This window comes from Salipaludibacillus aurantiacus, from assembly GCF_900111295.1.
In the GTDB taxonomy this organism is placed as follows: Bacteria; Bacillota; Bacilli; order Bacillales; family Salisediminibacteriaceae; genus Salipaludibacillus; species Salipaludibacillus aurantiacus.
Genome location: NZ_FOGT01000018.1, coordinates 1 through 57,671, shown reverse-complemented (window position 1 = coordinate 57,671; position 57,671 = coordinate 1). Strand labels below are relative to the sequence as shown.

Here is a 57,671-nt window from a genome sequence, read left to right as displayed (position 1 = left end):
TTCAACCATGCAACAAGAGCTGAACGGTCTACAGGTTCAACGATGAAGCCGCTTCTCACCTATGCCATCGGGTTTGAAACCGGAGAGCTCCAGCCCGGCTTTATTACACCTGATACCACATTTTATTATAATGAAGATGATGAAGACAGTGAGTTATCAAATTTTGATAATAAGCACAGAGGTTTAATAACCGCCCGGGAAGCTAATGCTTCTTCAAGAAACGTGCCTGCCGTAAGGGAATTTAAAAAAATTGACCATGAGGTCGCGCGGGAAGCTTTAATTAATTACGGTTTCGGAAGCTATATGGATGAAAGCGAGCCTTATTTAAGTACTCCGCTAGGGACGATTGATCTCACAGTCGAAGCTAACACATCTGCTTATTCCACTTTTGGAAATGAAGGCAAGAGAAAAGATCCTTTTATGATTGCTAAAATAGAAACGCAAGACGGAGAGGTGCTTTTTGAACACGAGGAGAAAGAGACTGAAATCATCTCCCCGCAGACAAATTACCTTATGATTGATATTATGAGAGACGTGCTCGTATCGGGAGGTACGGCTTTCCGGATGCATGATTTGCTTAATTTCGAAGCTGACTGGGCCGGGAAAACAGGAACTTCCAATGAAATTATAGATGCCTGGTTTGTCGGCTTTAACCCGAATGTCACTCAGGGACTGTGGATTGGTTATGACGACCGGGATCCTATTTCAGAGGAGGTTCATAATATGAGCTACAGCCACCGGACTCAGCTTCTATGGGCGGAACTTGCCAATGCGGCTTATGAGGTCGATTCCGATCTGGTAGGTCCTTCAGAAGACTTTGAATCTCCGGGCGGTATTGTTGAACAAACCATTTGCGGCATTTCCGGTAAACTGCCTTCTGATTTATGCCGTGAAGCAGGTCTCGTCACGACTGATCTGTTCAATTCAGAATTTGTACCTGATGAAGAAGATGACAGTTTGACAAGAGTGCAGTATGTGAGGGTAAAAGATGGCGCGTATAAAGCGCTGGATTCTACTCCTAGTGAATTTACCAGATCTGGTGTGGCTATTAAAGAAGAATACTTCGACTTTGCAGAAGACGAAGATTTATCACAATATATTCCAGATGGCTGGGATGATCTGGTCCCTGACCGTGAAGCACCTGATAACGGCAAGACACCGGACACCTTAAGATCGGTCTCTTCTTCAGGTGGAAGTGTCACATGGGACAGCCATCATGAAGACGATATTATCGGCTACCGCGTATACAATTCGTCTGGTAATGAAGTCGCCTCAATAAGATGGGATGAAGATTACAGTTATTCAGGGTCTGGTACGTATTATGTAACAGCTGTTGATACAGCAGGCAGAGAATCATCGTCAAGCAATGAAGTGACTACCGGCGGGTCTTCCTCCGATGATGATGACGAAAGTTCTTCTGATGATAATAATGACGGTGAGAACGGTTCTGCTTCTGACGAACTTTTTGATGATTCCTCTGAAAATGACAGTGATAATAATAATGACAATAATAATTCAGCCAATAACGATGAGAATGCCAATGATAACTCAGAAGAAAATAATAATGATTCCGGCAGCGGCGATATTGGCAATAACAACGATAATAATAACGGCAGCAACAATGGAAGTGACAATGGCAACAGTAACAATAATGGCGATAACAACAGTGAAAATAATAATAGCAATAACACCGGTAATAATAACAGCAACAATGGAAGTAATAATGGCAACTCCAACAATAATGACGATAACAACAGTGAAAATAATAATAGCAATAACACCGGTAATAATAACAGCAACAATGGAAGTAATAATGGCAATAACAATAGCAGCAGCAACAACTCGGATAACACTAATAATGATAGCGGAGGTAACGAGACCAACTCCGGTGCGACTAATGAAAATAATAGTGGGAATAACTCGGATAATAACAATAATGCTGATAACAGTGACGGAAACAACTATAATAGTGCGTCAGATAATAATGACCCTGATGGTAATAATGACAATGAGGAGAACGCCAGTAATAACGGAGCAAACAGCAATAACAATGAATAATTAACTCTTGAGAGAGGGAAACCGCTGCTGGCGGATTTCTCTCTTTTTTATATAATTTCCTTTGTTTTCCTCTCGGATAATTAGCGATTATGGTATAGTAAAAGAAAGGTCTTGTCAGATTATTAAGACTACATTTTCTTCAAGGTGGGATGCCTGTGAAGCACCGTAAAACATATCATTCGATGGAAATTAAAGCAAAAGATAACAAAGTATTTCTTATTGAAGGCCCTGTTGAGAAACAAGTAATTGAAGAGTGTATTTTTGATGAAGGGCTTCTCGCTTTCCGTCCTCCTCCCCAGCAGAAAAAAGCACTTCTTAAAGTAGCTGATCTGGACGAAAGCCGGATTATTGTCGCAAGGGAAGATAACAAGATAGTTGGCTATGCTATTTATCTTTATCCCGATCCTCTGGAAAGATGGTCGGAAGTAGAGCTGGATAACCTCCTCGAATTGGGCGCTATTGAAGTCTCTGCTAATTACCGGGGGTATCAAATAGCCAAACACCTTCTGAAAGTCTCGATGATGGACGAGGCAATGGAGGATTATATTATTATTACTACGGAATATTATTGGCATTGGGACTTGCGGGGGACAGGCCTGTCAATTTGGGAGTACAGAGATGTAATGGAAAAAGTTATGAAAACAGGCGGTCTGGAATGGTATGCGACAGATGATCCTGAAATCTGTTCACACCCGGCAAACTGCCTGATGGCGCGAATTGGTAAACGTGTTTCTCCCGATGCGGTACACGAATTTAACCGTGTCAGATTTAAACATAAATATATGTTCTGAGAACAGGAAGGGGTATGTCAGTGAACGTAAGGGATATTATGAAAAAAGATATTATAGTTGCACAACGGAATATGCCTGTGTCGGAAGCGCTCGATTTAATGAAAACACATAAAATAAGGCATTTGCCAATCGTTAATAAACAAAATGAAATATTAGGTATTGTGTCAGACAGGGATTTAAGGGACGCTGCTCCCTCAATTTTTGATGAGAAGCATAAAGAGTTTATTAACCTTCCTGTTTCCAAGGTTATGATAGAAAATGTCATAACTGCTCTTCCGCTTGATTTTGTCGAAGAGTCAGCCAATACGATGACTGAAAATCAGATCAGCTGCCTCCCTGTTGAAGAGGACGGCGTCCTTGCAGGAATAATTACAGAAACCGATTTGCTCCATACCCTTGTAAGGTTGACCGGAGCCGCTATGCCAACTTCACGTCTTGAAATTGAGGTGCCGAATGAAAGCGGACAGTTATCTGAGGTCTCTAACATTATAAAGGATCACCAAATTAATATTCAAAGTGTTCTGGTATACCAGTCTTTTAGTGATAACACTAAAAAAATTCTTGTTTTTCGTGTCCAGTGTATGGATATGCGCCCCTTATTAAAATCATTGAAAGAAGCAAATTATAAGATTATCTGGCCTACAGAGTTGGAGATGAAACCATGAGTCAGGAAGCAGCATATATCTTTTCACCCGAGCAACTTCAATATAAATTTCATAATGAGCACCCTTTCAACCAGCATCGTTTATCAATAACAAACGACTTACTGATGAAACTTGGCGCGCTATCCCCTGAAACTATATTGCCTGCCAGAAAAGCGACCATTGACGAGCTATTGCTGATTCATGATGAAGACTATGTGCAAGCAGTTATAGGTGCAGCGGAGGGACAAAGCCGTTCGTCTTACCGGACCACCTTCGGTATAGGAACAGAAGATACCCCGGTCTTTCCTCATATGCATGATGCGGCCGCATGGCTTGTAGGAGGAACGCTTGCAGCAGTGGATTATGTTTTTGATAACGGTTACAAGCATGCTTTAAACCTGGGCGGCGGACTCCACCACGGTTTCAGAGGAAAAGCCTCAGGTTTCTGTATATATAATGACAGTTCAATTGCTATTGAATATATACGTAAAAAATATGATGCCCGCGTACTGTATGTAGATACAGACGCTCATCACGGGGATGGGGTCCAGTGGGCTTTCTACAACGACCCGGATGTTTGTACGCTCTCTTTTCATGAAAGCGGACGTTTTCTCTTTCCAGGCACAGGCCATGTTAACGAAAGAGGACACGGAGACGGCTATGGTTATTCTTTTAATATTCCGTTTGAAGCATTTACTGAAGACGAGTCATGGCTGGTGGCTTACAAAGCAGCTATGAGGGAAGTGACTGAATACTTTAAGCCGGATATCATCTTAACCCAGAATGGGGCTGATGCCCATTACTACGATCCACTTACCCACCTTTGCGGAACGATTAATATTTTTCATGAAATTCCTAAATTAGCTCATGAACTGGCTCACGAATTCTGCGACGGGAAATGGATAGCAGTCGGTGGAGGCGGCTACGACATCTGGAGAGTTGTCCCAAGAGCATGGTCTTTAATTTGGCTTGAAATGTCAGAACAGAAGGAAGCTCTTAAACAATCTATTCCTAAAGTATGGCTGGATAACTGGCAGGAAGAAGCTCCTGTTCAGCTTCCGCCTGAATGGTATGATCCAAAAGGACTGTATCCGATGATTCCACGCAAAAAAGAAATTGAAAAAAAGAATGAACGAACGTTATTAAAAGCATTAAAGCCAATTTACGACCATCAGAAAAAAGTTAAATCTTAGTCTTGCATTACCTTCTGCCAGCTTTGTTTATAAAAAGCTTCAAATTGCCGTTTTATTTTTCAGAGCGAGCGATCACTTTTCTCGTAAAAGATCTGGAAATTAAAAAGGCCTCCACAGGTTTTTTGTACTGAAGAGGCTCCGAACCGCCCACGGCATGAAGCTAGAAATCAACAAAAAAGTTAACAAATCAACAGCAGCAAAAAACGAGGATTAATTTTCCTCGTTTTTTATGCTTTTCATCATATCAGCAACAATTTTTGCCGAATTATCCGCGGCTGTTTTCATGAAATCCTGAAAACTTCTGTTGGCTTCCCCATTGGCTTTATCTGAAATCGAGCGGATAACGACATACGGAATGTTGTTAAAACAGGCTGCCTGGGCAACTGCGGCGCCTTCCATTTCCACACAGTCAGCATTGAACAGCTCGCGAAGTTCTCTAATCTTTTCCTTATCGGCTATGAACTGGTCACCGCTTACTACTTTCCCTTTTAATACTTTCTGTTGGCCGGCTGTTTTCTGGGCTGAGTTGTAAGCTGTATCTACAAGAACAGGATCTGCCTTAAAATCAGACGGTCCGTTAAACATAGGTATAGTTCCTTTCTTAAAACCAAGAGGAGAAGCGTCAATATCGTGCTGCTGGCAAGAAACAGAAATCAGTATATCCCCTACGTTAAGGCTGGGATTCGCAGCTCCGGCCACCCCGGTAAAAATAATTTTTGTAACGTCAAATAGATCGATCATTTTTTGAGCCGCCATAGCCGCATTTACTTTACCTACACCGCTTTTTACAAGGACAGTTTCTTCCCCGTTCCAGTTTCCTTTATAGAACGTCTGATGACCCTTTTCAACTTTAACGGATTTTTCAATGTACTCCTGAAAGTAATCTATTTCTTCGTCCATGGCTCCTATAATTCCTATCGCCATTAATAACCACTCCTTTTTTAAATGGCTTTATTAAAATTCATTGCGGGTTTTCATAAATTTGCGAAATACCATGCTTAAAAATACAGCTTGCATCAAGCTGATGAAAACATACACTTCCGGTGAAAGAAGGCGAGGAGACCGGGAGGATCGGCACTGTTTGAAATCCACTTTCCCGAAGCAGTCCATCGGGAAAGTTAGTTGAAGACAAGCCCTCAGATAAAGGAAACACAGCGAACTTCCACACGGATGTGGTGACTTCGGCGTTTTCACAGGACGTGAAGGGCTTAGCTGAAGCTCCTAATGACCTATGGTGCACTTATGCCTGTGGTGTAAGCCTTCGCCGGGAGTGAACCCACTGATTAAGTAAGCTCTTTTTGCATTGACTGCCCGCACTTGTTCCAGAGTAAGAGAATTAAAAAGTCAGCACTCACCTTTAACTAAGCTAAAATATAAAAAATCCGGTGTTAAACCCGGATTAATTAATATAACTCACTATTTTCGTATGCCGGATCTGAAATAACTATAACAACCCGCCGGTTTTTCTGAAGATTATCGGCGCTCGTGTTAGGAGCTACCGGCCGTGTATCCCCATACCCTACTGCAAGAAACCTGCGAGGCTCCAACTCTTTATCCGATATTAGAAATCTTATCACACTACTCGCTCTTGCTCCTGATAATTCCCAATTTGAAGGGTATTGGACAGTATTAATGGGACGGCTGTCAGTATGGCCTTCAACTTTTACCATATTGGGAATTCCATTGAGCAAAGTTCCTACTTTCTCCAGAAAAGGCTCGGCATCCTTAATAATATCAGCTCTCGCCGTCTTAAACAGTGCTTGCTCCTGTAACACGAGCACGACTCCCCTGTCATCCCGGGAAACCGTTATTTCATGTTGCAAATCATTTGTCTCCAGGTAGTCTTCAACCTCTTCAAGCAAAAGATCCAGCTGTTCATTCATTTCCTCTCCGTCTAATTCAGTTGAAGAATCAGAGGATTCACCTTCTTCTTCATAAGGATCAATTTTTACGTCCCGGTCCTCAGCGGGATTTTCAAAAGGTATGAGAGAGGGGTAAAAATCGAAAACAGCTCTGTCCTGAAAAGAATCAGCAATGGCACGGAATTTATTTGCGTCGACTACCGACATGGAAAATAAAAGGATAAAGAAAACGAGAATAAGTGTCATCATATCGGAGAATGTGACCATCCATTTAGGAGCCCCTTTGTCCTGTTGAGTGTTCCTCCGTCTATCCATTCACAACCTTCTCCTCCAGCACTTCCTCCTCCTCTGTTTTTACATGATTAGGAAGGAAGGCACTTAACTTTTCCTCTAATATTTTTGGGTTCTGACCGGATTGTACTCCTATGACACCTTCTACTACAATTTGTTTAACAAAAACTTCTTCCTCCGTGCTTAAAGCCAATTTATTTGCCATAGGATTAAATACAAGGTTGGCTAACAGCGTTCCGTATAAGGTCGTTAATAAAGCTATAGCCATATTAGGACCCAAGGTGGCAGGGTCATTTAAATTTTGCAGCATCAGCACGAGTCCCACCAGCGTTCCGATCATCCCCCAGGCCGGAGCATACTCTCCTGCTTTCTCTAGAATATACCGGCCTTTCCGGTGCCTTTCCTCCATAGCTACCACTTCTGCCATCATAATATCTTTTATAATATCCGGTTCTATGCCGTCTACTGCCAGCAGAACTCCTTTTTTAATAAAAGGATCCTCTACATCTTCCAACCCGGCTTCCAGCGCAAGGAGACCTTCTCTTCTCGCTCTGGAAGAAAGACTTACAAACGTATCAATTAATTCTTGTAAATTAAGATCTTTCGTTTGAAACGTTTCCTTGATGACTTTAGGGAGAACCCGTAAATTTGATATAGAAAAGTTAATGAGCATCGCCGCAGTCAGGCCTCCTAAAACAATGAACATGGAAGCAACCTGAATAAAATCCGTCAGTTCACCTGACCCTGCTGCATTTGTATAAATAGCTGCCAAAAGAGCCGTTAACCCTATAAATATTCCTATTGGTGTTAATAAGTCGATTTTTTTCATAACCCTCTCCCTAACGCTGCACATTTCTCATACACTTTATTTCTATATAGAGAACGCTCCAATTAAGGAAAGGCCCCGCCATTAAAAAAGGACGGAAAGCCCTGAAAAGGATATAACAGCTCAGTCTGCTTCACCAAAAGACGTGGATTGACGATATTCCACTCTGTGCGGCAGCAGGACTACTTTATCTGTCACCTCTTCTTCGTTCATATATTTTGTTAATAAACGCATAGAGACAGCCCCGATATCATACATAGGCTGCACAACTGTCGTTAAAGTCGGCCGTACCATTGTTGCAAGTCTGGTGTTGTCAAATCCGATAATTTCAAAATCGTCCGGGACCTTGAACCCTGCATCCTGGGCTCCGTGAATGACTCCAAGGGCCATTTCGTCGGTAGATGCAAAAATAGCTGTCGGTCTTTCGTCCAGTTTAAGAAGTGATTCCATAGCTTCCAGACCTGAGTCATAAGTATAATCTCCAATGATTACAAGATCTTCATTCAAATCGAGACCAGCATCCTGGAGTGCTTTTTTGTATCCGGCGAATTTCATATACCCGTTAATAGGATCTTCCAGTGTTCCTGAGAGCATCGCTATTTTTTTATGCCCCTGCCCTGTTAATGCGGCTACCGCATCATAAGCTGCCTGTTTATAGTCAATATTAACTGAAGGGAACTCTTTCTGATCATCAATAGTTGCCGACAGAACAATAGGTACCGGGGAATTCTTGAACGTTTCTTCGTGTTCCTTAGTAATCTCTCCGCCCATAAAGACAATACCATCTACCTGTTTTTCTAAAAGCGTGTTAATTAAATGAATTTCTTTCTCTTTATTCTGGTCAGAGTTACATAAGATAATATTGTATTTATACATTGTCGCAATATCTTCAATTCCTCTGGCGAGCTCCGAAAAGAACGTGCTCGAAATATCAGGAATAATGACACCTACTGTAGTTGTACGTTTACTTGCCAAACCTCTTGCCACAGCGTTTGGTCTGTATCCGAGCCGTTCAATTGCCTCAAGTACTTTCTTTCTTGTGGTCGGTTTGACGTTAGGATTGCCGTTCACCACACGGGAAACTGTTGCCATAGACACTCCTGCTTCTCTTGCTACATCATAAATAGTTATATTCATCTGTTGCTCCTCCTTATATATCATACATGATATGGTTTTCATACTTTCATAATGTACTGCTATAATACGACACTTTCAGGAGGCGCGCAAATTCTTATATAATATCGTCACGTCCCCGCCAAAAGTTAAGAATTCTTTATAAATTTCTTACTGCTTTGCATTTAAACATCCTGCTTTTTTTCCATTAAAAGTTAATATTCAACATATGTTTTCTGAACTATTTTTTTATGTTCCCCAAAACGGTTTTTCATAATAGTGTATTGCAGCCTGTATGGTATTTTTCCTTCCATAATTTCCATTTCCACTACAGAATGGACAGTAGTGTGCTGGATAAGAGCGATTGTATTTTCTGTTGCATCCTCAATTGTTGGATACTTTGCGTCAATGACGGCAGCTAAATATTCTCCATCTTTACTTAAGCTTAAATCTGACAATTTCCGGGCCATCGTATCAGCGAGTTCAATTGACAGAACAGCCTGGAAGTATTCAAACAAATCGTTTTTTGTCTTAAATTCAGCCGGAAACACTGGAACACCGTCTCCATTCAGCACGGCATCTTTGACCGGCTTTTGTATATGTGCCTCTGCTTCATAAATAAATGCTACAAGATCTTCCTTTTCTTCTGAGGTATAATGAGGCTTTGAAAACTTTGTATATTCAATTGGCGTATTAATATTATAATTGCTTAACGTGCATCCATTTAACAAATATAGCAAACATACAAATAAAAAAGCTGAACTTTTTCTTAAACGCATTCTGTATCCCACCCTTATCTATAGAGTGTCACAAAAGCGTTTTATCTATTCTTGCTTAATCTCAAAACAGGAAAAAGCTCCTTGATATGAAAGGAGCTTTTTCGTTGCATCTTTATTTTACTTCAGCTGTCTTTTTCTTATAAAGACCTGATTCTTCAAGGCGTGCCATAAATTCATGGAATTGAGGAATGTCCATTTGCTGGGCTGAATCAGACAATGCTACTGCCGGATCAGGGTGGACCTCTGTCATTACCCCGTCAGCCCCAACTGCCAACGCCGCTTTGGCGGTTGGGAGAAGAAGATCCCGCCGTCCTGTCGAGTGAGTAACGTCTACAAAGACAGGCAAGTGAGTTTCCTGTTTCAGGATCGGAACAGCAGAAATATCAAGCGTATTTCTGGTTGCTTTTTCATAAGTTCGGATTCCTCTTTCACACAGCATAATATTTCCGTTTCCTTTTGAATGGATATACTCAGCAGCATTAATAAACTCAGAAATTGTGGCAGAAAGCCCGCGCTTTAATAAGATTGGTTTATCTACACTTCCCGCAGCTTTCAGCAGTTCAAAGTTTTGCATGTTTCTCGCACCAATCTGAATGACATCCAGGTAATCCACCGCTTTTTCAATATCGTGCGGAGTGACAATTTCACTAATAACAGCCAGGTCATGTTTATCTGCTACTTCTTTAAGAATTTTCAATCCTTCTTCACCAAGGCCCTGGAAGTCATAAGGAGACGTTCTTGGTTTGAATGCTCCGCCTCTTAAAAACTTAATCCCTTCTTTTTTCAAAGCTTTCGCAACTTCGTCTACCTGCTCAAAGCTTTCAACAGAACAAGGGCCTGCTATTAATTTTTGCTCTCCATTCCCGACTTTTTCGCCGCGGATGGTTACGATTGTATCTTCAGGATGCTTTTTACGGGAAACCAGCAATGCTTTCCTGTGATCGTCTTCCTGAAGCTCCAGGCTCGCCTTAAAGATTTCTTTAAAAATATGCTGAAGGGTGGATGTTTCAAAAGGTCCCTCATTATTTGCCTCAATTGAATCAAGCATCTTTCGTTCTCGTACCGGGTCAAACCTGTTAAGACCCTGCGCACTCTTCACTCGACCGATTTCCTGAGCAATCTTTGCCCGTTCATTAATTAACTCTACCAGCTGATCATTTACTTTATCCAACTGGCCTCTCAGCTCTTCTAATTGTTCATTACCCATTAAGAAAACTCCTCTCTTTGCAGCAAAGTCTTATATGACTTTTTTTGATTTAGCCACTATTATATACGATACGTTTAAGAATGTCACCACCTTTTCTTTAATTCTTAAACGCTTTTAAGCGGTAAAGTGGAAGTGAGCATCTCAATATGCCTTCATATCAGTATGCACGACTCTTTAAAAAAAATATATAATTTTTTTAATCCAACATATTCTGGCTAAATTTAGTAAACCTATTATGTAATTTATTTGACCTGACGATAAGGTGTGAATAAGCCGAATGAGATTACAATCAGTATTGTAACCAAAAGCAGGAGTATGGCGCTGATCGGGGAAAATATTCAAGGTATTAAAAAACTGTGCCGGTGATTAGTACCGGCACAGTCTGTTTTTTAAAGAGCTTCTGCAGCCCTTTCAGCGTTTTTCTTTGTTACTTTCCAATGGGAAGCATCCCATACAACATCATTTTTTTGTATTAAAAATACTTGGGGAGATTCGTGCTTTATACCATACTCATCTGCTATTCCGTTTGACACTTCCCTTAATTCCTGAACATTTAAATAATAAACAGGAAGAGCTGAGTCGGAATCAGAATACTTTTCCATTTCTTCCAACGCTTCCCTGCTAACAGGGCAAGTAATACTGTTTTTTAAAAGAAAAAATCGTTCTGTTTCTCCTTGTACTTGCTGCAGTTCTTCTTTGCTTTCAATCTTCTTGATGCTCACTGAATATCCTCCTTCTCCTCCTCTGGAACGCCCTCGTTTTTTTGTTTTAATCTTTCTTTTTCTTCCACTTCTTTAACGAGCTGCTCCACTGAACGCTGTAAGTCTTCTACTTCCTGTTTTACTGAAGCTGCTATATCTTCACTGATTCCTTCAAGATCATCTGCTAAATAATCTGCAGACTCAGTTAATTGTTCGACATCTTTTCTGACTGATAAAGAAAGCCGCCTCATTTTGTCTATAAGGTGCGTTGACTGATCCGATACACTTCTGGCAGCAGTTGACGCCATAGAACTGCCTTTCTCTACAGCCTGATTTGTCCAGTCAGACGTTTTATCTTTAGCTGCTCTGGCCTGATGATTAATGTCCTGCCTTAACTCTTTTCCCGATTTTGGAGCCAGTAAAATTGCCGTGGAAGCACCAACTATTACTCCGATAACTCCACCAATAAAAAAATCTTTTGTATCAATCCCTTTTCCGCTCATTTCAATACCTCCCTCGCAAAATCCCTTCCTTAATTATTACTATTTGCAGCTGCTTTTGATGTTTCCGCTTTTTTAGTCTTCCACTTTGACCAGAAGTCTAATACGACATTCCCCCATTTTACAGCCTTTGCAACTTGTTCAGACTCCTCATCAGCTTTTCTGGATACAGCATCCGAGACTCTTCTTACTGAATGGTTCATGTTCTGGAAGGACTCTCCAAGATCTTTAGCTGCAGCAAAAACAGAGTTTAGAGAATCTGATTTCTGCTGAAGATCGTCAGCCAAACTGTTTGTTTTATGTAATAATTCTGTTGACTCTTTAGTAATGCCATCCACCTGACTCTGCAGCTCTTCTACCGTGGTAGAGACGTTATCCATTGTTTTTTTCAGTGACTGCAACGTCTGGATAATATAAAACACGAGAAAAGCAAAAGAAATTGCAATTATTGCAACGCTTACATAGATTAACCATTCCATGACAAATACCTCCTGAATTTTTCTTGTAGTTTCATTTTAATCTTATAAGAACAAGATTCAACATCTTTTGTCAAATTCCTGCCGGCAAGTAATGATTTTTTGTCCTTACCCGCTGTTTTCATGACGTCTTCTGGCTTCCAAATTAAGATGTGTGTAAAATAGTAGATGGTATTCCATTATTCCAAAAGGAGGCAATTTTTTTATGAGAGATCCGCGTATTTCCATACTTGCTCAAAATTTAATCCGTTATTCAACAAACCTGCAAAAGGGAGAAAAGATTTTGATAGAGAACTTCGGCGTTCAGACGGAATTAGTTAAAGCTCTGGTTGAAGAAGCTTATAAAGCTGAAGCTATTCCTTTCGTTTCCCTTAAAGAACACGAAGTAAACCGATATCTGCTTAAAGACGCAACTGAAGAACAGCAAGAGATGACTGCTGATTTTGAGGCCTATGTAATGAAACAAATGGACGCTTACATCGGCTTAAGGGCAGGGGACAATATTAACGAATTATCCGACGTCCCGTCAGATAAAATGAGTTTGCACCAGCAGACAGTAGGGACTAAAGTACACCGCAAAATCAGAGTTCCTAAAACTAAGTGGGTAGTCCTCCGATACCCAAGCCATTCAATGGCCCAGCTCGCTCAAATGAGCACCGAAGGGTTTGAGGATTTTTATTTTAACGTGTGTAACCTGGATTACGCAAAAATGGACAAGGCTATGGATGCCTTAGTCAGTAAAATGAATAATACTGATAAAGTACGCCTTACAGGTGAAGGCACCGATTTGCAGTTCTCCATTAAAGATATACCGGCAATTAAGTGTGCCGGAAAGCTGAACATACCTGACGGTGAGGTTTATACAGCTCCTGTAAAAAATTCTGTAAACGGAACAATTACTTATAATACTGCTTCACCCTACCAGGGCACTACTTTTGAGAACATTTCCTTAACTTTTAAAGATGGGAAAATTATTCACGCCGAAGCCAACCACACGGAGAAAATTAACGAAATCTTTAATACTGATGAAGGCGCAAGATACATCGGTGAATTTGCCATCGGCGTCAACCCTTACATTTTACATCCTATGCAGGATATCTTATTTGACGAGAAAATAGACGGAAGTTTCCACTTCACGCCCGGGCAGGCTTACGAGAATGCTTATAACGGCAACGATTCAGCAATCCACTGGGATATCGTAAATATTCAGCGTCCTGAATATGGTGGTGGAAACATTTATTTCGATGGAGAACTGATCAGGGAAAATGGACGCTTTGTAACTGACGACCTTCAAGGCTTAAACCCTGAAAATCTTAAATAACGCCTGGCACCAGCCAGTTCATTATTTCTTCCAGCCTCCAGTCTCTTCTGCCGGCTGGATTTTTAATAACCAGTCTCCAGTCCTGGTAAAGCCTCAATGTTCAAACGCATAACAAAAAGAAGCTGGGACAAAACTAAATTAAACCCAGGATAACCGAAGAATGAATTCACAAAAGACCATAAGATGAGATGAGGTTCATAAATGCACTAGCTTGCCGCAGGCATCTTTTCAGCTCCTCGGCAAAAATCGCCTGCGGGACCTTCAGAAGATGCTTTTCCTGCAGGCGTCTCGTGATTTTTGCACATCATCTATTTTTAGCTTTTTTGATTAAAGGACAGAAGGCATATCTGAAGATCCAATTCAACGAAGCTCTAGGCTGAGTAAATTTTAGCCAATCATGCAGAAATAACTCACCCCTTAAATATATTAGTAATCCGATAAACGAAGGCGAGGACACCCAGAGGATGAGCGAAGTCTGAAAATCCACTTTCCCGAAGGAGTCCTTCGGGAAAGTTAGTTGAAGACAAGCCCCTGGGCAAGCGTCCGCTTGGCGGACTGAAGTCACTCCTTTCCTCAAAAAGAACAGCCGAACAAAATTCGAAAATTTTGTTCGGCTTTCTTTATGATTACTATTCTTTTGTCCCAGCCTCGCACCATACTCTTAACCTGTTAAAATGTTTTTTCATAAGCAGCCTGAAACTTCTGCACATCTCCTGCTCCCATAAAAATAAGTACAGCTTCTTCATGTTTATGCAGAATATCCATCTTTTCTTCCTGGATGAGAGAGGCTCCAGGAATTCTTTCAAGTAAATCTTCAATAGAAAGCTCTCCGTCTTTTTCTCTGGCTGAAGAAAAAATATCACATAAATAAACATGGTCAGCAGCTCTTAAGCTCTCTGCAAATTCATCCAGAAAAGCTTTTGTGCGGGTAAAGGTATGAGGCTGGAATACGGCCACAACTTCTTTTTCCGGATATTTTTTTTGAGCCGCCTCAATAGTGGCAGATATCTCTGTTGGATGATGGGCATAATCGTCGATCAAAATTTGGCTTCCCTGCGTTTTTTCTGTAAAACGTCGTTTCACCCCTCCAAACGTCTTTAACTGGGCCTGCACTTTATTCAGATCAATTTCTTCATAATCGCATAAAGTGATAACAGCTAAAGCATTTAGGACGTTATGAGATCCATATCCATTGATTGTAAAAGAGCCGTAAAATGAGCTTCTGATATAAACATCAAAATGTGTCCCTTCTTTATCAGCTCTGATATCTTTAGCGTAAAAGTCATTTTCTTCACTCAGGCCGTAATAAAGTACAGGCACCTGTACATTCAGCTGCTGCAGATATTCATCGTCTCCACAGGCAATAATCGCTTTTTTCACCTGTCTGCCCATTTCCTGAAAAGCGCTGAAAACATCCTCTACATCCTTGAAATAGTCTGGATGATCAAAATCCACGTTCGTCATAATCGCATAATCCGGGTGGTAATTTAGGAAATGTCTGCGGTATTCACATGCCTCAAACACAAAATACTCACTGTTCTCCTCACCTTTACCTGTCCCATCCCCAATTAAATAGGACGTCGGTTTAGCCTCTCCTATAACATGAGAAAGCAATCCGGTGGTCGAAGTTTTGCCGTGAGAGCCTGTAACGGCCACACTCGTAAAATTTTGAATGAAATCACCTAAAAAATGAGGATAGGAATGAACTTTGACGTTCAACTCTGACGCAGCCTGTATTTCTGCATTGTCACTATTATAAGCAGGTGATGCAATGACTGTCTGACCTTCCTGAATATTTTCTTTCTCGAAAGGAAAAATTGGAATACCCTTTTTCTCCAAAGGTTTTTGTGTAAAGAATACTTTTTCTACATCGGATCCCTGAACTTTGTATTTCATATCGCTCAGAATTTGCGCGAGGGCGCTCATCCCGGAGCCTTTAATACCAATAAAATGATAAACTGTCATCATTAAACCTCCACGATTATATTGAGATCTTACAACCAGCGAATATAACTTGCTTTTTAAAGTTATGATACATTATTTTTTGTATTTTATTCCAAATTGACCACTTTAAAGCTTGACGTTAGACCATTATATCAAAAATGAATAGGCAGAACCATTAAACTCCGTGTCTTCTTTGTCTCTTTTATATTTTACTTCGTTTGACACCGGACGTTCATCTTACTTTTTGATACTTGAGCATATCAATCCCATACTCTTTTAAATATCTGCGGTACTCTTCATGCCCTTCCTTATACTTTTTTTCAAGCCGGGCAGCTGCCTCTTTTTCAAAACGCTGGTCTATAACTATACACGGGCCTATAATTCTCTTCTCAAACCCTATCGTGGCAGTTCTTGCTAAAATCAGGTCTCCCTCTTTTATATCCGGCCTGAACAAATAAGGTTCAGCTTTTATCTGGCTGTTTTTCTCTTTGAAAAATGGGGATAGTAAAATGTGGTTTTCTTCTATCTTATTCACCCGAACGGGTTCGAGGTGCATCACCATTAATATCCCACAAATTCCCAGCATTGTTTTAGACATTTTATCCTGTTTTGTTCGCACAAACAAGTCAAGCAGTCTTGAACCTACAACTGTTACGTAATCGAACAGGAGCCAATGTTCAAAATGAAGATGAAGCCCGGCATCCAACTCGTCTGTGTCCTTCAGACCCAGTTTATGGCGGAAGAGATGTTTCGCACGGACTTTCTCCCTTAGATTTGCTTCCTTTTGAACATAAGTAAACATCCAGTCATATAAATCTGCAAAGTTCTCATCCATCCGCTTTTGTTTTTGTTTTTTTAATTTCTCAAGATCTATCAGAAACTCTGCTCGTTTTCCTTTCATTATCACTTACTCCTTTAATTAAGACCGTTCAAAAGACATAGGAATCCTATTTTGCGGATTCCCTTCTAACCTCTTTTTATGCTAACATGCCACCCAGCTTTTTAAGTTATAAAAAACGGTGTCATCAAATTGACGAGAGCCTGGAAGCCTTTTGTCTTTAATCTTTTAAAAATTAACTTTCCAAAATTACAAGAGAAAAAAGCTGTTCATTGGTAAACAATTGAACAGCTTTTTGATCATTGCCCGAATGTTATTTTTTGTAAACGCGGGTTTTCCCGGAGTTTTCGTCCTGCTTTCGCTTCGTGATTCCCGTTCAGCTTAACATTATCACCTGTAAAACCAATATGCACCTTAAGAAGGCTGCTGCCGACCCCATACATATCCACCGGTGCGCCGATCCGTTCGTATCTTTCTATACGTTTAGCATCAAATCCTCCGGAGGCCACTATTTTAACATGATTAAACCCTTCCTGATCAAGTGCTTCCCTAAGAGCAAAAAGGAGTTGTGGATTGACTCCTCTTGGATCAAAGGTACCAAGTACTTCCGGATGCCGGGTGAAATATTTATCAATTAAATGATTCGACGTATCGACCCGGACGCCTTCAAGGTTGTCTCCAAAGGCACGGGCGACTTTTAAAGAGTCGGTGATAACATCATTATTGTAATCGACCAGAGCTAATAAATCATCATCCGGATAAGTTTCTTTATAGGCTTTTGTGGCCTCAACCACATCTCCTTCAAACAGCTGAATCAAAGCATGGGGCATTGTTCCAATTCCTCTTTTTCCCCACCACTCATTCATTGCATGTGTTGCCTGGGCTTTTGATCCTCCAATGTATGCAGCGTAGCCATCACCGGCCTGCATCATAAAATGATCGTCCCGGTCACCCATAAATATAACCGGTTTTTCATCGCCGGATGATTTAGCAGCTTTTACCACTTCATATACGTTAGTCGCAACAGAGGTACGCCTTGCAAAAATACCGTCAATTACTCCTTCAAGAAAACCGTAATTCTGATAAGGCCCCTTAATGGTCAAAACGGTTTCAAACGGCTCCACTTTATCGCCGTCCTCAAGCGAATGAACTTCAAGCTCATCAGGGTTTAAGGCAAAGGTTTCCAAAAGGGCGATCACTTCATCGGTGCCGCATAATACAGCTTGTTTTTTCTGAAAAAATTGCATAGTTACGATATTATCCGACTTGTACTTTTCTGCAATTTCTTTTGTTTTTAAAAAGTAAACAGCGGAGAACCAGCCGTCTCCCACTCTTTCATCAAATTTAAATGTTTTATTCGTCAGACGTTTAATTTTCCCTTGAAGTTTCAGATGAATTTCTTTCATTTCTAATCTCCTTGAAAATCCCTGCTTCGAATTAATGATAGAGGGTTTCTTTAGCGTATTCCTTAATCACAGCTTCCATAATTTCTGCGACATCTTCTTCATTTAATTTCTGTATCCCGTTACGCAATACAATAGACCGGGATCTTTCTTCCATTTTCAAAAGGTGAAGCCACTGCGGAGATACGTATTGAACCAAATTTTCCAAAGATACCTGTTGCATGAGAACATCCCTCCCTGGTTTAGTTCGATCTCGCGTGAATCGTGCTAGCCGACGAAATCGAGGAATTGAATCGTGCTGTAGTGCATTCTTCGCGGTTCTTCGTTCCCTTAAAAGCTCTCACGGATCTCTTACCTTATGAAATTGTGTGGAATATTATAAACAATACATACACATTGTATAAAAAAAGAAGCTGCATGTGTAGTATTAATTATCTTTTTATATATTCTCCTCTTTATAGTCATGGTTTGTCAAATAAACTTCACGGGGTTTACTGCCTCTTTGAGGAGAGACCAGTCCTCTCGCCTCCATATCGTCAATTAACCTCGCTGCTCGGTTGTACCCCATCCTGAAGCGGCGTTGTATAAGTGAAGCTGAAGCAGCCTGCTGTTCTGCGACAAACTCACATACTTCATCAAATAGCGGATCTTCTGTTTCCATAGGGGTCTGTTCCTTTAACTCGTCTATTTGAAACAGCTTACCAGGAGCCGGAGACTTGCTGACATAATCAACCACCCGCTCTATTTCATCATCAGAAACAAAGGTGCCCTGAACTCTTAACGGCTTTGAAGAGCCATTCTCCAGCATCAGCATATCTCCTCTGCCCAGAAGCTTTTCAGCACCACTTCCATCAAGGATCGTACGGGAATCTACCTGGGAAGAAACAGAGAACGCTACCCTTGTTGGTATATTTGCTTTTATCAAACCTGTTATAACGTCAACGGAAGGCCGCTGTGTAGCAACCAGCAAATGAATGCCGCAAGCCCTGGCCTTCTGTGCAATCCTGCAAATTGAGTCTTCTACTTCCTGTGGTGACACCATCATTAAATCTGCAAGCTCATCCACAACAATCAGGAGGTAAGGTAAAACAAATTTCTCATTACCGGATTTTTTCATTTTTTCATTATACCGGGAGATATCACGGGCTCCTGCTTTCGCAAATTTTTCATATCTGTTTTCCATTTCACTTACAGCCCACTTGAGGCTTTTAGTTGCCTCTTTAGGGTCTGTAATTACCGGAGCCGCCAAGTGCGGCACCTCATTATAAGGAGCCAGTTCAACCATTTTCGGGTCAATTAACAATAAGCGCACCTCATCAGGGGCTGCTTTATATAATATACTTGTAAGAATGGAATTGACACACACACTTTTACCGGAACCTGTGGCCCCTGCAATCAGCCCATGCGGCATCTTTTGTAAATCAGTCACGATGGCTTCTCCTGATATTCCCATTCCCATGGCTGCACTCAATGGAGAAGTTTGCTTCTGAAAAGCGGCATCACGGAGAATTTCACTTAGATGCACAGGTTCAGCTACTTCGTTCGGCACCTCAATTCCAATAGCATTTTTTCCAGGAATAGGCGCTTCAATCCTGATTTCCCTCGCAGCAAGGCTCAGCTTTATATCATCTGAAAGATTTACTATTTTACTTACTTTAACACCTGGGTCCGGTTGAACTTCAAACCTTGTCACACTTGGTCCTTTAGTGACTTCCACCACTTTTGCGCGAATACGGAAATATTCAAACGTCTCATTCAGCTGCTGCGTTTTTTCCTCAAGCCACCGGTCATCCTCCAAAGACTTTTCTGCCGGGAGGTCAAGTAAGCTGAGAGGCGGGAATGCATAGCTGTTCCCTTGATTAAAATGATGTGAACCTTCGCTGATTGCAGCATTTTCTGCTGTGGCGGATGTTTCAGATAAATCGGGCTTATGACTGTTCTCAATCAGCCCGTCTCCACGGGAACTTCTCTTTTTGTGCAGCAGCCCGGCCAGCTCTTTTTCAGGGGCAGAAGAATCGGCTGATGTTTCTTCCTCTTCGTGAGCCCCGCCTTCTGATCTTTCGCTTCCTTGATGTCCCTGAATCTTTGATATTCCTTTCTCATTAGGTGTGTAGTCTTCTTCAGAAACAAAAGTGATATCACTTAACCCGTAAGAGAAGTCTTCACTATCTGCGGGTTCTGTTTCTCTCTGAACCGCCACCTCTTTTTCCTGGACTGAAGGTTTAGCCGGCTCTCTTGTCATTTCAGTCTCCTGTATAAGTGTTTCCTCAGTATCAGCAGAGCCTGCAGCTTCTTCATTTTTGTCTTCTTCCCGTTTTTCTTTTTTAGAATTACGCTTCTCTTCGCGGGGGTGAAACCCGTAAACTGGCGAAGGAATCATTTGGGGTTTAAAATGTTCTCCCTGAAACTTCTTTTTAGGTTGTCTTTCATCCTGTGCCCCTTTTTGTTCTTTCTGTTCTTTCTGTTCTTTTTTCCTTGTAAATTCAGAAACATCAGGTTCCGGACCAGAGTCTTTATTTTGTTTCAATGCAGGGGGTTCGGGAGATTCATCCTCTATGAGAGGGAAACGAAACGTTCCCTTTTTAGGATACTGGTGTATCATTTTTACATCATATTCTTCTTTATTAATAACTTGTTTATGAGGAATGTGAATCATCCTCTTTTTATTTTCAGTTGCCGGTTCATACTTTTCTTCATCCGGAAACATCCATTGTTTTAATTTAGAAAAATACTCGTTCCAGTTTTTTTTCATATTGATCACCTATTTTCCAATTAGAAATGCAAAATTATTATTTCAGGATAAAGAAAAAGAACCACCAGAAGGGCGATTCTTTATTATCTTACTTAATAATAACTTTTGTGAACAGATAATTCATCAATCTTTTTTCGTCTCTTTCGGCTTTTTCTGTGCAAGTATAAAGATAGGCTCTAGTTCTCCGTCCTCATACATAAACGGTAGTGCCGTAATAGGTACTCTTCCTTCCGAGAAAAACTGAAAAACCATCTGGGCAAGGACATCGTACCCGGTTTCATTTTGAATATCCCCGAAAATAAGGACATCGTGGTGAGGTACTGCTGCGGTTAACTGTCCGTGAACTTTTTCATCCATTTCTTTAAGCAGAGATTCATTCAGAATTCTGCTCGCATCGTAGCCATCATCCATACTCAGAAAATAAAAAGTATTCCCTGCCACTTTGTCCTCTTTCATTGTGTGCTTCAAGGACCGTAGATTAAACTGGGCAGCTTCCTGAACTTCATTTAAGGTTTTATTATCCTTTTCAAGCATGTTTTCGTCAATTAAGGAATATGACGTTCCCTGGTCTACGGCGTAAAATACTCTCGTTTCCGCGGTATGGTCTGCATACACTAATTTTCTTCCATCTTTTGTTTCAGTAGGAAAAGACGTGGCCCTGATCACAGGAAAAATATGGCGCTCATTCCCTGCGAGGTTGACTTCGGCAGTTAAAAGTCTTAACCCTTCTTTGATCGTTTTCATTGTCTCCTGTAATACCTGGTCTTTATTTTCGTTCATTTTAGGGCCAAGGTTTCCTAAATTAATTGTAACACCTTTATCTACCCGCTTATCTATAATTCTTAAAGTTTCCTGCTCTCTGTCGAAAGAAGTGATCCAGTTTTCATTATCCAGTTGTTTTTCAATTTCACGCTTTAATTGAATCGGTTTCATTAGTTCTTCCCTCCAGTACATTTGTATTTTACCATGGGAAACGATCAACTCCAATTTCTCTGCTTATTCCAAGGCAAAGGCAGTGACCGGGCTCTCAGTAATAAAGCAGCTCGTTACGGAGCTGCTCTGCAGGATTATTTCTGTTTAGCTTCCTGTATAAAAGTATCAATTTCCTCTTTCGTTTTACGATCCTTGCTCACAAACCGGCCGGCCTCTTCACCATTTTTAAAAACAATAAAACTTGGAATACCGAAGATATCTAACTCCTGGCACAGTTCGATAAAATCATCCCGGTTAACTTTGTAAAATCCCAATTCAGAATGTTTTTCTTCCAGTTCAGGCATCACCGGATCTATCACCACACAGTCCGGGCACCAGCTTGCCGAAAACATCAGCACACTTCCCTTCTCCCTGATAACTTTACTGTAATGATCATGAGATGTAATTTGTTCCATCTTAATTCCTCCTTAAGATTTTTCGATTGTCATATCTCCATACTTAATCAGATTTTTTCTTCTCAGCCACTCTGAGAATAACAGACTAAGTAATGCCGGGCCAATAAAATGAAGCAAGAGAATACTCAAAAGAACCGGTGTTCCGCTCCCCATCGTATGAACCGTCATTATTTGCCCTACAAAGCCGCTCGTTCCCATGCCTGCTCCGGCTGCGTTATTTTCCATTACAAAAACCATTGTGGCAGCCGGGCCGAGTATGGCCGCGGATAAGGTGGGCGGAATAAGAATCAATGGGTTTTTAATCACATTGGCAATTTGCAGCATGGATGTACCTATTCCTAATGCCAGCAGACCGGCCCATCGATTTTCCCTAAAACTGCTTACTGCAAATCCGACCATCTGGGCAGCGCATCCTACAGTCGCTGCTCCTGCTGCTACCCCTTCCAGCTCAAGCATAAAAGCGATGGCAGCGCTTGAAATAGGCGCGGTTAATGCGAGACCCATCAGGGCGGCAACCAGTATTCCCATTACAAATGGTTGCTGCTCTGTCGCCCACATTATAAAGGAACCAAATTGCCGGATACCTCCTGCGATCGGCGGACCAATCGTTAAAGCCGTGCCGACACCAGCAGCTATTGTAACGAAAGGAGTGACGATAATATCCACTTTAGTTTCCTGAGAAACCATTTTACCAATTTCTGTTGAAATGAGGGCCGCCAGAAAACTCCCAGCAGGTCCTGCCATTTCCCCTCCTGAAGCCCCGCTTACGAGTGCTGCAAACAGAACAAGACGAGGCGCCCCAAGTCCGTAGGCAACAGCCGCTCCAATAGCCGGTCCGGAAAGACTCATGGCAGTCTCCCCCATCTGGACTAAAAGCTGGCCGCCCGGACGGCCCCCAAGCTGGGTACCTGCCGTTTCCATTATCAGCCCGATAATTAACGAGGAGAACAACCCTAAAGCCATATAACTTAATGCATTAATGACGTAGTTTTGAAAAGATGGTTCTATTCCTTTTCGTTTCAGAAATTCTTTCATCAGGAACTCCTTTCACTTCTTCACACCTGCTGTCCTGCATCTGTTGTTTATCGTTTATTATAATAACACACTCAATTACGGGTATGCTTGCCGTGAAAAATGTTTGTTTTTGTTTTTTTATTAATGGGAAAATTGTAGAATGTAAGTAATGCTGATAAGGAGGTATAAGATGGAATTAACTGTTTATTTAGCTGGCCAAATCCACGATAACTGGCGGGAGGAAGTGAAAGAAAAAGCGAAATCCAAAAACCTCCCTGTCTCTTTTACCGGTCCTATGGAGAATCATGACCGCTCTGATAACATAGGAGAAGAGATTCTTGGAGAGCAGCCCGACAACATATACAAGGATGAAGCAGCTTCTAAAATTAACAATTTACGAACGCGAGTTTTACTGGAAAAATCTGATGTTGTTATTGCTCTTTTCGGAGAAAAGTACAAGCAGTGGAACAGTGCCGCAGATGCTGCCGCCGCTGTTGCATTAAATAAACCGCTCATACTTGTCAGACCTAAAGAACTTCACCACCCGCTAAAAGAACTCTCGGAAAGAGCCCAGGTTACAGTAGAAAATACTGATCAGGCCCTGCAGGCTCTCTCATATATTTTTGAGTAGTAAAAGAACGAAGCTGAGACAAAAGAATAGTAATCATAAAGAAAGCCGAACAAATCTTATGATTTTTGTTCGGTTTTTCGCTTTTGTAACTTCTGATGAATAGTAGTCATTTCAGTCCGCCAGGCGGACGCTTGCCCAGGGGCTTGTCTTCAGCTAAATTCAACTCAGCCTGGAGCTTCGTTGAATTGGATCTTCAGACTGCGCTTAATCCCTCGGGCGTCGCCGCCTTCTGTCCTTCAATCAAAAGAGCCTGAGGCTTTTTAATATGTGGTAAAACTAAAAGTGACCCACGTTTCAAACTGTCTGATAAAATTATTGTTCGTCTTTTACAAACTTGTTTTTAGTTTTGTCCCGGCCTCGTTTTTTGAGTACTTATCAGTATGTAAGAAATTTTTCATACTGCCCTTTAAGCATCAAATTAATATGGACAAACATTTCTGAACGGGTAATGTGTCCATTAGTCAGTATCCCGATTGCACCTTCTTTTTTACGGGTGTCTCGCTGCTTCGTATATATATCCATTACTTCTCCTAATTCTAGTCCGTCCTGAAGGAGCTTTACGACAGATTCAGGCAGAGGTACTCTTGCTCCTCCGGCCAAATACACCCCGCCTTGTTCAGTGACCAGAGCCCCCCAGTTACATAAATACAAGCCTTTATTAAGAGTCATTATTCCTCCTTCAAGACCGAGAGCTAATTTTCCATCGGTTTTGGCTATTAAATATCTTGCTCTGTTCACAGCTCCCTGCATTGTTTCTTCGTCTGAAGCAGGTTGACTCGATACGCCCGAAGGAGCCGAAACACCTCGTATTTCAAAGTCTTTACCGAACACTTCTTTGACCGATGCTATTTTAGCCGGATTTTCAGAACCGACATACAATCCTTTTTCCATCACTCCAAGCCCCCTTTCTTTTTTCCAGCATCTGGGGGGTCTGACCCCTAATGTTATTCGCCTAAGACATGTCACCCCCTGCCGATTACAGCCAAAAGAAAATCCCGATCAGCTGTCGGGATTTTCAGGATACGATAATCGTTATTTATACGTTATCCCGGATGGTTTTTAATGTCGTTTCGTCCGTCTGTCTTACAAGGGTGGTAATCAGTTCTTTGGCAGCGGCATAATCATCCACATGAATCATTGAAGCAGCGGTATGGATATACCTTGAGCAGATGCCTATTACCGCTGAAGGGACACCGCTGTTGGAAATATGCACCCTGCCGGCATCTGTGCCGCCCTGGGAAATAAAGAACTGGTATGGAATCTTGTTCGTTTCTGCTGTATCGAGAATGAACTCTCTCATGCCCCGGTGAGTGATCATTGTACGATCAAATATTCTTAATAATGCCCCTTTGCCAAGGTGGCCGAAAGCATCTTTCTCACCTGATGCGTCATTTGCAGGACTTGCATCGAGAGCATAAAAGATATCGGGCTTAATCATATTAGCGGCAGCCTGAGCCCCGCGCAGCCCAACTTCTTCCTGAACCGTCGCTCCTGAATATAATATATTAGGAGTCTTCTCATCTTTAAGTTCTTTTAAAAGTTCAATCGACAGACCGACACCATATCTGTTATCCCAGGCTTTGGCCAGAATTTTTTTATCATTAGCAAGCGTCTCCATTGGACAAACCGGCACAATCTGCTGGCCCGGTTTAATACCGATTCTCTCCGCATCTTCCTTATTGTCCGCCCCTATATCTATATACATGTTCTTAATTTCCATTGGCTTATTTCTCTTCACCTCATCTAACAGATGTGGTGGGATAGAGCCTACAACCCCTGTGACAGGGCCATTATCAGTTATAATTTGAAGTCGCTGTGCAAGAAGGACCTGGCTCCACCAGCCGCCTAAAGTCTGAAAACGGATCAGCCCTTTTTCATTTACAGACGTGACCATAAAGCCTACTTCATCCATATGGCCGGCAACCATAACTTTAGGGCCTGTTCCATTTCCTTTTTTAACTCCAAAAACCCCTCCAAGGCGGTCCTGGATCACTTCATCACTGTATTGTTCCAATTCTTTTTTTACATATGCCCGGACTTGATGTTCAAAACCGGGTGCCCCCGGAAGCTGTGTTAATGTTTCAAACATTTTGTATGTTTCACTGTTCATATCTTTTCAATCTCCTTCCCTGAAAATTGTTATGTAAGCTATTTTTATTTTAACGAATTGTCTGAATGGTTTCCACTTTTTTCGGTAAACGAAATAATTATCTCTCTCATGAAAATTATCTTTTATGAAAAAATAAACTGGAAGATTGGCTTTTATTATTAGTTTCGATATACTAATATTGGGAACTAGAACTACAGAAGTATATTTTTAGAAAGAGGTGTGCTTTATGGGTTGGAAACGTTTCGCAGCTGGTGTTGGCGCAGGGGTCGCAGTGACTATACTGGCTAAAAATCAATTGGAAAAGACAGATGGAAAATTATCACCGGAAAAAGCACTGAAATCGGTTAAACGAAAAACGACACATCTTGGAACCATTGAAGGGTCATGGGTACATATGATTACCGAGGAGTTTGAACAGGACCAGCTCGTCTATGATGTTTACCGAGGCGGGATTACATGTTCAGATGAGAACGGTAAAATGGCAGCCTATGAATTCTTTGTAGATGCTTCAACTGGTGCAGTCCTCGCTTTGAATAAACAGGAAGATTAACTCTCTTTTCTCCTGCCGGAGTTTTCCGGCAGGCTTTTTTATTTAAAAGGCCTATCTTAAATTAAATCGATCGGCCTATTTCTTTTTTTTGCTATTTAATAACCTCCCTTAATATTTAATTTTCTTCATTTTCATCAAATGTTTTTTTCATTTCTCCCGTAAATATTTCATTTTTTTATTTATTTTTCAGAACTTTCATACTATACTAACCTTTCATTTCAACCGTGAAAAAACAGACCTAAAGACCCAAAAAGCTGTTACATCGCTATTTATAAGAATTTGTTATAGTTTGTAAAATTCAGAATAATAATCCAATTGTTTCAAGAAAAAAATCTCGTTTTACGAAATAATTTATAGAGAGAGTTTTTTCCAGCTCTCGTATACATAACCAATTTCTGGAGGTGACTTTTTTTCAGTTTCCGTCAAATAATATTTAGGAGGGGTCTTTTTGAAAAGTTTTTTACAGAAAAAAGCAGCTTTAATGATCATGGTCCTGGTGTTGCTTGCATCCGGTTTTACTCAGACTGGACAAGCGTCTGGACAAAATTCAGACAGTCTTGGAGAACTCAAAGGAACCTATGATTTTAATTCTTCTGAAGAGATTACAGTAATGGTTCAGCTTGATGAACCTTCTATAACTGAAGCGAAACATAAAGGGCTCGCTCAGTCTGAAGCTAACCTGAAAAAGAACCGTGAGCAGTTAAAGAGTGACATTGCAGCTCTTATTCCAGACAGTGAAGTTGAAAGAGAATATGACCATTTATTCTCAGGTATTGCGTTAACTTTATCTGAAAAAGAAGTGCTGCAGTTAACTGAATTGGACGGAGTTCAGGCGATTTATCCGTCTGTGACTTACCAAGCTACAGAATTTTCTCCTGAAAAAATCTCTAGTGAGGAATTTTCTCCTGAAATGATGGACAGTGCTCCTTTTATTGGAGCTGATGAAGCCTGGGAAAGCTTAGGAATTACAGGTAAAGGTGTGACAGTAGCCATCATTGATACAGGTGTTGATTATACACACCCTGACTTGGCTCATGCTTTTGGAGACTACAAAGGTTATGACTTTGTCGATAACAATGACGATCCTCAGGAAGGGGAAGGTCAGTACCACGGTACACATGTAGCAGGAACCGTTGCTGCTAACGGAAACATTAAAGGGGTTGCACCTGACGCCAGCCTGCTTGGCTACCGTGTTCTTGGACCGCAGGGCGGTACGACAGCTGATGTCGTAGCAGGTATCGAATTAGCTGTTAAAGACGGTGCTGATGTCATGAACCTGTCTTTAGGAAATACAGTAAACGACCCTGACTGGGCTACGTCTATCGCTCTTGACTGGGCAATGGCTGAAGGCGTAGTAGCTGTAACTTCAAACGGAAACAGCGGGCCTAACAACTGGACTGTCGGTTCTCCTGGTACGAGCCGCGATGCCATATCAGTTGGTGCCACCCAGCTACCTTATAATCTATACGAAGCCGACCTTTTTACAAGTGAAGATGTTGAATATCCGACAGCAAAAGTAATGGGCTTCAATGATGATGAGGAGCTTCTGGCATTAGACGGAGAATCGTATGAATTCGTCGATGCCGAGCTTGGCAGAGTTGGAGACTTTGACGGCGTAGATGTAGAAGGCAAGATTGCTTTAATTAAGCGTGGAGATATTCCTTTCGTTGAGAAGGCTGAGAACGCCGCTGCTGCTGGAGCTGTTGGGGCCATTATCTTCAATAACGGTGAAGGCGAAATACCGTTCGTTATTCCTGGTATGGCCGTGCCAACACTAAAGTTGGACGATGTTGATGGCCAGAAAATGGTTGACGAATTGAAAGCCGGAAACAATGAAGTCACTTTTGATATTCAATTCGACCGGGAAGTTGGAGAAACTGTCGCTGAGTTCTCTTCAAGGGGTCCAGCGTATGCGACGTGGATGATTAAGCCTGATGTCTCTGCTCCAGGTGTCGATATTGTAAGCACATTCCCTGGAGAAAGTTATGCCTCTTTACAAGGTACAAGCATGTCAGCGCCTCATGTAGCAGGAGCTGCAGCACTTTTATTAGAGAAAAACCCTAACTGGGGAACTGATAAAGTTAAAGCTGCCTTAATGAACACAGCTGAATCAATTTATGACGAAAATGGGAATGTTTATCCTTTTAATACTCAGGGAGCCGGCAGTATTCGCGTGGTTGAAGCTCTGACTGCTGAAACGCTTGTAAGCCCTGGATCACATTCTTTCGGCGTCTTCGATAAAGAAAAAGGCCGCCAGACAGAAAGACAGCATTTTGAAGTCATGAATTTGTCTGAAGAAGGAAAAAGATACTCAATTGACGTAGACATCTACGATGGAGATAAACATATTAAAGTAAATACGAGTAATAACCTGAATGTTAAAGCAGGGGGAACCCAAAAAGTTAACATGAACGTTCAAGTTAACGCAGGCGTACTTGAACCTGGCTATTATGAAGGAATGATCACTCTTTCCCGCGGTAATGAAGTGATTGAAGTGCCTACCATTCTCTTTGTGATGGATCCTGATTACCCTCATTTAAGCTACGGCGGAATCACTTCTGTCACTGAAGATGGAAGCATAGAGTTTTATATGAACCTTAACCGTGATGTAGATTATGCAGAAATGTATATCTTCACTGCCGGATTTGCTCCTGTAGCATATGTTGATACATTCGGCCCTCTCTCTCAGGGAGACCACGATTTAACATTGGACGCTTCAGGCGTTTATGATAACCTTGATGCTGGTGACTATGCACTTGTTGCCTTCATCGGCAAGGGAGATGTTGAAGAAGGATACGTGATTGGTAACTTCACAAAAGAGTAAGCTAATCAAAAAACTGCTCCTGGGCTTTAAGGCCCTGGAGCAGTTTTTCTATTCGTTGCTTCGGTTTCTTTCAACACTTTCCAGTAATTCTTTCCCTGACTTATCCCATCTGACCGCTCTGTATTTATGGTCATGATAGAAAATAAACCAGGATTCTTTTTCAATGGCCGGCAAAACGTATTCCTGTTTTTTGGCTATCGAGTCCATAGGGTAATCATCGTAGGCGAGTACCCACAGGACATTCTGATGAGCATGAGTGGGCATAATATCCGCCATATGCCAAAGCTCTTTGCCGCCTCGTGAAATATGAAGAATACAATGGCCGGCACTGTGACCCCCGGTATGAATAAGTTTTATTCCGGGAACGGCTTCATAATCAGATTTAAACGTTTCGACCTGGCCGGCAATGCCTTCCCAGTTTTCTTTGAAATACGTATTTTTAGATCTTATATTAGGATGCTTCATTTCTTCCCACTCTGTCTCCTGCACATGTATGACAGCGTTTGGGAAAGAAGAGACCAGTTCATCACCTTTCCATTCAGTCAACCCGTTGGCATGATCAAAGTGCATATGTGTCATGAGGACATCGTCTATGTCATTTTTTGTTAATTCTAATTGGCCCAGGCACTCATCCAGCTTAGATTCCTGTGTAATGCCAAAGTTTTTCTTTGCTTTCTCCGACAGTTTTCCATTACCTATTCCTGACTCTAATAAAATATTCTTCCCATCAGCTTGAATAAGGAGAGGATCGCTCCTTAATGTAATTTGATTGTTCTCATTTGGAGGGTATTTTCTGGACCAGAGAGGCTTAGGCACCACGCCGAACATAGCTCCTCCATCCATGTGGGTGACACCGCCGTTTAACCACGTCAGTGTCACACCCTCTCCCACTTTAAACTGTTCCAACGCCATATCCATCCCGCCTTCCGAAGATTATTTTCTTAAGCTTGCTTCCAGCCGGTAAATCCTCATTCCTTTTTTTGAAAATTTTTCTTCATATTCTGTCATGATATTGCCCTCTATGTCACTCTTATGTAAGTCGAGACTTACATTGTTAAGCTGGAAACCGAATTGAGTCATACTCTCAAGGGAGTATTCAAACAGCTCTTGGTTATCTGTTTTAAAATGAATCTCTCCATCTTTTTTTAAAACATTTCTATATTTAACTAAAAAATTTTCATGCGTTAACCTTCTTTTTGCATGCTTATTTTTAGGCCAAGGATCAGTAAAGTTAATGTAAATCCGATCCACTTCTCCTTCTTCAAAAAAATCAGTCAGTTCTTGGACATCTTCCTGGAGTAAAAGGACATTCGGTACTGGATTTTCTAAAAGCCGCTCCACCCCTGTCACGATCACACTCTCATATTTCTCTATACCGATAAAATTAACTTCTGGATGAACTCTTGCCATTTCTGTCACAAACCGGCCTTTCCCGCTGCCTACCTCTACATGCAAAGGACCGTCATTGCCAAACTTTTCTTTCCATCTTCCATGCCACCCGGCCGGTGAACCTTCTACAATTTCCGGATGTGATTTTAAAAAATCTTCGGCCCAGGGCTTATTTCTTAAACGCATATCAGTTTTCACACTCCATTATTATCCATCATCTAAAAACTACAAAATAAGAATATCATAAATAACCAATTACGTCAGACGGCTTTTAATAAATAAAACTTTAAAATGTATAGAATTATGTGTAAATTTTCCAGCAAAGGGAACATAATAACAAGATATTTGCTGAAACTCACTTCTTAAAGGAGGAATTAAATATGGTCAGTTATCAGATTTTGGAACAATTACAATCACTTGTAAAACAACTGAAAGAAAAGGAAGAGGGTACTAAAGATGAAATAAATAAAATAGAAGGAATAATTAAAAGTTTAAAAGAAGAACCACTAAACGAGAATTTTTCAGGGACGATTCAGGAGATTGATGCTTTTATAGAAACTGCAAAAGAAAGCAAGGAAACGAATGAATTAATTAAATATCACAAACTGAATCTCTCCCGTTGGACAGAAGAGTTATCTTTATTAATTGACGGAGGCGGAAAGGTTACTTTTGATTATGAACAGCGTAAAGGAAGAGAAATTTAAACTGTTTGTATAAAATTTCTGTTTTTCCACATCCTTTGTCCATAGGAGACTCTTTCTAATGGAAAGGATGATTAATGAATGTCTATCAGTTATCACCATCAACTTGAGCTTTTAAAAGACATACTTGGAAATCAGCAAAGCGAGCATTACGGGTCCCATGATGAATTTCACCAGCTTCAAAGTCTGGTCAATTCCCTTATGCAAAACGGGGCTATATCGGCAGAACTCAAAGAATTGCTGCTGTCTGTTGAGCAATATGCTTATCAGCACGATAAAGAAGGCCAGCATTCAACTGTCTCTTCTGCTGACTTAAATTCGTGGATTCAACAGGTCGACAGTATTAACCGTACTGAGTAATCATTACAAGATAAATAGGCATCTAAACAAAATACGGCAAAAAAGAACCTGGGCATAAATCACACCGTGATTGCCAGGTTCTTTTTAACTCGTATGATGGCCTGCTTCATGAAGAATAGTGTGTAATAACTCCGACCACTTAGCAATATCATTAAATTCATTTCGCTGCCAGTACCAAAGAATGTTCTCAATACACTGGCCTACCATATACCATTGCATACGTTTAACGAGGTCTTTTGTGATATCGACACCATAAGTGCCAAGCCAGGACTCCCAGTCTTTCTTCGGAATATAAACGTATAATAATGGAGCTAAATCTAAAGCAGGGTCAGCAACCTGGGCACAATCCCAGTCAATTAAATAAAGATGGTTTTCACTGTTGCTGATCCAGTTATTATGGTTAACATCTGCGTGACAGACCACATAATTGTCTTCACTATACTCTGGAAGGTTATCCTCCAGCCATTTTAAGGCCTCTCTTACGAAAGGATCTTGTATATTAATTTCATCGCTTTTTCTGCTGACTTTATAATGAATGTGCTCAGGGGTCAGCGGATGGTTTCCCATTCTCTTGAACATATCAAGTAAATCCCTGGACTGATGGATCTTGGATAATAAAGAGGCTACACGATCATTGTTCATCTCGTAAGATTTTAATTCTCGCCCGTCCACCCACCGCTGAGCAGTGATCACATCTCCGTTTTCAAGGCGTTTTGTCCATAATAGTTTAGGAACAATCCCTTCCGCGGAAAGAACGGCCAAAAACGGTGAAGAATTACGTTTTATAAATATTTTCTGATCCCCTTGTTCAGCAACATAAGCCTCACCGGTAGCACCACCGGCAGGCCTAAGCTGCCACCCTTCACCCATGAAATGTTCCAATCGTTTCACCCTCATTTTCTTTCATAGCTTTAATCCTATGTCTAATCTCTGCTTCTCTACAGGATTAAAAGTCTTTTACTATTGTAAATAAGATTTGCTGTTTCTTCAACTAAAGTCTTGATTTTTTTGTGACGATCAGCTCATAAGGCTCCACTTCTGTAAATTCTCCTTTAATAACAGAGTTTGACCGGAAATCCTTACCTTTACTGGACAAAAGTATTTTCCAGCTTCCGGGTGACGGGAGTTTCAGCTGATAACGTTTTTTTGTTGGATTTACAAACACACAAAAGTCGAATTCCTTCCCAAGCAGCGTATATCCAAATACAGGTGCTGGTGTCGCCAGCACATGAAGCCGCCTGGTTATTTCGGGGGCCGATCTGATTCTAAAAACAGGATATTTGTTCCGGATAGTTAATAAGTCCCTGACATATTGAATATGTTCATTATTTAATTCTCTCTCAGACCAATCCAGCTGATTTACCAAATCGCCGGAAATATAGCTGTTTCCATCTCCATTTTTCGAACGGAACCATTCCTGCCCCGCATGAAGAAACGGGATACCCTGACTCAGTACCGTCAACCCTGTCGCCAGTTTGTGCATTTCCATCCTGTCTAACTCATTCTCATTGGAATTGGTGATTAGCAGCCGGTCCCATAGTGTATGGTTATCATGGCATTCCACATAATTAACTGTTTGCGTTACATCTTGAACGAAAGGAGGGTGGCCTTCCCCGGTCATGCATGATCCTTTAACAAGGTGGGACAGCCTTTCAATAAACCTCCCCTTTCCATTAATGTAACCATAGTCATTAAAATCAAACAGGCTTCCCTTTAACGAATCGCGAAATAAGTCGTTAAAGAAATGAACATCCGGGATCTGCCCAGACTGGAAATTCGTTGCCTTTCTTGTACTTTCAAGCGCAGTGGGCAATTCCCATCCTTCTCCTAAAAGCATGACAGGCCTGTTTTCTTCCTTGCACCGTCTTGAAATCTCTTTCATCGTGTCAATATCCATAGCTCCCATTAAATCAAATCGGAACCCGTCTACTCTGTATTCTGACAACCAGAAATCGATTGTATCCAATATTAACTTCTTTACCATGTTTCTTTCAGTTGCTAAATCGTTGCCGACGCCCGTCCCATTGCTTAAAGAGCCATCAAGGTGATAGCGGAAATAATAGCCGGGTACAAGCTTCTCCAACGGCGATTCTTCCATAATAAACACGTGGTTGTAAACCACATCGATGATGACTGAAAGTCCTTTAAGGTTAAAGGACTTAATCAATTGTTTCAGCTCGGTTATTCTACTATACGGATCCGATGGGACTGTACAGTAGCTCCCTTCAGGGACTTGATAAAATAAAGGATCATACCCCCAGTTATACCCGCTTTCCGGTCTGTAATCATCCACTCTTGCGAAATCATTAACTGGAAGAAGCTGGACGTGAGTGACCCCCAGCCCTGCAATGTAATCAAGCCCTGTCGTATACCCATTACCTGTTTTTGTCCCTGATTCAGCCAGCCCTGTATACTTTCCTTTAGCAGCAGCCCCGCTCTCCTCATGGATCGTAGCATCCCTTATATGAACTTCGTAAATTGAACTGTCCTGTAAATGTCCTAATTCAGGTTTAGGGTACGTACGGAAGTGCTCCGGGTCTGTCTTCCCAAGGTCAGCCACGACTGCTGAGGTGCTGTTAGCTGTTAAAGCCTTAGCATAAGGATCAGATGCTTCAACCACTTCCCCATTGACTTTGGCAGAAAATGAGTATGCTGCAGTTTCACAATTCCCAGCCACTGTATGTTCCCAAACACCATTACCTTTCCTGTTCATAGGATAAGAGACTTTATTGAGATTAAGTGTCATTTCGACAGCCACCGGGCTCCATACTCTGAAAGTTGAACTTTCGGGCTTGTAAATTGCTCCAAGCATTTCCTCCGAAGCATTGAATAAATCGTCAAACCATTTCGTCCGGACTACTTCACCTGCATATACTGGAGCAATAACCTCTTTACATTCCAATACCATTTCTGCTCCAAACGGCAGATCCTCTGTTGAATGCAAAATAACCCGGTTCTCGTCCACGTGATCTGCGTATAAAGGAATAAGTATATCATTTCCCATGATAACTGCCTCATCTCCTGAATGGATTGACCGTCCGGCCCCCTCTCCTTTCAGCTCGACACATTTCCGATCTTCTATCCATGCTGTCATATAATCCATGGTGTATTATCCCTCATTTCTGCATCCTACCATTTATTTAAACGAACTTTGAAAAGCAGTATTCTCTATTATACCTCATCCTTAATTAAGTACAATCTTTGTGAAAACCCTTTCTTTAAAATAGTTCTTAAAAATGTTGAAAAACTCGCACAATTTTAACTTTTTTTAAGTTATATTAGAGGAACCTGGCATACTAAAAGAGAAATAATTTATGACAGGGCGCTACTCATATTTATTCTCTTGCACATTAATTTGCTTCATTTATTTCAGGTCACTTTTTAAGAAAGGAACATGTTGATGGATTATAACCTGTCACCCCAAGATATTTACTTGTTTCATCAAGGAACCCATTACCACAGTTACAAGCTGTTGGGCTGCCATGAAATTAAATGGAAAAATAAAATAGGCTACCGCTTCGTTGTATGGGCTCCAAACGCGTCCGCTGTCTCTGTAGTCGGAGATTTTAATAACTGGGACGGTACGGACTCTCCTCTAAAACGTGTGAATAAAGAAGGTCTCTGGGCAGGCTTTTTATCTGACATTCCACCGGACAGCCCTTATAAATACGAAATCATCCATGCCAGCGGGAAACGCCGATTAAAATCCGATCCTTACGCGGTCCATTCGGAACTGCGCCCTGCCACTGCCTCATTAACTCCGGGCAATGCCCCCCCTTATAAATGGAAGGATAAAAAATGGCAGGAAACCAAAAAACACTATAACCCTTACAAATCTCCTGTAAATATTTACGAAGTCCACTTAGGGACATGGAGGAAGAAACCTGACGGTAAACTGTACACTTACAGGGAACTCGCAGATGAACTCATCCCGTATGTAAAAGATTTAGGATATACGCATATCGAAATCATGCCCATCAGCGAACATCCATATGACCTTTCCTGGGGTTACCAGATCACAGGATATTATTCGGTAACGAGCCGTTACGGCAAACCTGATGACTTTAAATATTTCATAGACCAATGTCACCAGGAGGGCCTCGGCGTTATTTTAGACTGGGTACCCGGTCATTTCTGTAAAGACGATCACGGCTTGAGGCAGTTTGATGGAGAGCCTCTTTTTGAATATGCCGATCCCAGAAAGTCCGAAAAGACGTCATGGGGAACGCTCACATTTGATTTCGGCCGTCAGGAAGTCCAAAGTTTTTTGATTTCTAATGCCGTTTACTGGCTAAAAGAATTTCACATAGACGGGATCCGCGTCGACGCAGTAGCAAGCATGCTGTCTTTGAATTTTGATAAAAACGAAGATGAAGAAAAAGTTTACAATTCGTATGGAGGAGATGATCACCTTGAAGCTTTTGCTTTTATAAAGAAACTGAACCAGGTCGTTTTCGAATATTTTCCTTCTGTCTTAATGATGGCTGAAGACAGCTCGGATCTCCCCTTGGTAACTGCCCCAACACACAGCGGTGGACTTGGTTTCAATTTTAAATGGAATATGGGCTGGATGAATGACATGCTTGAGTATATGGAGCATGATCCTCTTTACCGGAAATGGCACCATAACTTATTAACTTTTTCATTTATGTATATTCACACTGAAAACTTCGTGCTGCCTCTGTCACACGATGAAGTAGTGCATGGAAAACGCTCGCTGTTAAATAAAATGCCCGGAGACCAGTGGCAGCAATTTGCAAACCTGCGCCTGTTATACGGCTATATGATGGCTCACCCCGGGAAAAAACTCTTATTTATGGGAGGTGAGCTTGGCCAATATGCAGAGTGGAAAGATAAAGAACAATTAGACTGGCATTTAACTGATTACCCATTCCATCAAAGTATGTTTACTTATGTAAGAGAACTGAATAAATTTTACCAATCTCACCCTGCTCTTTTTGAACTGGATCACGATCCTGAAGGCTTCAAGTGGATTGACCCTCATAACATTGATCAAAGTACAGTCGCTTTTATTAGACAGGGCAAGAAGGACAGCGATCAGTTAATCATTATTTGTAATTTCACTCCTAATGTTTATCACGATTACAAAGTAGGCGTCCCATCCCCGGGCACATATGAAGAAATATTCAACTCCGATTCCGAAGAATTCGGCGGCTCCCATCAGGTTAGTGGAGACAAGCATTTTAGTTTTTCTGATAAGTGGCACAGTTTTGACAATCATATTAAAATCAGCATCCCCCCTTTAGCTGTAGCCATTTATAAAAAAATAGATAAAGAAAAAATTGAGGAGGAATCTTAAATGTCCAAAGAATGCGTAGGAATGCTCCTTGCAGGCGGAGAAGGCAAACGGCTCGGTTTGCTTACTAAAAACCTTGCAAAGCCTGCAGTCCCGTTTGGCGGCAAATACAGGATCATAGACTTCACATTGAGCAATTGTACAAATTCAAAAATTCATACCGTCGGTGTTTTAACCCAATATTCACCTATGATTTTAAATAAGCATATAGGCATCGGGAAACCTTGGGATTTGGACCGTCAACACGATGGTGTATCCATTTTGTCGCCCTTCACCGCCCAAAAAGGAGGCAGCTGGTATAAAGGGACGGCCGATGCCATCTCCCAAAACATGCAATTTATTGATCAGTTTGACCCTGAATATGTCCTGGTCATTTCAGGTGACCACATCTACCAGATGAACTATCAGAGGCTCATTGACCATCACAAAGAAAAACAGTCAGAAGCAACCATCTCAGTCATAGAGGTCCCTTGGGACGAAGCTTCGCGTTTCGGTATATTAAATACGAAAGAAAACCTTGAAATATATGAATTTGATGAAAAGCCCCAAAACCCTAAAAATAACCTGGCCTCAATGGGAATTTATATATTCAACTGGAAGACACTGCGCAAGTACTTAATAGACGATGAAGCGTCAGACAGTTCAAGCCATGACTTCGGAAAAGATATTATTCCAGCCATGCTTAATGACGGCTTACGCTTGTTCGCTTACCGTTTCCAGGGGTACTGGAAAGATGTTGGAACAATTAAAAGTTATTGGGAAGCGAATATGGACTTATTGGAAGAAGATTTATCCCTGTCTTTAAACTCCAAGGAATGGCGGACTTACTCTCATGATTCCAACTATCCGCCGCAATTTATTGAGCCTAATGCAGAAATAGATAATTCGCTCGTGAATTCAGGGTGCTGGATCAGCGGAACCGTTCAAAATTCAATTCTTTTTGAAGGCATAGACATAGGTGAAAATACTTTAGTTAAAGAATCTATTCTCCACCCCAGCGTGAAAGTCGGCAACAATTGCACTATAAACAGGGCAATTGTTATGGAAAAAATAACCATCCCTGACGGGACTGTTATTAATGGTGAAGAGTATGATGAACCTGTCGTCATAAGTTCAGAGAACATTGAAAAATTTGTAACGGAATAATAAAGGAGGCTGCCATATGGATACGTTAATGGGATTAATTAATATAGAACATGAATATGACTTTTTGGAAGAACTGACTTACTTCAGGTGTGGTTCTGCTGTTCCTTTTGCCGGACGCTACCGTTTAATCGACTTTACTCTTTCAAATATGGTGAATTCAGGCGTAGGAGAAGTAGCTATTTTCAGTAATAGAAAATACCGTTCGCTTATGGACCACTTAGGGACAGGCTCAGACTGGGAACTGGCCAAACGGCACGGAGGCTTGTTCATCCTCCCTCCGGACTGGAATGATCCAACCGACATTTCACGGGGAGATTTACGTCATTTCCATAATAACCGGGATTACTTCCACCGTTCAAAAGCTAATCACGTGATTATCAGCGGAAGCCAGTTCATTTCAAACACCCGGTATGAAAAAGCTTTCAATCATCACCTTGAAAACGATGCTGATGTTACCTGCATCACTACCAGGGTAAATGAATTTAAGCCTGAACATGTTTCCCAGCTCCGGGTAGAGCATGATGAGGACGGTAAAATCCTTAATTTAACTAACGACCAGCAAAACCCGCACGTGTTTACCGGGGTGTATATTATAAAAAAAGATGTGTTACTGAAACTGGTTGACGAATGTATTGCCTATCATAAAGACCATTTCTTCTTTAACGGAATAAAGGAAAACCTTCACAGACTGAATGTCCAGTTCTACCGGTACGAAGGCTATAGCGCTTTTGTAAATTCCATAGAAAGCTTTTTCAGGCAGAATATGAATTTACTTCGCCCTGAAAATTATAAAGCTCTCTTTTTCAAAAACCAGTTTGTTCGTACAAAAATCAGCAATGAACCGCCGGTTAAGTATAGAAAAGGTGCGAAGGTATCAGATTCCATGCTTGCAAATGGTTCAGTAATAGACGGTGAAGTCACGGGAAGTATATTATTTAGAGGCGTTAAAGTAAGAAAAGGAGCGCAAGTAAAGAATTCAATAATTATGCAGCGCTGCACAATAGAAGAAGGCGTTCGTCTCGAAAATGTCATTTTGGATAAAGACGTCCATATATCCGCCGGCCAAACCTTTATCGGATCAAGAGAAAAACCATTTGTTGTAGCTAAACGTAAAAACATTTAATTAAAAGGAGAAGAGATTCAGGATGAAAAAGATATTATTTACTGCTTCAGAATGTACCCCTTTTGTAAAGACAGGTGGGCTGGCCGATGTTATAGGATCTCTTCCCCAGGCCCTCCAGAATGAGGGCCTTTGCGAAGTCAGGGTTGTGCTGCCCTTATATGATGAAATATCATCGGAATGGACAGAGCAAATGGAAAAAACAGCTGACTTCCAAGTACAGGTCGGCTGGCGCTCTCAGGAAGCCTCCCTTTACGAACTAAAACATGAGGGAGTCACCTATTACTTTATCGGAAATGATTATTACTATACAAGAAAAGGGATATATGGCTATTACGATGATGGTGAAAGGTTTGTTTTCTTCAGCAGAGCTGTGGTTGAAGCCCTTCAGCATATTGATTATGAACCAGACATTTTACACGGGCATGACTGGCAGACCGGTTTAGCCGTAGCCTTTGCAAAAATATTTCATCCCGGCAATTTAAAAACAGTCTTTACCATTCATAATATTAAATACCAGGGGCTCATGCCTCACCATGCGTTTAATGATCTTATTCAGCTTCCTTTAGAACACTTCGGAGGGTTTGAATGGAATGGGATGATTAATTGTATGAAAAGCGGAATTTTTCACGCTGATAAGATAACGACAGTAAGTCCCAGCTATGCCGAAGAAATTAAGGATCCATTCTATGGAGAAAGCCTCCACCCCCTTCTCAGGGAAAGAAATGCTGATTTATCAGGTGTAATTAACGGGATTAATGCTGAAGATTATAATCCGATGAAAGACCCTAATATTCCAGTTAATTACAGTCATTCGCGGGTAAAAAAGAAAGAAAACAAAGAGGCGCTTCAAGAGGAACTGGGGCTGCATGTTAATCGTGACATTCCTGTTTATATCGCCATATCAAGGCTGGTCGAACAAAAAGGGTTCCACCTGCTTGAAAGAATATTGGACGAGTTTTTACAACAGGAGGTTCAGGTCATAATCCTTGGTACGGGAGAGTATGAATTTGAAGAGTCTTTCAAACACCTGGCATGGAAGCATCAAAGTAAAATGGCGACTCTGCTCAAGTTTGACGAAGGGACCGCCCGTAAGCTTTATGCAGGCGCAGATTTCTTTCTTATGCCATCTAAATTTGAGCCTTGCGGTCTGTCCCAGCTTATCGCTCTCCGGTATAAAACGGTTCCGATCGTGCGTGAAACAGGCGGCTTAAAAGATACAGTCCAGCCTTTTAATGAAATAACAGGCGAGGGCAACGGATTCAGTTTTACTAATTACAATGCTCACGATTTATTGTCTGTTATGAATTATTCCTTAAGTATTTACCACCAGCCTAACCTTTGGGATAAACTTATTAAAAATGTAAATAAAAGCCAGTTCAGCTGGAAAGAATCTGCAAAGGCTTATGCCGGCATCTACAGCGGTCTGACTGAAACAGAAACTGCACCCGAGGAGTGAACGTAATGAACCAATACAGCAAAGAGGCTTTTATTAATCTTCTGGAAGATAAACTGACCCGTCAACGCCGAAAATATCTGGAAGATGCTACCGACAAAGACCTGTATTATGTTATCTCCTCTATTGTGAAAGATGAGTTGATCCCTAAATGGCTGGATACTCAGGAAAGATATCAGCAAAACGAAACAAAGCAGGTTTTTTATCTGTCGATGGAGTTTTTGATCGGCCGGCTCCTTGAAACCAACTTGTTAAACTGCGGCCTTCTCGATACGTGCAAGGAAGCATTGCTTGAACTTGGAAGGAATCCCGAAGAAGTCTTTAAAAATGAACATGATGCCGGCTTAGGGAACGGCGGCTTGGGCAGGCTGGCCGCCTGTTTCCTCGATTCCATCGCTTCCCTGAGTTACGCCGGCCACGGCAGCGGTATCCGTTACAGATACGGCCTCTTCGAACAGAGGATCATACACGGGAACCAGATTGAGCTGCCTGATTACTGGCTCAAAGAAGAGTATCCATGGGAAACAAGAAAAGCTGATGAAGCAGTAGAAGTTCAGTTTGGAGGTAAAGTACACCTTCATAAAAAACAGGACGGTAAATTTGAAGCGAGCTATGAACAGACTGACAAAGTGATGGCTGTTCCTTATGATGTGCCGGTTTCCGGCTATCAGAATAACGTGGTAAACACTTTAAGGCTCTGGAGTGCGGAAATTTCTCCTGAAACATCCGATTTCCTGTCTGGTCCTAATTCCCAGTATTACCACCACCTCGATCATACCCATTCTGTAGAACAAATTTCAGGATTTTTATATCCGGATGATTCAAGCTTTGAAGGAAAAGAATTGAGGTTAAAACAGCAATATTTCCTTGTATCGTCTACTATTCAGGGAATTATAAAGAAATTTAAGACAGACTATAATCTTCCGCTGTCATCGATGGCTGAAAAGATTGTCATTCAGATTAATGATACACATCCCAGTCTCGCGGTTCCTGAACTGATGCGCCTCTTAATGGACGAAGAAGAGTTTGAATGGGATGAGGCATGGGAAGTAACGACAAACGTCATAGCGTATACGAATCATACCACCTTAAGTGAGGCTTTGGAGAAATGGCCTGTCTCAATGATCCAGAACCTGCTTCCGAGAATTTATATGATCATTGATGAAATAAATGAGCGTTTTTGCCAGGGGATCTGGTTTGACCACGAGGAACTGCGCGAGAAGATTCCGGAACTTGCCATTATCGCTGATGACCAGGTACATATGGCCAGGCTGGCTATCGTCGGAAGCTTCAGCGTCAATGGGGTAGCGAGAATACACACTGAAATTCTTAAAAAGAAAGAAATGAAGGATTTCTATACCCTTTTTCCTTCCCGCTTTAATAATAAAACTAACGGGATCACCCACAGGCGCTGGCTCCTGCAGGTCAACCCGTGTCTGTCCCGGGCCATAACTGATGTCATAGGCCCTCAATGGATAAAACAGCCGAATAAATTGATCAGTTTGCTGCGTTATTCAAATGATAAACCATTTCTGGAGAAAATTGACCGCGTGAAACAAAAAAATAAGCAAGCCCTTGCTAATTTAATTCATGAAAAAACAGGCTTCACTGTAGACGAAGAATCAATTTTCGATGTCCAGATAAAACGGCTGCATGAGTACAAACGGCAGTTACTGAATATTTTTCATGTTATTTACCTTTATAATGAATTAAAGGATAACCCTTCACTCGATCTGACACCAAGAACATTTATTTTCGCAGCGAAGGCAGCTCCAAGCTACCATCTGGCAAAAGAAGTGATTAAGCTGATCCATCATGTCGCCTCCATTGTCAATCATGATAAGTCGATCAATGATAAACTGAAGGTTATTTTCCTTGAAAATTATAACGTCAGCCTCGCCGAAAAAATAATACCAGCTGCAGATATAAGTGAACAGATCTCTACAGCGAGTAAAGAGGCCTCGGGCACAGGAAACATGAAAATGATGATGAATGGTGCCATCACTCTGGGGACACTTGATGGAGCAAACATTGAAATTAAAGACCTTGTGGGAGAAGACAATATATTTATCTTTGGGCTGAATGCTGAAGAAGTGTTAAATTATTACCAAAATGGTAATTATGTAGCTAAGGATATCTATCATACCGACGACCGTGTAAAAAGGATCCTGGATCAGTTAAATCACGGAGAGTTCGGGGCTGAAGAAATTGAATTCAAAGATATTTTCTATAATATTCTTTATCATAATGACCCTTATTTCGTCTTAAAAGATTTTGATCCTTATATCGAGTCACACGAATTAGTCGAACGGGCCTACCGGGATAAACAGACATGGCAGAAAATGAGCGTCACTAATATTGCTTACTCAGGAAAATTTTCCAGCGACAGGACGATCAGAGAATACGCTTCTGAGATATGGAAATTAAATTGAAATCAGAGGCTGAACTAACAAAGCGACAAGCTCTTCCATTTTGAAGGGCGGGCCGCGGGAGTACCGGGGCTTGCACTCTGGAAAGTATCCGAATGTTACCGGCAGATATGCTACAATTTTGAACACATCCATAAAAAAACACTGGGGCAGCGTTTGCTCCAGTGTTTTTTATAATTTTGAAGCCCAATTAACAAGAGAGTCATCCACTTCCTGTTTTTCTTCACAAGTCATGGCAGGCTGGATAATAAATAATTTATCATTCCAAGAACCGCTTTGGTTTTCCCCTTTTAAATACGCGGCTTCAAGATCTTTTACAGCTAAATGAACTGAATAAGCAAATAAAGGATCTCCTTCTTCAGTCAGAGCCACTTCAATCCCTTTATTTCCTTTCCAGTCAAACGCATGGCGTATATAAACATGACAGCCGGACTGGCAGGATAACATTGCTTGATTATTTTCATCTGTCACACGCTTCACCTTCATTATCTGTTTCTGTATTAGCACACTTTTCCTATAATACAGAATAACGAGGGGATATTCAACAGATAAATATTTATATACTGACCTTTATTGCTCCCCCTCCGAGAGCCTGTGTTCAGACTTTGTAAGGCTTTGGGATAAAAGGATATCGGCAGCTTTTAACTGTACATGTTTAATAGGTGACTTGTTTTTTAAAATAGACTGTTTAAATGTGTCAAAACTGCGTTTATCAATTATTTTTATATTTTTGCCTGCTGCTGGCATATCAATGAAGCTGTCTTTCGCTACTACTGCTGTCCGAATAGGCAAAGACATCCCTTTCTCTGACAATATGCCCTCAACTACTGTTTTCATCCGTCTTAAAGAAATAAAAGGATGTAATATACGTTCATTCCTTCCATCTTGCTTCCTTACCCAGAAACGGTCTGACTCAGGCTGGAATATTGTATGGCTATTTCCCCGCAGCGGATGAATCAGCCAAACTTCAGAGGGAGTCAATACTATCACTTCCAGATCGACTGGTGCTTTTTTTAATATAAAGGACGGCTCATAAAAAACAAAATACGTATCAGGCAACTCATTTAGCAAAAAGTTCAATAAAGTATCAAAATAGTAACTTTTCTTTACATAAGATACTTTTGAGACGGTGGAACTTGCCCAGTTTACCTGAAACTCAAACAGCTCTTTTCTGAAGGTCTCTTTCAGCTCTTCCATTGTATGGTGCCTGAGCTGCTGTTCTGAAGGTAAGTCCACTTCTTCTTTAATATCCTTCTTTTTACGGCGAAAAAGTCTCAGGGATTTTATTATAATTGAACTATCCTTTTTTTCATAATCATTCCAAAAAGGAAGATCATTGTAACCTTTTTTTCTGTTCTCCCAATCCTGTTTCAGCCTCTGCCAACGTTCCTTTTTCAGTCGGACATAGCGGGCTGGGTAACGGTAAATATCTATTTCATAACGTGAAACGTAATCAGACAATTTTAGGAGCTGTCCCAAAGTTCTTCCTCCTCTCCTTATTCCCCGTCTGCTAAATCAATGACCTCAATTACTTCATACATATGATCTTTTGACGGGTGAATCTGGAATAAACATACTTTATTTATCTGTTGTTTACTCTTATTAATTTCTGACGGTAAATCCCAGCTGGCTGGACGTTCGCCCTTTGGATTTTTCCATTTTTTAGCCAGAGTAGCATGCGGGCGGTAAGGGCGGTTCTCTGCCGGAAAGCCGAGCGAGATGGCTTCATCTTCAATCACCTTCTGCAGATAAAACAGGTCCCGCTTAAACTCAGGTTCCATGTAAAAGACCCCTGGCTGACGTTTATTTCCAAAAAAATTTAATTGAGAAAAGGTGATAGTAAAGCTGGGAATCCCGCTAAGTTTTTCTTCCAGTCTTCTCCATAACTTTACCCTGTTTACCTCTTCCCATCCACCTAAAAACAATAAGGTAATATGAAAATCCTGTTTATTAACCAGCTTTTTGTAATATTTATCCAGATGATAAACCTCTTGCCATTGCTCACACTTTTGTCTGACTTCTCCGCTTAATGGTATGCCTATAAACGTATGCACGCCGCTCATATTCCTCACTCCTTTATACTTATAGAAAAGCTGTGATACAATATAGATTAAACATATCTATTTAATACGACTTTAACTTCTAGTAACCGTGCTCTTTAAGATAGCCTCTCCAACTCTAAAGACATACCTTCTGGTGAACGAAGGGACGAACACCCGCAGGAGCGAAGTCTTCGCCGCGTGTCAACTGCCAAATTAAGTAAATATTTTTATAATATATCTTAAATTATTATAACCAGGAAAGGATGAACAGCCGCATGAAAGTAGTAAATAATATGTCCGAACTGATAGGTGATACACCTCTTGTTAAACTGCAGAAACTGCCTGAAGAAGGAGGAGCCCAGGTTTATTTAAAGCTTGAATTTATGAATCCAAGCGGAAGTGTAAAAGACCGCGCTGCTTTTAACATGATTGACCAGGCAGAAAAAGAAGGGTTTATCAACGAAAAATCAGTAATTATTGAACCTACGTCCGGTAATACAGGCATCGGTTTGGCAATGACTGCAGCAGCCAAAGGGCTTGAAGCAATATTAGTCATGCCTGACACGATGTCAAAAGAACGAATTAATCTGTTAAAAGCTTACGGAGCAAAAGTGGAATTAACTCCCGGAGATAAAAAAATGCCTGGAGCTATTGATAGAGCTCATGAGCTTGTTAAAGAAATTCCCAACAGTTTTATGCCTATGCAATTTGAGAACGCTGCTAATCCGGATGCCCACCGGCACACGACAGCTTCTGAAATCATTGATGGTATGAATCAACTTGGAAAAAAGCTGTCTGCATTTGTTGCAGCTTCCGGAACGGGCGGAACCATTACCGGAACAGGAGAAGAATTAAAAAAAGAATATCCGGACCTTTCCGTGCATGTCGTCGAACCTAAAGGTTCGCCTGTCCTATCAGGAGGAAAACCAGGCCCCCATAAACTTGTCGGTACCAGTCCCGGTTTCGTACCTCCTATCTTAAATGAAAAAGTGTATGGAGAAATTTTCAGGATAGCAGATGAAGATGCATATGAAACAACCCGCCGTTTATCAATGGAAGAAGGAATATTAGTCGGTCCTTCATCCGGAGCTGCCTGTTATGCTGCTTTACAAGTTGCTAAAAGGCTGTCTCCTGATGATGTGGTGGTCGCTATTGCATGTGATACAGGTGAACGTTACCTTTCAACCGATTTATTTGATTTTGAATAAATATTCTACAGGCAGCTTCTTCAGGAAGCTGCCTGTATGTTGTCAGAGCTGTTTTGTTTAATCATCCAAAGGGTTAATAACGCCCCTGCAAGCGATAAAACGCCGTAAAATAAATACACTGACAAAATATTGTACCAATCCATGATTAAGCCTGCACTTATGCTGAAAAACCACGCCCCTAAACCATTACCGACAGCTGAGTATATCGCTACAGCGGTTGCTTTAACTTCTTTAGGGGCGAGTTCCGTTACATACTGAAGAGCAGCCGGGACAAATAAACCTATACTGAACCCCTGAATAATGGTAGTCACATATATAAAACCCGGTTCAGGCCCTGTGGCATAGAAAAGCCATCTGATTCCGGAAGCAAATGCCGCAGCAAACAAAATAACAAGTATGCCCCGTTTCCTGATCCAGTTCCCAGCCCACCTCATGAAAGGAACTTCACTGCCGGCGGCTAACAGGAATGCAAAACCTACCCCTGCAAGTGAACCGCCTGTAAATTGAATCAATAAACCAAAATAAAAATTATTCGCCATAATTGGGCCAAAAACGAGAAAGGTAACCAGGAGGAACAGCATAAAGCCTGGGACTTTTACAAGCCGTTTCATCCCCCCTTTTAAATCCACTTTTGTAGTCACCTGCTCTTTAGGCATGCCCCACGAAAAGAAGGCGCTTATAAATAAAACGGCCGCAAAACCGTAAAAGATAACAGACTGTGCAAACCAGTCTGATAAATTACCCATTAACCAGACAGAGACAGCAAAACCTACTGCTCCCCACATACGAATATTCCCGTAGTCTCCGCCATGTCTGTATACATAATTCATAGCCATACTGTCTGACAATGGGATTACAGCACTTTGGAAGACAGCCAGACCTGCAGCAATTGTTACAAATACGATATACTCTTCAGCAAACAAATACGTAAAACCGACCGCTCCTGCACCTATACAAGCTGCTGTAAGAAGCATTCTCGGCCTCTTTGTATAATCGCTTAACATTCCCCAGACCGGCTGTGTAAGCAGCATAACAATAGGGCCAATGGACGTTATCACCCCTATTTGAGAACCGCTCAGCCCTGCCTCACTCTGTAAATAAACGCTTAAAAGAGGAAATAAACCTCCAAAAGCGAAATATGCAAAAAAATAAAAAGCTTTCATATTAAAAAAAGTCTGTTGTTGGCTATCCATTTAACATCCCTGGCTTTCCATAATTATTGTTGATTACATAGCTCGTAAATTGCTTCTGCGTACATAGCTGTGATCTTAACAAGATTATCAATATCAATATACTCATCGGCCTGGTGTACCACGTCTTTCTGGCCTGGGAACAGCGGGCCGAAAGCAACACCTGCCTTTAAAGATCTCGCATAGGTCCCTCCGCCAATCGCAATCAGATCAGCTTTACTGCTTGTCTGACTCTCATAAACCTTTGAAAGAGTCCTGACCAGCTGATGGTCTTTATTTACCGCATGAGGCGGAGCATGTGAAATAATACTTCCAGTAAACCCTGTACTTGTGAAAATGCGGTCCAGCCTTTGCTTTACACTGTTAAAAATCACCCCGTCAGGATAACGCAAATTAATACCAATGCTGCTGGTGTTTCCTCCTTCAAACTTAATTGTTCCAATATTTATGGTGAGGTCCCCCAGCTCTTTATGCATATAGTTAACTCCTGCCTTTTTACCGCGTGAATCATTTAAAAAGTAGTCATTTAATGTATAGAAAAACCTTTTTTCATATTCTTTAAGAGGCATAGTGCACAAAAAATCAGCTAAGTACAAACCCGCATTCAGTCCGTCTTCCGGTTCCATCCCGTGGGCTGAGCGCCCCGAAAAAGTCAGTAATACGGTGTCTGAATCCTCCTCTACGCCCCCTTCAGCCTGAATTTGCGCTAAGTAGTTTTTATATATTTCTTTTAATTGGAAGTCAGCATCCAGCTCTTTTTTATTTATGACTGCTGAAGCAAAATCAGGCACCATGTTCAGCCTGCTGCCTGAGCTGAACGAACGGATCAGGCCTTGTTCTTCCCACAAGTCCAATTTATAAGTCAGGTCGGCTATTCCTTTCTCGGCATAGATTATTGGAAAGTCAGCATCAGGTGCAAATCCAAGCGAGGGCATCTCTTCATGGTCAAAATAATGACTGACGCACCGCCATTGACTCTCTTCATCTGTTCCGATAATCAGCCTGACTCTTTTTTCTAACTTTACTCCCTTGTCCTTCAGTAACTTCAATGCATGATAAGCAGCCATTGTCGGTCCCTTATCATCCAAAGCTCCCCGGGCATAAATTTTCCCGTTCCGAATATCCGCATCAAAGGCAGGGGTCGTCCAGCCTTCCCCCTCAGGTACAACATCAATATGACATAAAACCCCTACCAGCTCTTCTCCTTCTCCCCATTCAATGTGAGCTGCCTTTCCATCCAAATCTTTCACAGTGAATCCATCTTTCTCAGCTTTATGCAACAGCCAGTTATACGCTTTGCGGATCCCTTCACCGAAAGGGGCATATGAAGAAGCAGTTGCTTCGTCTAAGACACTTTTTATTTGTAAAAAATCCTGTGTATTATTTACGATCATTTCTTGTCTTTTTTTAACTAATTTGTTCCAATCCATATTTTCTTCCTCCATTTTAATTTCAAATATGAGTATACGCTTTTACAGTGTAATGGAAAAGGGAGTCTGTGAATAGATATCTTTACATAGGCTTAATAAATGTTAACAAACCGATAACTTTACTAAAAGCACTTTCGTACGTTAAAATATAGAAAAGGAGGGAGACACATTTAACTTTACCTCTTAGACAGGAGGTCTGAGTTCTGACTTGGCACATATTATTTTTGGCGAATCACATATTGGCCGCGGACTTAGATAAACGCTTTAAATGACGTGGAGTATTTCTGCAGACACTGAGACGCTTTTCTTTATCCGTTTAGGATAATGACCGGACACTTCAGTAGGCTGTCTTTTAAACATTCACCCTGTCTCCATTAAATTCAGTCTTACAATCTCTGAACACGGGTGACAAAAATAAGGAGTGGTTTTTTGAAACCTTCAACTGAACGGATGTTAACTCGGATTAAATCCATTTACCTTTTTATCAGTCAAAGAGGAAGCGTCTCTACAAAAGAATTGGTTGAGGAGTTCGGGATCACTGAACGAACTGTCCAGCGGGATTTGAATGTACTGGAATATAATAACCTTGTAGTCAGCCCTGAGAGAGGGTTGTGGACTACAACCAATAAAAAAGTTAAAGTCTCCTAAAAAGACAGAAAACCTGTTGTGATTTTTTCACGACAGGTTTTCTCTGTATTACGTACTGTTTATTAAGTTTTGGAGTTCGTCCTCTGTCAATTCTCTATAAGTTCCTAAATCAAGCGTCTCATCAAGATAAAGCGGGCCGATACGTTCTCTTTTCAGCCTAATGACTTTTTTTCCTCTTGTTTGGAACATGCGTTTGACCTGATGAAACTTTCCTTCATGAATAGTTATTCGCACGACATCAGCATTTTTTCCTTCTATACGTTCTACTTTAGCAGGCCTTGTCACATACCCGTCATCCAGTGTGACCCCTTTTTCCAAAGAATCAATATCTTCCTCACTAACGGGGCTGTCAAGATGAACGAGATACGTTTTATCAACCTTCTTTTTTGGGGAAGTAAGCTTATGGGCCAGTTTTCCATCATTAGAAAGGAGCAGGAGTCCAGTTGTATCTTTATCAAGCCTTCCGACCGGGAAAGGGTTATATAAAGCATCTTCGGCTTCCAGAATTTCTGTGACAGCCGATTCCTTCAAGTCCTCCGTTGCCGACACATAACCTTGCGGCTTATTCATCATTAAATAAATAAATTGTTTATACTCAAGTCTTTCCCCGAATACTTCAAGCGTATCTTTATCAGGGTCTACATGAATTTTCCCGTCTTTAACTGTTTCTCCGTTTACAGAAAAACTGCCTTTTTTTAATAGTTTCTTTACTTCTTTCCGCGAACCGTAGCCCATGTTGGCTAATATTTTATCAGCACGCACTGAGAATCCCTCATTTCTTCTACTCTTCTTCTCCAAACATATAGTGCCTCGTTCTGATATTTACATTCAGGACAATCCCGACGGCCAGCATATTTGTTATTAACGCACTCCCCCCGTAACTGATAAATGGAAGAGCTAATCCTGTAATTGGTACAAGACCAATCGTCATCCCTATATTTTGAAAAATTTGAAAAACAAGTAACCCAATGACTCCGGCAACTAAATAGGTGCCAAAGCTGTTATTGCAAGTAAAAGCAATAATTACCATGCGGTACAATAACAGAAAGTAGACAACAATTAACACAGTCGCCCCAACAAAACCGAACTCTTCTGCAATCACTGTAAATATAAAGTCGGTATGTAATTCCGGAATTGCCCCGCTTTGTGATTTTACCCCGGCCCCAAATCCGCTTCCGTAAAGCTGTCCTGCGCCAATGCCCTGTAAAGCATGATAAAGCTGGTACCCTTCAGCGCCTATATTTGCATTAGGGTCCAGCCAGGCATAAATTCTGCTTAACTGGTGAGGGGCTATAAGATAGTTGGAGAAAAACGCGAAATAGTTGTTATGAAGCCAAACGAGCAATGCTATAAAACCTAGAGCAAGCGACATAATTAAACCAATCATCCTGAAAGTGACCCCTGCCATTAGAATAGCAATAAAAATAATGGCTCCAATGACGAGCGCTGTTCCCAAATCAGGCTGTATAAGAATAAGGCCGAACGGCGGCAGTCCGACAGCAAGTATTTTTCCTACAACAATACAGTCAGTTGTAAATGACTTCTCTCTGGGGGTTCTCGTAATCTGATATATTAAATGCGCCAGAGAAATAATGACGAATATTTTTACAAACTCAGAAGGCTGAAAGCGAAATAATCCGTCAATTCCGATCCAGCGCTGTGCTCCATTTATTTCTATCCCGAAAAAGTGAACCAGAAGCAAAAGAATCATTCCGAGAATATAAAAAGGAATAGATAAATTTTTAAAAAAATCATAATCAATGACCATTGCCCCCATCATAAGAACAGTACCGATGGCAAACCACAGAAGCTGCCGCTGAATAAAATGACCGGGACCGACATTATACTGGTCAGCAGTTGCAGCACTGTATATAGCTAATAAACTGATACACATCAGTACGAATAAAAAGAACAGGAGTGTATAATCAAGCTGTTGAAAGGGACTTTTACGTTCTTGCATGTTTCCACCTACTAACACTTTCCTAATTTATCTTACAAAAGAGGCAGATGGTTTACCCACATATCCTCTCTTTTTTTCTGTTGTTCCGTCACCGTTTTCATAAAGCCGTTCCTGGCGTTCCTTTTCTGTTCTTCGTGATATATTAGCCAGGATGCCCATGGAGATAAAGGTGACCATTAAAGAAGACCCACCGTAGCTTAGGAATGGAAATGGAATACCAGTAATAGGAAGGAACCCGTTTACTGCTCCGGCATTAAAGACCATCTGTATCCCCAGCTGAAACACAATGCCAAACGCCAGCAAACTGCCAAAAGCATCCTTGCACCTGGCCCCAATGACTACTCCTCTTCCAATGATGACGAGCATTAATAGAAAGACAAAAGTAATACCTATTAAACCCAGCTCCTCACTGATAATTGCCAGTATAAAATCTGTATGGGCTTCAGGCAGATAAAATAATTTTTGAACGCTCTGGCCTAAGCCTGCCCCGGAAACGCCTCCGTGAGCAATCGCAATGTAAGACTGAACAAGCTGGAATCCTTCCGTCTGTTCCAGTTCAAACGGGTTCCGGTGGCCAAGAAGGCGGTTTAATCTGTATGGGGCTGACTGGGCGTAATGGTACAGCGCCCATCCTGCCAGCGAGCCGAGCGAAATAATATGAAGAAGCCTTGCACCGGAACAAAAAGCAATCAGGCCTGCCACTAAAACAATAGACGTGGCTGTTCCAAGGTCAGGCTGAAGCATAATCAGCACAAAAAAGACCAGTACAACAATCAAAGGCGGCATAACTCCGGTAAAAAATTTATTAATGTACGCCTGTTTCCTTGAATACACATAGGCTAAATAAATAATTGAACCCACTTTTACAAATTCTGACGGCTGGATTCTTAACCCGCCTAAATTGATCCAGCGAGTGGCCCCGTTTACCTCGTGCCCGACTCCAGGAACTAAAATTAACAGCAGCAGAAATATAGAACCTAACACGATCCATTTTGCCAGTTTACGAAAATGGCGGTATGGAAAGAACATAAATAAAGTGAACAAAAAAGCAGAAATCACCAGCCACTGAAGCTGACGATCGAAGAAGTAAGTTATATTATCATGATGCTGATAACCTTGAACAAAACTCGCACTGTAAACCATCACAAGGCCGAATAATGCAAGAAGCAGTAAACTTACTATAAGATACCAATCTATGTAAAGCTTTTTACCATTTTTCTCTTCCAAGGAGTTCACCTCCATAGGCCACCCAAAGGCAACCATGCACATATTAATTCTTACATTATAGCAGAAGGGATAGAGCTCTAAAAGAGACTTGTGAACTGACAGAGGAAATTATTTTCAGTACATAATAAAAATCTGCTGTAACCATGGTCACAGCAGATTTTTCAGGCTTATTCTATTTATTTTCGTGGATTTTTACCCTCTTAATGCTTTAGCCACAGTGGCCACCCGTTTCCCTAAACGTTTAGCCATTGTTAAATCTCTCTCATCAGGCTCGTTGCTTCCATCAGGGCCCGCTACTGTGGAAGCTGAATAAGGTGAACCGCCAACAGGATCATCTGTCATCATTTCCGGATTTTCCCCATAAGGAAGGCCTACATAAATAAGTCCAAAGTGAAGCAATGGGACTATAGATGTAATTGCTGTTGTTTCCTGGCCGCCATGAATGGTATTAGTACTTGAGAAAATCCCTGTTGCTTTGCCTTCCAAGTCGCCGTTCATCCACAAGGCACCTGCCGAGTCAATGAATTGCTTCATTTGGGCAGGCATAGAGCCGTAACGGGTAGGAATGCCCCATACGATTCCGTCGGCCCACTTTAAATCATCGTGGGTCGCAACAGGAATATCTTCCTGCGCTTTTTGTGCTTCTACATAGGCATCCTGTCCGGACATCGCTGCTTTAACTGCTTCAAATTCTTCTACCCGGACAATTTTAACTTCCGCACCTTCTATATCTGAGACACCTTCTGCGACTGCTTTTGCCATTTTATAAATATGGCCGTATGAACTGTAATAAGGCACAAGAATTTTTGTCATTTTAAACCACTCCTATAATAAATTTTAATTGCTTGAAAAACCGCTTACCCGTAAATAACATTCCTTGTACAGAAAAATAATAAACCTCTTATTTTTTTAAATTTACAATAGTTTAATGTGTTACTAACTATTTGTAAGTATAATATCGCAGCTGCTTACTAAAGTCAAGTGATTATGGTACAATAATTCAAAGGGATAACGTCTCCCAGGGAGTGATCATATGGTTAAAATGAACTTGTGCCCTAAATTTGAAACTGCTTTTCAGCTGCTAGGAAAACGGTGGAACGGGCTGATTATCCGTGTTTTGCTGAATGGCCCTGTAAGGTTTCGTGATATTTCTGCAAATATTCCGGGTATGAGCGATAAAATGCTTGTAGACCGGCTTAAACAGCTTGAAGCGGCCGGGGTGGTCAAACGAAAAGTGTACCCGGAAACTCCCGTCCGCATCGAATATCTGCTGACTGATAAAGGAAAAGCGCTCGAACCCGCCTTAGATGAAATACAGGCATGGGCCGAAAACTGGATGGATTAAAAAGGTGCTTCGCAATTATAGCGAAGCACCTTTTGTTTGTTTTAATGAGTCATTATTTTTTATTCAGGAAATCAAACCTGTGGCCCAGAATTTGGCCGGCAAGCCCGGAACGTACACTGATATTTAAGTAAACTGCTATTCCCGCGACCACGGAGACAGTTAATATGAGCAAAGCGTCCCAACGGCTATTTACGGGGATAATCTGCTGAAAACCGTAATTCAGGAAAGCGACCACTGCTGCCATCCCTGCAGTAAATATGCAAATGAGTAAAAACCGTTTTAATACGAATGTAAAGTTATATTCTGCAAACTTATGAACAGCCCAAAGGTTAACGGCGATTGCAATGAGATAGCCCGTTCCTGTTGCAATAATGGCGCCATGTGCCGCGAACCAGGATATAAGCAGGCTGTTTCCTGAAACTTTAAAAGCCAGACCTGCTAATAAAGCAATGACAGCATATTTTTGTTTATTAATGCCCTGAAGCAGAGCAGAGGTCACAGCAAAAATTGAAAAGGCTATAGCAACGGGAGCATAGAACCTTAGAACATCACTTCCTACAGCCACTTCTTCTAAACCAAACAGTGCTCCATAAGCAGGCTCTGCCAAAACCATTAAACCTGTTGCTGCCGGGACAGTTAAAAACAATATAATTTGAAAAGTCTGTGTAATCGTCCGCTGGAGTCTGTCTTTTTCCTCATTAATATAGGCGTTAGTGACAGTAGGAATAATTGTTAATGACATCGCTGTTGCTAGTGCTACAGGTATAAGTATGAGCTTGTGGGAAGCCTGCGTAAAAGATGCGTAATATGTTTCCGTGACGGCTTGACTGATGCCTGTTGCCATCATTGCAGGGTTAAAAGTAATTAAATCTACTGTTTGATATAGAGGAATAGATAGCCCTACAAAAGAAATAGGCAAGGCATACGCAAACAGTTCTTTATACATTTTCGGAAGCGGAATCTGATAATCCACAGTGCTCTCATCAATCTGCTTCTGCAACCCGTGCCATCTTCTTTTCCAGTAGAACAGCAACACTGCCAAACCGGCAACCGCACCGACAAATGCTCCAAATGTCGCAAAACCTACTGCAATGCCTAATTCTCCGCCAAAGACGTTAATAATCAAATACGTAAATAAAAGGATAAAAATAATTCTGATTAACTGTTCCACTACTTGTGAGACAGCCGTGGGGCCCATTGACTGGTGTCCTTGAAAATACCCCCGGATAAGCGCCATGACCGGTACCACGAGCAGGGCCACGCTCACCATACGAATAGTGAAGATGGTGTCAGCCACTGTGTTTCCTTCCAGACTTTCCGGATCAAGTACCTGATGGGCGATCGGACCGGCTAGAAAAAATAAAACTAGAAAGGCAATAAATCCTGTAATCGTCATAACAACTAAGCCCGATTTTAAAAGGCGCTGTCCTGTCCTGTAATCGCCTAATGCATTATATTTTGAGACAAACTTTGAAACAGCCAGAGGGACACCAAGCGTAGCAAGGCTCAGCAGGACGGTATACGGTGTATAACCGTATTGGTAAAGCGCGAGCCCTTTATGGCCGACAATTGCTGTAAATGGAAAAACATAAATCAAACCGAGCATTTTAGAGAGAAAAATGCTGGCGGTTAATATCATTGTGCCTCGGATTAATTGTTGTTCAGACATTTAGCTTACTCCTACATCATTTTTTTCGCATACTGATAGCATTTTATCACATTTTGTTTCGAGGGGGCTGATTTTACAGAGAAAAGTAAATGACACAGGAAAAAAAGGCCCAGCTTGCCGCTGAACCTGAACCTGTTTTATCCAATGATCTGTCAGCCTTCTATTATTTTAATATATACATTCCTTTGCCTTGGGCCATCAAACTCACAGAAGTAAATCCCTTGCCATGTCCCAAGGATAAGTTTTCCGTTATCAATAATGACTGCTTGTGAAGCACCGACGGTACTTGCTTTTAGATGAGATGCCGTGTTTCCTTCTGCATGGCGGTACTGCTCATGATGCCATGGATATACTTCGTCCCAGCGCATAATCATATCCCGCTTAACATCTGGATCGGCATTCTCATTAATGGTGATGCCTCCAGTGGTGTGTGCACAATAAACATATACTACTCCGTTATTTACACCGCTCTCATCTAAAACTCGCTGCACCTCGTTCGTGATATCCTGCATCTCGTCACGTGAACCGGTCGATAAGGACAATTTTTTCAGCATGCAAATACCTCCAGTAACTTAATCTTTTCCGCCACGGGCATGGTCATTAGTTGCCTTTACAGCCTTTTTAACAAGAGAACCGAAATTTTCCTTTTCAAGAACTCTCAGCCCTTCTGCTGTAGAGCCTCCCGGAGAGGCTACTTGCTGCATTAACGTTTGCGGTGATTCACCTTTTTCAAGCATGGATGCTGATCCTTTAAGCATATGAGTCACCAGCTTTCTTGCCTGGTCAGGGCTGACCTCATAAGATACGGCCGCTTCTTCCAGTGCTTCTGCGAAAGCATACAAAAATGCGGGCGCGCTCCCTGTAATTGCTGTTAAATCATGAACTTGTTCTTCGGGCAATTCTTCTGCTTCGCCAATGGCTGATAAAATCTTGTAAAGTATTTTCCTATGATTCTCTTCCACATAATTGCCGCACGCAAACGTAGACATTGACTGGCCGATCTGTGCGCCGGTATTAGGCATAATCCATGCTGCAGGTGTTCTGTCCGGCAGACGTGCTTCCATATATGAAGGGTCTATTCCGGCTGCAACAGTGATAATAAACTGGCCTTCTATCATGCCGGAAAGCTGCCTGAGCAACTCATTATGCGTATGAGGAGGTGAAGCAAGCAGAATAGCATCATGTTTGTTTACTTCTGTTTTCCAATCGCTGCTCACTTCCACTCCGTATGTGTTTTTTAATCTCTCAAGTTTTTCGGTATCAGCCCTATTTGAAACTGTCACTCTGGTAAATCCGTTATTTTCATCCTCTGTGAGGCCGGAAATAATAGCTTCTGCCATCCGTCCAGCACCAATAAAAAGTAATTTAGTCACCATTATTCATCCCCTTTAATCATGTTATTTAACATATCATGTTTAAAGGGGAAAGACAAAGAAAGGGAGGGCGTATGGTTGGTGCTACCGTTGTTGCACTCTTCACCTGCGACGAGCAAGCCCCTGGCTGCGCAGGAGCACCAACAAACGGATCACGAAGAATTCTTAAACAATCGCAAGCATAATGGAGTTTAAAGTCAGTAACTAAGCGGTTGGTGCTACCCGTGTTGCACCAACCTCCCCCCATTGTGACAACTAATCTTCACCTGCGACGAGCAAGCCCCTGGCTGCGCAGGGTACCCGGCTTTCCGCCCCTCTTTTTAAACAGGCCTTCCCTGCCTTTTTAAGAAAATCGAGTAGGAGGAGGGTTCGACCCTCCGTCCTCTCACACCACCGTACGTACGGTTCTCGTATACGGCGGTTCAATGAGTTGAGTGATGCTTTT

The 57,671-nt window shown here is 41.5% G+C and carries 53 protein-coding genes (1 of these 53 running past the window's edge); 18 read left to right on the top strand and 35 right to left on the bottom strand.

All coding sequences use genetic code 11. The features are described 5' to 3' along the window. From BMW59_RS17680 to BMW59_RS17665, 4 genes are all read left to right on the top strand, one after another. A protein-coding gene (locus tag BMW59_RS17680; RefSeq protein WP_093054969.1) for a transglycosylase domain-containing protein crosses the window boundary here: on the top strand, positions 1-2,058 show its 3' portion. The gene continues 1,317 nt to the left of window position 1, outside the view; only the last 2,058 of its 3,375 coding nucleotides appear in the window; its start codon lies off the left edge, out of view; its stop codon occupies positions 2,056-2,058. Between the two features lie 155 nt (positions 2,059-2,213). After that, complete coding sequence (locus BMW59_RS17675) at positions 2,214-2,849, top strand: GNAT family N-acetyltransferase (protein ID WP_093054967.1); 636 nt, start codon at positions 2,214-2,216, stop codon at positions 2,847-2,849. 38 nt (positions 2,850-2,887) lie between these two features. Continuing rightward, positions 2,888-3,514: a CBS and ACT domain-containing protein gene (locus BMW59_RS17670; protein WP_093055041.1), complete on the top strand. Its 627-nt coding sequence runs from the start codon at positions 2,888-2,890 to the stop codon at positions 3,512-3,514. Continuing rightward, positions 3,511-4,686, top strand: coding sequence for an acetoin utilization protein AcuC (locus BMW59_RS17665; protein WP_093054965.1), 1,176 nt, complete (start codon positions 3,511-3,513; stop codon positions 4,684-4,686). The genes BMW59_RS17670 and BMW59_RS17665 overlap by 4 nt, the downstream gene beginning before the upstream one ends. A gap of 210 nt (positions 4,687-4,896) precedes the next feature. On the opposite strand, the gene BMW59_RS17660 is transcribed toward BMW59_RS17665, so the two are convergent. The 9 genes from BMW59_RS17660 to BMW59_RS17620 all read right to left on the bottom strand — a co-directional run bounded on the left by BMW59_RS17660 (position 4,897) and on the right by BMW59_RS17620 (position 12,444). Beyond that, positions 4,897-5,610, bottom strand: a complete 714-nt coding sequence (locus BMW59_RS17660) for a 5'-methylthioadenosine/adenosylhomocysteine nucleosidase (RefSeq protein WP_093054963.1) — start codon at positions 5,608-5,610, stop codon at positions 4,897-4,899. 479 nt (positions 5,611-6,089) lie between these two features. After that, positions 6,090-6,863: a flagellar motor protein MotS gene (gene motS / locus BMW59_RS17655; protein WP_093054962.1), complete on the bottom strand. Its 774-nt coding sequence runs from the start codon at positions 6,861-6,863 to the stop codon at positions 6,090-6,092. Continuing rightward, entirely contained in the window at positions 6,856-7,668 is an 813-nt protein-coding gene (gene motP / locus BMW59_RS17650) for a flagellar motor protein MotP (protein WP_093054961.1), read from the bottom strand. Before motP ends, motS begins: the two co-directional genes overlap by 8 nt. 120 nt (positions 7,669-7,788) lie before the next feature. Continuing rightward, the gene (gene ccpA / locus BMW59_RS17645) at positions 7,789-8,802 is read right to left on the bottom strand and encodes a catabolite control protein A (protein ID WP_093054959.1); all 1,014 of its coding nucleotides are present in this window, start codon (positions 8,800-8,802) and stop codon (positions 7,789-7,791) included. Positions 8,803-8,993: 191 nt separating this feature from the next. Further along, on the bottom strand, positions 8,994-9,557 hold the full coding sequence (locus tag BMW59_RS17640; RefSeq protein ID WP_093054957.1) for a hypothetical protein: 564 nt from the start codon (positions 9,555-9,557) through the stop codon (positions 8,994-8,996). A gap of 112 nt (positions 9,558-9,669) precedes the next feature. After that, the gene (locus BMW59_RS17635; RefSeq protein ID WP_093054956.1) at positions 9,670-10,764 is read right to left on the bottom strand and encodes a bifunctional 3-deoxy-7-phosphoheptulonate synthase/chorismate mutase; all 1,095 of its coding nucleotides are present in this window, start codon (positions 10,762-10,764) and stop codon (positions 9,670-9,672) included. 389 nt (positions 10,765-11,153) lie between these two features. Next, positions 11,154-11,486 carry a bacillithiol system redox-active protein YtxJ gene (ytxJ, locus tag BMW59_RS17630; protein ID WP_093054955.1) on the bottom strand — a complete coding sequence of 111 codons (333 nt, stop codon included), beginning with the start codon at positions 11,484-11,486 and terminating at the stop codon, positions 11,154-11,156. Further along, the gene (locus tag BMW59_RS17625) at positions 11,483-11,968 is read right to left on the bottom strand and encodes a YtxH domain-containing protein (protein ID WP_093054953.1); all 486 of its coding nucleotides are present in this window, start codon (positions 11,966-11,968) and stop codon (positions 11,483-11,485) included. The genes ytxJ and BMW59_RS17625 overlap by 4 nt, the downstream gene beginning before the upstream one ends. 29 nt (positions 11,969-11,997) lie before the next feature. After that, positions 11,998-12,444: a DUF948 domain-containing protein gene (locus tag BMW59_RS17620; protein ID WP_093054951.1), complete on the bottom strand. Its 447-nt coding sequence runs from the start codon at positions 12,442-12,444 to the stop codon at positions 11,998-12,000. A 202-nt stretch (positions 12,445-12,646) separates the two neighbouring features. Between BMW59_RS17620 and BMW59_RS17615 the strand changes: the two genes are divergently transcribed. Continuing rightward, complete coding sequence (locus tag BMW59_RS17615) at positions 12,647-13,762, top strand: aminopeptidase (RefSeq protein ID WP_093054949.1); 1,116 nt, start codon at positions 12,647-12,649, stop codon at positions 13,760-13,762. 669 nt (positions 13,763-14,431) lie between these two features. Here BMW59_RS17615 and murC read toward each other — a convergent pair. The 8 genes from murC to BMW59_RS17575 form a co-directional block, all read right to left on the bottom strand. Beyond that, a complete protein-coding gene (gene murC, locus BMW59_RS17610; protein WP_093054947.1) occupies positions 14,432-15,727 on the bottom strand; it encodes a UDP-N-acetylmuramate--L-alanine ligase in 1,296 nt (431 codons plus the stop codon). A 211-nt stretch (positions 15,728-15,938) separates the two neighbouring features. After that, positions 15,939-16,607 carry a hypothetical protein gene (locus BMW59_RS17605; RefSeq protein ID WP_093054945.1) on the bottom strand — a complete coding sequence of 223 codons (669 nt, stop codon included), beginning with the start codon at positions 16,605-16,607 and terminating at the stop codon, positions 15,939-15,941. A gap of 236 nt (positions 16,608-16,843) precedes the next feature. After that, entirely contained in the window at positions 16,844-17,950 is a 1,107-nt protein-coding gene (locus BMW59_RS17600) for a nicotinate phosphoribosyltransferase (protein ID WP_093054943.1), read from the bottom strand. Between the two features lie 31 nt (positions 17,951-17,981). After that, complete coding sequence (locus tag BMW59_RS17595; RefSeq protein WP_093054941.1) at positions 17,982-18,170, bottom strand: hypothetical protein; 189 nt, start codon at positions 18,168-18,170, stop codon at positions 17,982-17,984. A 216-nt stretch (positions 18,171-18,386) separates the two neighbouring features. Then, positions 18,387-20,699, bottom strand: coding sequence for a DNA translocase FtsK (locus tag BMW59_RS22300; RefSeq protein ID WP_177174416.1), 2,313 nt, complete (start codon positions 20,697-20,699; stop codon positions 18,387-18,389). A 123-nt stretch (positions 20,700-20,822) separates the two neighbouring features. Then, positions 20,823-21,632 (bottom strand): DUF1444 domain-containing protein, encoded by an 810-nt coding sequence (locus BMW59_RS17585; protein ID WP_093054939.1) that lies wholly within the window; start codon positions 21,630-21,632, stop codon positions 20,823-20,825. A gap of 134 nt (positions 21,633-21,766) precedes the next feature. Beyond that, complete coding sequence (locus tag BMW59_RS17580) at positions 21,767-22,087, bottom strand: thioredoxin family protein (protein ID WP_093054937.1); 321 nt, start codon at positions 22,085-22,087, stop codon at positions 21,767-21,769. A 12-nt stretch (positions 22,088-22,099) separates the two neighbouring features. Then, positions 22,100-23,122 (bottom strand): PTS sugar transporter subunit IIC, encoded by a 1,023-nt coding sequence (locus BMW59_RS17575; RefSeq protein WP_093054935.1) that lies wholly within the window; start codon positions 23,120-23,122, stop codon positions 22,100-22,102. A 169-nt stretch (positions 23,123-23,291) separates the two neighbouring features. On the opposite strand from BMW59_RS17575, the gene BMW59_RS17570 reads away from it, so the two are divergent. Beyond that, positions 23,292-23,732, top strand: coding sequence for a YtoQ family protein (locus BMW59_RS17570; protein ID WP_093054933.1), 441 nt, complete (start codon positions 23,292-23,294; stop codon positions 23,730-23,732). A gap of 375 nt (positions 23,733-24,107) precedes the next feature. Here the strand turns inward: BMW59_RS17570 and BMW59_RS17565 are convergent, their stop codons facing one another. Then, positions 24,108-24,623 (bottom strand): DUF84 family protein, encoded by a 516-nt coding sequence (locus BMW59_RS17565; RefSeq protein ID WP_093054931.1) that lies wholly within the window; start codon positions 24,621-24,623, stop codon positions 24,108-24,110. A 145-nt stretch (positions 24,624-24,768) separates the two neighbouring features. Beyond that, positions 24,769-25,842: a M42 family metallopeptidase gene (locus BMW59_RS17560; protein WP_093054929.1), complete on the bottom strand. Its 1,074-nt coding sequence runs from the start codon at positions 25,840-25,842 to the stop codon at positions 24,769-24,771. A gap of 226 nt (positions 25,843-26,068) precedes the next feature. On the opposite strand from BMW59_RS17560, the gene BMW59_RS17555 reads away from it, so the two are divergent. Continuing rightward, positions 26,069-26,392, top strand: coding sequence for a PepSY domain-containing protein (locus tag BMW59_RS17555; RefSeq protein WP_093054927.1), 324 nt, complete (start codon positions 26,069-26,071; stop codon positions 26,390-26,392). A gap of 448 nt (positions 26,393-26,840) precedes the next feature. Then, a complete protein-coding gene (locus BMW59_RS17550) occupies positions 26,841-29,216 on the top strand; it encodes a S8 family serine peptidase (RefSeq protein WP_245733210.1) in 2,376 nt (791 codons plus the stop codon). A gap of 48 nt (positions 29,217-29,264) precedes the next feature. Here the strand turns inward: BMW59_RS17550 and BMW59_RS17545 are convergent, their stop codons facing one another. Continuing rightward, entirely contained in the window at positions 29,265-30,122 is an 858-nt protein-coding gene (locus tag BMW59_RS17545; protein WP_093055035.1) for a YtnP family quorum-quenching lactonase, read from the bottom strand. A gap of 27 nt (positions 30,123-30,149) precedes the next feature. Then, positions 30,150-30,791 (bottom strand): tRNA (guanosine(46)-N7)-methyltransferase TrmB, encoded by a 642-nt coding sequence (gene trmB, locus BMW59_RS17540; RefSeq protein ID WP_093054925.1) that lies wholly within the window; start codon positions 30,789-30,791, stop codon positions 30,150-30,152. A 194-nt stretch (positions 30,792-30,985) separates the two neighbouring features. On the opposite strand from trmB, the gene BMW59_RS17535 reads away from it, so the two are divergent. Beyond that, positions 30,986-31,309, top strand: a complete 324-nt coding sequence (locus tag BMW59_RS17535) for a YtzH-like family protein (protein WP_093054923.1) — start codon at positions 30,986-30,988, stop codon at positions 31,307-31,309. 78 nt (positions 31,310-31,387) lie between these two features. Further along, the gene (locus BMW59_RS17530; RefSeq protein ID WP_093054921.1) at positions 31,388-31,666 is read left to right on the top strand and encodes a YtzH-like family protein; all 279 of its coding nucleotides are present in this window, start codon (positions 31,388-31,390) and stop codon (positions 31,664-31,666) included. An 84-nt stretch (positions 31,667-31,750) separates the two neighbouring features. Here BMW59_RS17530 and BMW59_RS17525 read toward each other — a convergent pair whose 3' ends face one another. Both BMW59_RS17525 and pulA read right to left on the bottom strand, forming a co-directional pair. Further along, positions 31,751-32,536 carry a phosphotransferase family protein gene (locus BMW59_RS17525; RefSeq protein WP_245733208.1) on the bottom strand — a complete coding sequence of 262 codons (786 nt, stop codon included), beginning with the start codon at positions 32,534-32,536 and terminating at the stop codon, positions 31,751-31,753. A gap of 121 nt (positions 32,537-32,657) precedes the next feature. Beyond that, positions 32,658-34,769, bottom strand: a complete 2,112-nt coding sequence (gene pulA / locus BMW59_RS17520; protein ID WP_093054917.1) for a type I pullulanase — start codon at positions 34,767-34,769, stop codon at positions 32,658-32,660. A 297-nt stretch (positions 34,770-35,066) separates the two neighbouring features. On the opposite strand from pulA, the gene glgB reads away from it, so the two are divergent. From glgB to BMW59_RS17495, 5 genes are read left to right on the top strand one after another with little or no spacing between them, the layout of a single operon-like run. Further along, complete coding sequence (glgB, locus tag BMW59_RS17515; RefSeq protein ID WP_093054915.1) at positions 35,067-36,986, top strand: 1,4-alpha-glucan branching protein GlgB; 1,920 nt, start codon at positions 35,067-35,069, stop codon at positions 36,984-36,986. Continuing rightward, positions 36,987-38,129 (top strand): glucose-1-phosphate adenylyltransferase, encoded by a 1,143-nt coding sequence (locus BMW59_RS17510; protein WP_093054913.1) that lies wholly within the window; start codon positions 36,987-36,989, stop codon positions 38,127-38,129. Positions 38,130-38,145: 16 nt separating this feature from the next. Beyond that, positions 38,146-39,252 (top strand): glucose-1-phosphate adenylyltransferase subunit GlgD, encoded by a 1,107-nt coding sequence (gene glgD / locus BMW59_RS17505; protein ID WP_093054910.1) that lies wholly within the window; start codon positions 38,146-38,148, stop codon positions 39,250-39,252. Positions 39,253-39,274: 22 nt separating this feature from the next. Next, positions 39,275-40,708, top strand: coding sequence for a glycogen synthase GlgA (gene glgA, locus BMW59_RS17500; RefSeq protein WP_093054908.1), 1,434 nt, complete (start codon positions 39,275-39,277; stop codon positions 40,706-40,708). A gap of 5 nt (positions 40,709-40,713) precedes the next feature. Continuing rightward, positions 40,714-43,137: a glycogen/starch/alpha-glucan phosphorylase gene (locus BMW59_RS17495; protein WP_093054906.1), complete on the top strand. Its 2,424-nt coding sequence runs from the start codon at positions 40,714-40,716 to the stop codon at positions 43,135-43,137. Between the two features lie 168 nt (positions 43,138-43,305). Here the strand turns inward: BMW59_RS17495 and BMW59_RS17490 are convergent, their stop codons facing one another. From BMW59_RS17490 to thpR, 3 genes are all read right to left on the bottom strand, one after another. Then, the gene (locus BMW59_RS17490) at positions 43,306-43,620 is read right to left on the bottom strand and encodes a hypothetical protein (protein ID WP_177174415.1); all 315 of its coding nucleotides are present in this window, start codon (positions 43,618-43,620) and stop codon (positions 43,306-43,308) included. An 84-nt stretch (positions 43,621-43,704) separates the two neighbouring features. Then, positions 43,705-44,613 carry a hypothetical protein gene (locus tag BMW59_RS17485; protein ID WP_093054902.1) on the bottom strand — a complete coding sequence of 303 codons (909 nt, stop codon included), beginning with the start codon at positions 44,611-44,613 and terminating at the stop codon, positions 43,705-43,707. A gap of 17 nt (positions 44,614-44,630) precedes the next feature. Beyond that, a complete protein-coding gene (gene thpR, locus BMW59_RS17480; RefSeq protein WP_093054900.1) occupies positions 44,631-45,197 on the bottom strand; it encodes an RNA 2',3'-cyclic phosphodiesterase in 567 nt (188 codons plus the stop codon). 254 nt (positions 45,198-45,451) lie between these two features. Here thpR and cysK point away from each other — a divergent pair, with 254 nt between their 5' ends. After that, on the top strand, positions 45,452-46,384 hold the full coding sequence (gene cysK / locus BMW59_RS17475; RefSeq protein WP_093054898.1) for a cysteine synthase A: 933 nt from the start codon (positions 45,452-45,454) through the stop codon (positions 46,382-46,384). 20 nt (positions 46,385-46,404) lie between these two features. On the opposite strand, the gene BMW59_RS17470 is transcribed toward cysK, so the two are convergent. Next, positions 46,405-47,577: an MFS transporter gene (locus BMW59_RS17470; RefSeq protein ID WP_093054896.1), complete on the bottom strand. Its 1,173-nt coding sequence runs from the start codon at positions 47,575-47,577 to the stop codon at positions 46,405-46,407. Positions 47,578-47,600: 23 nt separating this feature from the next. Further along, positions 47,601-49,004, bottom strand: a complete 1,404-nt coding sequence (pepV, locus tag BMW59_RS17465; protein ID WP_177174414.1) for a dipeptidase PepV — start codon at positions 49,002-49,004, stop codon at positions 47,601-47,603. 429 nt (positions 49,005-49,433) lie between these two features. Here pepV and BMW59_RS17460 point away from each other — a divergent pair, with 429 nt between their 5' ends. Continuing rightward, entirely contained in the window at positions 49,434-49,652 is a 219-nt protein-coding gene (locus BMW59_RS17460) for a DeoR family transcriptional regulator (RefSeq protein ID WP_093054892.1), read from the top strand. A gap of 48 nt (positions 49,653-49,700) precedes the next feature. Here the strand turns inward: BMW59_RS17460 and BMW59_RS17455 are convergent, their stop codons facing one another. From BMW59_RS17455 to wrbA, 4 genes are all read right to left on the bottom strand, one after another. Then, positions 49,701-50,414: a pseudouridine synthase gene (locus tag BMW59_RS17455; RefSeq protein WP_093054890.1), complete on the bottom strand. Its 714-nt coding sequence runs from the start codon at positions 50,412-50,414 to the stop codon at positions 49,701-49,703. Positions 50,415-50,433: 19 nt separating this feature from the next. Next, positions 50,434-51,612, bottom strand: coding sequence for a rod shape-determining protein RodA (rodA, locus tag BMW59_RS17450; RefSeq protein ID WP_093054888.1), 1,179 nt, complete (start codon positions 51,610-51,612; stop codon positions 50,434-50,436). Positions 51,613-51,639: 27 nt separating this feature from the next. Then, positions 51,640-52,839, bottom strand: coding sequence for a putative lipid II flippase FtsW (gene ftsW, locus BMW59_RS17445; protein WP_245733206.1), 1,200 nt, complete (start codon positions 52,837-52,839; stop codon positions 51,640-51,642). Between the two features lie 192 nt (positions 52,840-53,031). Then, entirely contained in the window at positions 53,032-53,652 is a 621-nt protein-coding gene (gene wrbA, locus BMW59_RS17440) for an NAD(P)H:quinone oxidoreductase (RefSeq protein ID WP_093054884.1), read from the bottom strand. 220 nt (positions 53,653-53,872) lie between these two features. Here wrbA and BMW59_RS17435 point away from each other — a divergent pair, with 220 nt between their 5' ends. Continuing rightward, on the top strand, positions 53,873-54,184 hold the full coding sequence (locus BMW59_RS17435) for a winged helix-turn-helix transcriptional regulator (RefSeq protein ID WP_093054882.1): 312 nt from the start codon (positions 53,873-53,875) through the stop codon (positions 54,182-54,184). Positions 54,185-54,236: 52 nt separating this feature from the next. Here the strand turns inward: BMW59_RS17435 and BMW59_RS17430 are convergent, their stop codons facing one another. The 3 genes from BMW59_RS17430 to proC form a co-directional block, all read right to left on the bottom strand. Beyond that, on the bottom strand, positions 54,237-55,853 hold the full coding sequence (locus BMW59_RS17430; RefSeq protein WP_093054880.1) for a putative polysaccharide biosynthesis protein: 1,617 nt from the start codon (positions 55,851-55,853) through the stop codon (positions 54,237-54,239). Positions 55,854-56,005: 152 nt separating this feature from the next. Continuing rightward, positions 56,006-56,407, bottom strand: a complete 402-nt coding sequence (locus BMW59_RS17425; RefSeq protein ID WP_093054878.1) for a secondary thiamine-phosphate synthase enzyme YjbQ — start codon at positions 56,405-56,407, stop codon at positions 56,006-56,008. 18 nt (positions 56,408-56,425) lie between these two features. Continuing rightward, entirely contained in the window at positions 56,426-57,229 is an 804-nt protein-coding gene (gene proC, locus BMW59_RS17420; RefSeq protein WP_093054876.1) for a pyrroline-5-carboxylate reductase, read from the bottom strand. Positions 57,230-57,671: the final 442 nt, after the last annotated feature.

Excerpts from the sequence above, each read along its gene's own strand:
- BMW59_RS17620 (WP_093054951.1), bottom strand. The coding sequence starts at position 12,444 with ATGGAATGGTTAATCTATGTAAGCGTTGCAATAATTGCAATTTCTTTT.
- BMW59_RS17490 (WP_177174415.1), bottom strand. The coding sequence starts at position 43,620 with ATGAAGGTGAAGCGTGTGACAGATGAAAATAATCAAGCAATGTTATCC.
- cysK (WP_093054898.1), top strand. The coding sequence starts at position 45,452 with ATGAAAGTAGTAAATAATATGTCCGAACTGATAGGTGATACACCTCTT.
- glgA (WP_093054908.1), top strand. The coding sequence starts at position 39,275 with ATGAAAAAGATATTATTTACTGCTTCAGAATGTACCCCTTTTGTAAAG.
- murC (WP_093054947.1), bottom strand. The coding sequence starts at position 15,727 with ATGACAGTTTATCATTTTATTGGTATTAAAGGCTCCGGGATGAGCGCC.
- BMW59_RS17595 (WP_093054941.1), bottom strand. The coding sequence starts at position 18,170 with ATGCAACAGGTATCTTTGGAAAATTTGGTTCAATACGTATCTCCGCAG.
- BMW59_RS17580 (WP_093054937.1), bottom strand. The coding sequence starts at position 22,087 with ATGGAACAAATTACATCTCATGATCATTACAGTAAAGTTATCAGGGAG.
- BMW59_RS17525 (WP_245733208.1), bottom strand. The coding sequence starts at position 32,536 with ATGGGTGAAGGGTGGCAGCTTAGGCCTGCCGGTGGTGCTACCGGTGAG.
- BMW59_RS17495 (WP_093054906.1), top strand. The coding sequence starts at position 40,714 with ATGAACCAATACAGCAAAGAGGCTTTTATTAATCTTCTGGAAGATAAA.
- glgD (WP_093054910.1), top strand. The coding sequence starts at position 38,146 with ATGGATACGTTAATGGGATTAATTAATATAGAACATGAATATGACTTT.
- pulA (WP_093054917.1), bottom strand. The coding sequence starts at position 34,769 with ATGGATTATATGACAGCATGGATAGAAGATCGGAAATGTGTCGAGCTG.
- motP (WP_093054961.1), bottom strand. The coding sequence starts at position 7,668 with ATGAAAAAAATCGACTTATTAACACCAATAGGAATATTTATAGGGTTA.
- BMW59_RS17585 (WP_093054939.1), bottom strand. The coding sequence starts at position 21,632 with ATGAAACCGATTCAATTAAAGCGTGAAATTGAAAAACAACTGGATAAT.
- BMW59_RS17560 (WP_093054929.1), bottom strand. The coding sequence starts at position 25,842 with ATGAACAGTGAAACATACAAAATGTTTGAAACATTAACACAGCTTCCG.
- glgB (WP_093054915.1), top strand. The coding sequence starts at position 35,067 with ATGGATTATAACCTGTCACCCCAAGATATTTACTTGTTTCATCAAGGA.
- BMW59_RS17530 (WP_093054921.1), top strand. The coding sequence starts at position 31,388 with ATGTCTATCAGTTATCACCATCAACTTGAGCTTTTAAAAGACATACTT.
- motS (WP_093054962.1), bottom strand. The coding sequence starts at position 6,863 with ATGGATAGACGGAGGAACACTCAACAGGACAAAGGGGCTCCTAAATGG.
- BMW59_RS22300 (WP_177174416.1), bottom strand. The coding sequence starts at position 20,699 with ATGAAAAAAAACTGGAACGAGTATTTTTCTAAATTAAAACAATGGATG.
- BMW59_RS17605 (WP_093054945.1), bottom strand. The coding sequence starts at position 16,607 with ATGAAAGGAAAACGAGCAGAGTTTCTGATAGATCTTGAGAAATTAAAA.
- trmB (WP_093054925.1), bottom strand. The coding sequence starts at position 30,791 with ATGCGTTTAAGAAATAAGCCCTGGGCCGAAGATTTTTTAAAATCACAT.
- BMW59_RS17575 (WP_093054935.1), bottom strand. The coding sequence starts at position 23,122 with ATGAAAGAATTTCTGAAACGAAAAGGAATAGAACCATCTTTTCAAAAC.
- BMW59_RS17665 (WP_093054965.1), top strand. The coding sequence starts at position 3,511 with ATGAGTCAGGAAGCAGCATATATCTTTTCACCCGAGCAACTTCAATAT.
- BMW59_RS17600 (WP_093054943.1), bottom strand. The coding sequence starts at position 17,950 with ATGAAAGAAATTCATCTGAAACTTCAAGGGAAAATTAAACGTCTGACG.
- BMW59_RS17615 (WP_093054949.1), top strand. The coding sequence starts at position 12,647 with ATGAGAGATCCGCGTATTTCCATACTTGCTCAAAATTTAATCCGTTAT.
- BMW59_RS17625 (WP_093054953.1), bottom strand. The coding sequence starts at position 11,968 with ATGAGCGGAAAAGGGATTGATACAAAAGATTTTTTTATTGGTGGAGTT.
- BMW59_RS17660 (WP_093054963.1), bottom strand. The coding sequence starts at position 5,610 with ATGGCGATAGGAATTATAGGAGCCATGGACGAAGAAATAGATTACTTT.
- BMW59_RS17510 (WP_093054913.1), top strand. The coding sequence starts at position 36,987 with ATGTCCAAAGAATGCGTAGGAATGCTCCTTGCAGGCGGAGAAGGCAAA.
- thpR (WP_093054900.1), bottom strand. The coding sequence starts at position 45,197 with ATGAGCGGCGTGCATACGTTTATAGGCATACCATTAAGCGGAGAAGTC.
- wrbA (WP_093054884.1), bottom strand. The coding sequence starts at position 53,652 with ATGACAAAAATTCTTGTGCCTTATTACAGTTCATACGGCCATATTTAT.
- BMW59_RS17570 (WP_093054933.1), top strand. The coding sequence starts at position 23,292 with ATGGAATTAACTGTTTATTTAGCTGGCCAAATCCACGATAACTGGCGG.
- BMW59_RS17470 (WP_093054896.1), bottom strand. The coding sequence starts at position 47,577 with ATGGATAGCCAACAACAGACTTTTTTTAATATGAAAGCTTTTTATTTT.
- BMW59_RS17670 (WP_093055041.1), top strand. The coding sequence starts at position 2,888 with ATGAAAAAAGATATTATAGTTGCACAACGGAATATGCCTGTGTCGGAA.
- BMW59_RS17535 (WP_093054923.1), top strand. The coding sequence starts at position 30,986 with ATGGTCAGTTATCAGATTTTGGAACAATTACAATCACTTGTAAAACAA.
- BMW59_RS17635 (WP_093054956.1), bottom strand. The coding sequence starts at position 10,764 with ATGGGTAATGAACAATTAGAAGAGCTGAGAGGCCAGTTGGATAAAGTA.
- BMW59_RS17435 (WP_093054882.1), top strand. The coding sequence starts at position 53,873 with ATGGTTAAAATGAACTTGTGCCCTAAATTTGAAACTGCTTTTCAGCTG.
- pepV (WP_177174414.1), bottom strand. The coding sequence starts at position 49,004 with ATGGATTGGAACAAATTAGTTAAAAAAAGACAAGAAATGATCGTAAAT.
- BMW59_RS17430 (WP_093054880.1), bottom strand. The coding sequence starts at position 55,853 with ATGTCTGAACAACAATTAATCCGAGGCACAATGATATTAACCGCCAGC.
- BMW59_RS17425 (WP_093054878.1), bottom strand. The coding sequence starts at position 56,407 with ATGCTGAAAAAATTGTCCTTATCGACCGGTTCACGTGACGAGATGCAG.
- rodA (WP_093054888.1), bottom strand. The coding sequence starts at position 51,612 with ATGCAAGAACGTAAAAGTCCCTTTCAACAGCTTGATTATACACTCCTG.
- proC (WP_093054876.1), bottom strand. The coding sequence starts at position 57,229 with ATGGTGACTAAATTACTTTTTATTGGTGCTGGACGGATGGCAGAAGCT.
- BMW59_RS17640 (WP_093054957.1), bottom strand. The coding sequence starts at position 9,557 with ATGCGTTTAAGAAAAAGTTCAGCTTTTTTATTTGTATGTTTGCTATAT.
- BMW59_RS17565 (WP_093054931.1), bottom strand. The coding sequence starts at position 24,623 with ATGGAAAAAGGATTGTATGTCGGTTCTGAAAATCCGGCTAAAATAGCA.
- ccpA (WP_093054959.1), bottom strand. The coding sequence starts at position 8,802 with ATGAATATAACTATTTATGATGTAGCAAGAGAAGCAGGAGTGTCTATG.
- BMW59_RS17555 (WP_093054927.1), top strand. The coding sequence starts at position 26,069 with ATGGGTTGGAAACGTTTCGCAGCTGGTGTTGGCGCAGGGGTCGCAGTG.